At 64.5% G+C, this 44,163-nt stretch carries 44 protein-coding genes; 19 read left to right on the top strand and 25 right to left on the bottom strand.

Annotation, left to right across the window (positions count from 1 at the left end):
• Positions 1–76 precede the first annotated feature (76 nt).
• Positions 77–1,075 (top strand): DDE-type integrase/transposase/recombinase, encoded by a 999-nt coding sequence (locus CAP13_RS10500; protein WP_425429836.1) that lies wholly within the window; start codon positions 77–79, stop codon positions 1,073–1,075.
• Positions 1,076–1,199: 124 nt separating this feature from the next.
• On the opposite strand, the gene CAP13_RS05560 is transcribed toward CAP13_RS10500, so the two are convergent.
• The 12 genes from CAP13_RS05560 to CAP13_RS05505 all read right to left on the bottom strand — a co-directional run bounded on the left by CAP13_RS05560 (position 1,200) and on the right by CAP13_RS05505 (position 13,834).
• Entirely contained in the window at positions 1,200–2,042 is an 843-nt protein-coding gene (locus tag CAP13_RS05560) for a MetQ/NlpA family ABC transporter substrate-binding protein (RefSeq protein WP_085830584.1), read from the bottom strand.
• A gap of 49 nt (positions 2,043–2,091) precedes the next feature.
• Positions 2,092–2,673, bottom strand: a complete 582-nt coding sequence (locus tag CAP13_RS05555; protein ID WP_425429835.1) for a methionine ABC transporter permease — start codon at positions 2,671–2,673, stop codon at positions 2,092–2,094.
• A gap of 64 nt (positions 2,674–2,737) precedes the next feature.
• Complete coding sequence (locus CAP13_RS05550) at positions 2,738–3,496, bottom strand: methionine ABC transporter ATP-binding protein (protein ID WP_085830582.1); 759 nt, start codon at positions 3,494–3,496, stop codon at positions 2,738–2,740.
• 373 nt (positions 3,497–3,869) lie between these two features.
• Entirely contained in the window at positions 3,870–4,475 is a 606-nt protein-coding gene (locus CAP13_RS05540; protein WP_085830580.1) for an Asp23/Gls24 family envelope stress response protein, read from the bottom strand.
• Between the two features lie 14 nt (positions 4,476–4,489).
• Entirely contained in the window at positions 4,490–4,936 is a 447-nt protein-coding gene (locus CAP13_RS05535) for a DUF2273 domain-containing protein (RefSeq protein WP_245798918.1), read from the bottom strand.
• The gene (locus tag CAP13_RS10275) at positions 4,929–5,471 is read right to left on the bottom strand and encodes an alkaline shock response membrane anchor protein AmaP (protein WP_245798917.1); all 543 of its coding nucleotides are present in this window, start codon (positions 5,469–5,471) and stop codon (positions 4,929–4,931) included. The genes CAP13_RS05535 and CAP13_RS10275 overlap by 8 nt, the downstream gene beginning before the upstream one ends.
• Positions 5,472–5,588: 117 nt before the next feature.
• Positions 5,589–6,395, bottom strand: a complete 807-nt coding sequence (locus tag CAP13_RS05530) for a YebC/PmpR family DNA-binding transcriptional regulator (RefSeq protein WP_085830578.1) — start codon at positions 6,393–6,395, stop codon at positions 5,589–5,591.
• 263 nt (positions 6,396–6,658) lie between these two features.
• Complete coding sequence (gene lgt / locus CAP13_RS05525; RefSeq protein ID WP_085830577.1) at positions 6,659–7,486, bottom strand: prolipoprotein diacylglyceryl transferase; 828 nt, start codon at positions 7,484–7,486, stop codon at positions 6,659–6,661.
• Positions 7,480–7,944, bottom strand: a complete 465-nt coding sequence (locus CAP13_RS10085; RefSeq protein ID WP_218775308.1) for a hypothetical protein — start codon at positions 7,942–7,944, stop codon at positions 7,480–7,482. Before CAP13_RS10085 ends, lgt begins: the two co-directional genes overlap by 7 nt.
• Positions 7,945–7,964: 20 nt before the next feature.
• The gene (locus CAP13_RS05515) at positions 7,965–8,243 is read right to left on the bottom strand and encodes a NifU family protein (RefSeq protein ID WP_085830576.1); all 279 of its coding nucleotides are present in this window, start codon (positions 8,241–8,243) and stop codon (positions 7,965–7,967) included.
• Positions 8,244–8,390: 147 nt separating this feature from the next.
• On the bottom strand, positions 8,391–13,142 hold the full coding sequence (locus tag CAP13_RS05510; protein WP_085830575.1) for a 2-hydroxyacyl-CoA dehydratase: 4,752 nt from the start codon (positions 13,140–13,142) through the stop codon (positions 8,391–8,393).
• A 2-nt stretch (positions 13,143–13,144) separates the two neighbouring features.
• Positions 13,145–13,834 carry a TetR/AcrR family transcriptional regulator gene (locus tag CAP13_RS05505; protein WP_085830574.1) on the bottom strand — a complete coding sequence of 230 codons (690 nt, stop codon included), beginning with the start codon at positions 13,832–13,834 and terminating at the stop codon, positions 13,145–13,147.
• Between the two features lie 572 nt (positions 13,835–14,406).
• Here CAP13_RS05505 and CAP13_RS05500 point away from each other — a divergent pair.
• From CAP13_RS05500 to CAP13_RS05475, 6 genes are all read left to right on the top strand, one after another.
• Positions 14,407–16,467, top strand: a complete 2,061-nt coding sequence (locus CAP13_RS05500) for a BglG family transcription antiterminator (RefSeq protein ID WP_085830573.1) — start codon at positions 14,407–14,409, stop codon at positions 16,465–16,467.
• A gap of 205 nt (positions 16,468–16,672) precedes the next feature.
• On the top strand, positions 16,673–17,116 hold the full coding sequence (locus tag CAP13_RS05495) for a PTS sugar transporter subunit IIA (RefSeq protein ID WP_085830572.1): 444 nt from the start codon (positions 16,673–16,675) through the stop codon (positions 17,114–17,116).
• A complete protein-coding gene (locus CAP13_RS05490; RefSeq protein WP_085830571.1) occupies positions 17,113–17,577 on the top strand; it encodes a PTS sugar transporter subunit IIA in 465 nt (154 codons plus the stop codon). The genes CAP13_RS05495 and CAP13_RS05490 overlap by 4 nt, the downstream gene beginning before the upstream one ends.
• A 48-nt stretch (positions 17,578–17,625) precedes the next feature.
• Positions 17,626–17,904, top strand: a complete 279-nt coding sequence (locus CAP13_RS05485; protein WP_085830570.1) for a PTS sugar transporter subunit IIB — start codon at positions 17,626–17,628, stop codon at positions 17,902–17,904.
• A 37-nt stretch (positions 17,905–17,941) separates the two neighbouring features.
• Complete coding sequence (locus tag CAP13_RS05480) at positions 17,942–19,357, top strand: PTS galactitol transporter subunit IIC (protein WP_085830569.1); 1,416 nt, start codon at positions 17,942–17,944, stop codon at positions 19,355–19,357.
• Between the two features lie 25 nt (positions 19,358–19,382).
• On the top strand, positions 19,383–20,393 hold the full coding sequence (locus CAP13_RS05475) for a Gfo/Idh/MocA family protein (protein WP_085830568.1): 1,011 nt from the start codon (positions 19,383–19,385) through the stop codon (positions 20,391–20,393).
• Between the two features lie 98 nt (positions 20,394–20,491).
• Here CAP13_RS05475 and CAP13_RS05470 read toward each other — a convergent pair whose 3' ends face one another.
• From CAP13_RS05470 to CAP13_RS05460, 3 genes are all read right to left on the bottom strand, one after another.
• Positions 20,492–21,337: an HAD hydrolase family protein gene (locus CAP13_RS05470; RefSeq protein WP_085830567.1), complete on the bottom strand. Its 846-nt coding sequence runs from the start codon at positions 21,335–21,337 to the stop codon at positions 20,492–20,494.
• 75 nt (positions 21,338–21,412) lie between these two features.
• A complete protein-coding gene (locus tag CAP13_RS05465) occupies positions 21,413–22,225 on the bottom strand; it encodes a ZIP family metal transporter (RefSeq protein ID WP_085830566.1) in 813 nt (270 codons plus the stop codon).
• A gap of 39 nt (positions 22,226–22,264) precedes the next feature.
• Complete coding sequence (locus CAP13_RS05460) at positions 22,265–22,687, bottom strand: type III secretion system chaperone family protein (RefSeq protein WP_085830565.1); 423 nt, start codon at positions 22,685–22,687, stop codon at positions 22,265–22,267.
• Positions 22,688–22,826: 139 nt separating this feature from the next.
• Between CAP13_RS05460 and CAP13_RS05455 the strand changes: the two genes are divergently transcribed.
• From CAP13_RS05455 to CAP13_RS05435, 5 genes are all read left to right on the top strand, one after another.
• Positions 22,827–23,570, top strand: a complete 744-nt coding sequence (locus CAP13_RS05455) for a response regulator transcription factor (protein ID WP_085830564.1) — start codon at positions 22,827–22,829, stop codon at positions 23,568–23,570.
• 216 nt (positions 23,571–23,786) lie between these two features.
• Positions 23,787–24,803 carry an ABC transporter ATP-binding protein gene (locus CAP13_RS05450; protein WP_085830563.1) on the top strand — a complete coding sequence of 339 codons (1,017 nt, stop codon included), beginning with the start codon at positions 23,787–23,789 and terminating at the stop codon, positions 24,801–24,803.
• 1 nt (position 24,804) lies between these two features.
• The gene (locus tag CAP13_RS05445; protein WP_085830562.1) at positions 24,805–25,035 is read left to right on the top strand and encodes a hypothetical protein; all 231 of its coding nucleotides are present in this window, start codon (positions 24,805–24,807) and stop codon (positions 25,033–25,035) included.
• 3 nt (positions 25,036–25,038) lie between these two features.
• Positions 25,039–25,890, top strand: coding sequence for a hypothetical protein (locus CAP13_RS05440; protein ID WP_085830561.1), 852 nt, complete (start codon positions 25,039–25,041; stop codon positions 25,888–25,890).
• 183 nt (positions 25,891–26,073) lie between these two features.
• Entirely contained in the window at positions 26,074–26,970 is an 897-nt protein-coding gene (locus CAP13_RS05435) for a sensor histidine kinase (RefSeq protein WP_085830560.1), read from the top strand.
• Positions 26,971–27,142: 172 nt separating this feature from the next.
• On the opposite strand, the gene CAP13_RS05430 is transcribed toward CAP13_RS05435, so the two are convergent.
• The gene (locus CAP13_RS05430; RefSeq protein ID WP_085830559.1) at positions 27,143–28,126 is read right to left on the bottom strand and encodes a putative ABC transporter permease; all 984 of its coding nucleotides are present in this window, start codon (positions 28,124–28,126) and stop codon (positions 27,143–27,145) included.
• Positions 28,123–28,656: an HD domain-containing protein gene (locus CAP13_RS05425; protein ID WP_085830767.1), complete on the bottom strand. Its 534-nt coding sequence runs from the start codon at positions 28,654–28,656 to the stop codon at positions 28,123–28,125. Before CAP13_RS05425 ends, CAP13_RS05430 begins: the two co-directional genes overlap by 4 nt.
• Positions 28,657–29,009: 353 nt before the next feature.
• Here CAP13_RS05425 and CAP13_RS05420 point away from each other — a divergent pair, with 353 nt between their 5' ends.
• Together CAP13_RS05420 and CAP13_RS05415 are read left to right on the top strand one after the other, a co-directional pair.
• Positions 29,010–29,969 carry a diacylglycerol/lipid kinase family protein gene (locus tag CAP13_RS05420; RefSeq protein WP_085830558.1) on the top strand — a complete coding sequence of 320 codons (960 nt, stop codon included), beginning with the start codon at positions 29,010–29,012 and terminating at the stop codon, positions 29,967–29,969.
• Positions 29,966–30,478 carry a YaiI/YqxD family protein gene (locus CAP13_RS05415; protein ID WP_085830557.1) on the top strand — a complete coding sequence of 171 codons (513 nt, stop codon included), beginning with the start codon at positions 29,966–29,968 and terminating at the stop codon, positions 30,476–30,478. The genes CAP13_RS05420 and CAP13_RS05415 overlap by 4 nt, the downstream gene beginning before the upstream one ends.
• 236 nt (positions 30,479–30,714) lie before the next feature.
• Here the strand turns inward: CAP13_RS05415 and CAP13_RS05410 are convergent, their stop codons facing one another.
• Both CAP13_RS05410 and CAP13_RS05405 read right to left on the bottom strand, forming a co-directional pair.
• Positions 30,715–30,891, bottom strand: a complete 177-nt coding sequence (locus CAP13_RS05410; RefSeq protein ID WP_218775307.1) for a hypothetical protein — start codon at positions 30,889–30,891, stop codon at positions 30,715–30,717.
• A 29-nt stretch (positions 30,892–30,920) separates the two neighbouring features.
• Complete coding sequence (locus tag CAP13_RS05405; RefSeq protein WP_085830555.1) at positions 30,921–31,391, bottom strand: deoxycytidylate deaminase; 471 nt, start codon at positions 31,389–31,391, stop codon at positions 30,921–30,923.
• Between the two features lie 208 nt (positions 31,392–31,599).
• Between CAP13_RS05405 and CAP13_RS05400 the strand changes: the two genes are divergently transcribed.
• Together CAP13_RS05400 and CAP13_RS05395 are read left to right on the top strand one after the other, a co-directional pair.
• Positions 31,600–32,613 carry an SPFH domain-containing protein gene (locus CAP13_RS05400; protein ID WP_085830554.1) on the top strand — a complete coding sequence of 338 codons (1,014 nt, stop codon included), beginning with the start codon at positions 31,600–31,602 and terminating at the stop codon, positions 32,611–32,613.
• Positions 32,614–32,702: 89 nt separating this feature from the next.
• Positions 32,703–32,897 carry a type II toxin-antitoxin system antitoxin gene (locus tag CAP13_RS05395; protein WP_085830553.1) on the top strand — a complete coding sequence of 65 codons (195 nt, stop codon included), beginning with the start codon at positions 32,703–32,705 and terminating at the stop codon, positions 32,895–32,897.
• 72 nt (positions 32,898–32,969) lie between these two features.
• Here CAP13_RS05395 and CAP13_RS05390 read toward each other — a convergent pair whose 3' ends face one another.
• Both CAP13_RS05390 and CAP13_RS05385 read right to left on the bottom strand, forming a co-directional pair.
• On the bottom strand, positions 32,970–33,473 hold the full coding sequence (locus tag CAP13_RS05390; protein WP_425429821.1) for a low molecular weight protein-tyrosine-phosphatase: 504 nt from the start codon (positions 33,471–33,473) through the stop codon (positions 32,970–32,972).
• Between the two features lie 41 nt (positions 33,474–33,514).
• A complete protein-coding gene (locus CAP13_RS05385; RefSeq protein ID WP_085830552.1) occupies positions 33,515–34,150 on the bottom strand; it encodes a GNAT family N-acetyltransferase in 636 nt (211 codons plus the stop codon).
• Positions 34,151–34,623: 473 nt separating this feature from the next.
• Here CAP13_RS05385 and CAP13_RS05380 point away from each other — a divergent pair, with 473 nt between their 5' ends.
• Positions 34,624–35,703: a 6-phosphofructokinase gene (locus CAP13_RS05380; protein WP_085830551.1), complete on the top strand. Its 1,080-nt coding sequence runs from the start codon at positions 34,624–34,626 to the stop codon at positions 35,701–35,703.
• A gap of 170 nt (positions 35,704–35,873) precedes the next feature.
• Here CAP13_RS05380 and CAP13_RS05375 read toward each other — a convergent pair whose 3' ends face one another.
• Both CAP13_RS05375 and CAP13_RS05370 read right to left on the bottom strand, forming a co-directional pair.
• Positions 35,874–37,232 (bottom strand): M18 family aminopeptidase, encoded by a 1,359-nt coding sequence (locus CAP13_RS05375; RefSeq protein ID WP_085830550.1) that lies wholly within the window; start codon positions 37,230–37,232, stop codon positions 35,874–35,876.
• 197 nt (positions 37,233–37,429) lie between these two features.
• Positions 37,430–39,205, bottom strand: a complete 1,776-nt coding sequence (locus tag CAP13_RS05370) for a 1-deoxy-D-xylulose-5-phosphate synthase (RefSeq protein WP_085830549.1) — start codon at positions 39,203–39,205, stop codon at positions 37,430–37,432.
• A gap of 815 nt (positions 39,206–40,020) precedes the next feature.
• Between CAP13_RS05370 and CAP13_RS05365 the strand changes: the two genes are divergently transcribed.
• Both CAP13_RS05365 and CAP13_RS05360 read left to right on the top strand, forming a co-directional pair.
• On the top strand, positions 40,021–40,470 hold the full coding sequence (locus tag CAP13_RS05365; RefSeq protein ID WP_085830548.1) for a LytTR family DNA-binding domain-containing protein: 450 nt from the start codon (positions 40,021–40,023) through the stop codon (positions 40,468–40,470).
• Between the two features lie 30 nt (positions 40,471–40,500).
• Positions 40,501–40,953 (top strand): DUF3021 domain-containing protein, encoded by a 453-nt coding sequence (locus CAP13_RS05360; RefSeq protein ID WP_085830547.1) that lies wholly within the window; start codon positions 40,501–40,503, stop codon positions 40,951–40,953.
• Positions 40,954–41,702: 749 nt separating this feature from the next.
• Here CAP13_RS05360 and CAP13_RS05355 read toward each other — a convergent pair.
• Positions 41,703–43,517 (bottom strand): ABC transporter permease, encoded by a 1,815-nt coding sequence (locus tag CAP13_RS05355; RefSeq protein ID WP_085830546.1) that lies wholly within the window; start codon positions 43,515–43,517, stop codon positions 41,703–41,705.
• Positions 43,514–44,163: glycosyltransferase (locus CAP13_RS05350; RefSeq protein WP_085830545.1), on the bottom strand; the 650-nt coding region annotated here is incomplete at its 5' end. The genes CAP13_RS05350 and CAP13_RS05355, both read right to left, overlap by 4 nt.

Here is a 44,163-nt window from a genome sequence, read left to right as displayed (position 1 = left end):
GGCCGCGCCGAACCTGCTGCTCGCCGACGCCGCGCGCGACCGGCACGACTTCTCGGCCCCGCGCCCGGGCGAGGTCATGGTGACCGACGTGACGGAGTTCCGGCTCCCGGACGACCCGCGGAGGGTCTACCTCTCGCCGGCCGTCGACCTCTACGACGGCGACGTCGCGGCGTTCTCCTGCGGCACGAGCCCCTCCAAGGCGCTCGTCTCCGGGATGCTGGCGGACGCGGTGGCCGCCACCGGCGGGGGCTTCATGCTGCACTCGGACTGCGGCTGGCACTACCGGACCCCGGACTGGGTGGCGGCCTGCGAGGCGGCGGGGGTGACGAGGTCGATGTCGCGCAGGGGGCACTCCCCCGACAACGCGGCGTGCGAGGGCTTCTTCGGGAGGCTCAAGGTCGAGTTCTTCCACGGCCGGGACTGGCGCGGATGGACCGCCGAGGCCTTCATCGGGGAGCTCTCGGCCTACGTCCGCTGGTACCGGGAGGGCACAAGGCGTTCCGCGAGGGCGGGGGGACGGTGTACGATACGATCAGGGGCCGCAGGGAGCGGCTCGGTCTGGCCGTCTAGGCCCGTCCAAGGAATCGTCCGCATCCCCGATTGCCTTCGGAACCGCCTCGAGATGACGTTTTCCCTACTCGTTCAGGGGCGCGCTCGTCCCTTCCGCATCCGAAGGTGCCTGCTCCGTCCCGGCGCCCGGTGCGCCGGCTCGCTAGCTCACAAGGGCTCGAGAACCTACTTTCGACCGCACGCTCATGCAGAATGCCTAAGAAAGCACCTCGAGAAGACGTTTCGCTCTTATCCTGCGCGGGCGGCCGTGTCCCGACGGCCGATACGCGCTGAGGCACGGGGGGGTGCAGCCGGGGCCGGGGGGGTGCAGCCGGGGCCGACGGACGTGCAGCCCGACGCCGGCATTCGGCACACATCCCCTCCCCTTCCCAAAACCGGAAGCGCAACCGCTGTTTGCGCACAGGCATCCGAAACACAAAACCGGCCTGGGTGCAGCACCCAGGCCGGAAAACGCTTCTCTATGTCGGGCAGACAGAACCTTGATAAGTCAATCCGGCGCGCATGAAGTCGCACGATAGCCAGACCACGCCGGCAGATACCCCTCGGCCCCACAGCAGCTCGCCACCGAGGAGGCAACCGGCATCACGTCCGCAATGGGCTCTGCGCGGGACCCCGTGCGGCAACAGACGCTACGCCGGGAGCACGTCCTCACCATAGGTGTCCGAAAGGTACGTGTTGAATTCATCGGACTGCAGCACTTTCACCAGGGCGGCGATGTTCTTGTCGTCCTGCTTATCCTTGGTGGTGCAGATGATGTTCGCGTACTGGGCCACCGCCGTGGAGCCGGACTCCTCGTGCGCGAGGGCGTCCTCCACGTGATAGCCGGCTTCGATCGCGTAGTTGCCGTTGATGACCGCGAAATCGACCGAGGCAAGCGCCCGTGGAACAGCCGCGGCCTCAACCTCCTGGAAGGTGATGTTGTGCGCGTTCTCGGCGATGTCGTTCGGCGTGGCCTCGAGGTTGGCGGCGTCCTTGAGCGTGATCAGGCCCTGGTCCTGCAGCAGCAGCAGGGCGCGTCCTTCGTTGGTGGGGTCGTTCGGGATCGCGATGACCGCGGCGTCGGCGATGTTCGCGAGATCGGACGACTTGCCCGCGTACACGGCCATCGGCTCGTAGTGGATCGCGCCGGCGTTCACCAGGTCGGTGCCATTCTCCTTGTTGTAGTTGTCAAGGTAGTTGATGTGCTGGAAGTAGTTGGCGTCAACAGCGCCCGAGGTGGTGTCCTTGTTGGGCTGGATGTAGTCGGTGTACTCCTTGACGACGAGCTCGATGCCCTCCTCCTTCAGCGCCGGGGCGGCGAACTTGGTGAGGATCTCAGCGTGCGGGGTGGGGCTGGCAGCCACGGTGAGCGTGGCGCTCGACGAGGTGCCGGAGGTGGAGCCGCAGGCGGCGAGGCCGCCCAGGGCCACGACGCCAAAGCCGGCGAGGGAGGCGCGTACAAAGGAACGACGGGAGATGGAGAGGGTTGACATAGCGGTCATCCTTTCGGGATAGAGGGGAAGGCGCGCACGGCGCCCGGTTTTACCGGTGATCGACCTTGCGGGCGATCAGGTTACAGACGCTCTGGATGAGCTGGACGAGTATGACAAGCAGGACGATCGTGGCGATCATGACCTGGTTCTCAAAGCGGTAGTAGCCGTNGGCGCCGCCGGCACCGAGGGCGCCGGCGATGGCCGTGTAGCCGAGCACGGCGATGAGCGTGACGGCAACGCCGCGGACGATCGAGGGCAGGGCCTCGGGCAGCAGCGCCGACCACACGATGCGCGGGATCGACGCCCCACAGGCCTCGGCAGCCTCGACGACATCGCGCGAGACCTCGGCGAGCGACTGCTCGACCATGCGCGCCACGAAGGGGGCGGTGGCAACCACGAGCGGCGGGATGACGCCGCGAATGCCCGTGGAGGTGCCCACGAGCGCCGTGGTCGCAGGCATGAGGGCGATCATCAGGATGATGAAGGGCAGGGAGCGACCAATGTTGACGATCCAGCCGAGCACGGTGTAGACGAGGGGCTGAGGACGCAGCCCACCCGGGGCCGTGAGGTTCAGGATGACACCCAGGGCGATCCCGATGACGTAGGCGATCGCCGTCGAGCAGAACACCATGATCAGCGTGTCGACGGTTCCCTGCGCGAGCAGGGCGCCGAACTGGTCGATGAAGCTTGAGATATCAGGCATCCCAATCAACCTTTCCAAGGAGCACGCGGGTGGCCTCGGCGGCCGGCGCGGCGAAGACGCGTTCAACCGGACCCTGTTCCACCACGCGCCCGTCCTCAAGCACGGCCACCTGAGTGCAGATCTTCTCGACCACATCCATGGAATGGGTGATGACGACGAGCGTGACGCCCGTTTCGAGGCTGATGTCGCGTAGGAGCTTCAGGATCGTGTTGGTACTCTTGGGGTCCAGCGCGCTCGTCGCCTCGTCGCAGAGGATCACCTCGGGATCGCAGGCGAGGGCGCGGGCGATGGCCACGCGCTGCTGCTGGCCACCGGAGAGCTGGTTGGGATAGGCCTCCGCTTTCTCGGCGAGGCCCACGCGCTCGAGGAGCTCACGGGCCCGCGCGCGGTTTTCGGCCGTTACACGGCCCGTCGCCGCAAGGAAGGGGAAGCACACGTTATCGAGCACGGACTTCTGCGCGAGCAGCCCGAAGTTCTGAAAGATCATGGCCACGCGGCGGCGGTAGGCGCGCAGATCGGCACCTGTTAGGTCGGTCACGTCCTGCCCGTCCACCACGATGCGGCCCTCGGTGGGGCGCTCAAGGAGGTTAATGGTGCGGACGAGGGTCGACTTGCCGGCGCCGCTCATGCCGATGATGCCGAAGCGCTCACCGTCGCCGATCTCAAGGTTGATATCGACGAGCGCACTCACCGAACGCGCGGTGCGCTCGGCATGGCCGTAGGTCTTTGAAACGTGTTGGATGCTGATCACGAGGATGCTCCCGCGAAGATTGCTGTCAGGAAGAAGGCGGTCCGCTCCCGCCGGAGCCGGACCTAGCTGAGGCGCCCGGTCTCCATCGGCTCGCGACACGCGCGCGCCATGACGAAGTGCCCGGGCGAGGGCATCTCCATGACCATCATCATCGTGATATGTGCGGCAGTCGTAACCATAGGCTCGAGAATACCAGCCGTATGAGATGGGGGCAACGGGTGTAACCGGAGAGAAACAAAGGTGAGGTCCCTGCCCTGCAGGCAAGCCGTAGGTATGAAGCGAGGCCGCAGGCGCAGAAAAAACCGGGACACGGGGAGGAACACCCCATGCCCCGGCTCAGACTGCGAGGAAACGCCGCGACGGGACCGCGTGGCTACGCCTCCGCGCCCTGGCTGCTTGCTGCGTACTCCTCGGGGGTGAGCACGTCCTCGATGCGCAGGTTGATGCCGGCGACCTCGAGGCCCGTCATGGCGGCCAGGCGCTCGGTCACGCGCTCCTTCACGTTCTCGAAGATGTCGGGCGCGTAGGCTCCGTACTCGATGATCACGGAGATGTTCACGATGACGCTGTTCTCCTCGGTCACCTCGACCGTGACGCCCTTGGTGAGGCTCTCCGCCCCCAGACGCTCCTGCACAAAGTGCATGAGGTTGCCCTTCATGCCGAGCACGTGGGGCACCTCGCGTGTGGCCATGGCGACGATCTTCTCGATCACGCCGTTCGAGTAGGTGAGGGAGTCGTCGGAATCGAGGCCGTCCTCCTCGTCCTCCTCGGAGTAAGCCTCGCTGCAATCGGTCGCCGCTTCGGATTCAGCGCCCTCCTCGGCGACCTCGGCGGATGCGCCCTCATCTCCCGCGTCTGCATCCTCCTGCGAGAGGAGCTCCTCGGGCTCCGTCTCCGCCATCGAGGCCGCTGCCGCAGCATCATCCGGGTGAATTTCGATATCTTCGTTCGATTGCTCGTTCACGATGTCCTCTGCCATGGTCGGCTCCCTTCTCAGCGACCGCCGAAGAGGCGTGTCAGGAAACGGTACAGGCCCCCGCGGCCGTCGCGCATCTGTCCGATGCCCGCGCCGACGCCGACGAAGACCGCGATCACGATGGTTCTCCAAAGCCCCAACACGAGGATGAGGATGGCGAGAATGAGGCCGATGGCCCCGTAGAGCACGGTGTGGGGGTGGGCATCCGCATAGGACCAGGCCCGCTTGCCGACGCCCTCGATGAAGCCCCAGGTGGCGTTCTGGAAGGCGCCGGCCTCTGACGTGGCACTGTGCACGGCGTCCTCGGCCTTCTCCTCCGCGGTGAAGCTCTCGCCATCCGCCGTGGCGTGATTCTGAGATGCCTCCTCGGCCTCAGCCGCCGCGAACGCGGAGCCCGCGCTCACCGGGCCGTCGGCGGACTGCTCAATCACCGGCTTTGGCGCCTTGGATGTCTTCTCACTCACCGGTAGCCTCCCGGGTGGTCGTGGTGGTCTTAGCAGGTAGGAAACGCACGCGCACGGTGGCACCCGGCGCCCCGAGCATGTGCTCGCAGGCGCGCTGCACCCGGGCCGCGATCTTGGCGGCGAGAGCGGCAAGGTTGCGATCTCCGAGGTCGATGGCATCGATGCGCACGAGCACTCCCTCATGGGACCGGCCCCGGACGCGGGTCGAGACATCCTCGATCAGCACATCCTCCTCCATCGCCGCGCGACGCGCCACGTGCCTGACGGCATCGAGGGCGACCTCGATGTCCGGATGGGCCGTCGGACGCACGCTCATTGGCTCCGGGCGCATGAAGAGCACGCGCCCCAGCAGGTAGAGGGCTTGGATTCCCATGATGCCCATGCATACGAGCAGGATGATCCGCGCCGGCTGCCGCTCTATGAGAGAGGCGGCCTGATCTTGCGCGGGGCCTACGAGCAGGGCTGTGAAGGCACCGAGCACGAGGGCGCAGGACAGCAGGTACAGCATCGCCGCCACCTTGGCCATCGGCTTCATACTGCTCCTCTCGCCCGGATCCACACCCGACCATTTTACCCCGAACGCAGGAGGGGCCGGCCCGCGCATGCGGAACCGGCCCCTTGTGAGCAGCCTGTGGAGGTGAGGCGCGGCGGCCTACTCCTCCTCGAGGGCGGCGATGACCTCGTCGGTCATGTCCATGGTGTGGTAGACGTCCTGGACGTCGTCGAGCTCTTCAAGACGATCGATCAGGCGCTGCACCTTCTTGGCGTCGCTCGGCGAGACCTCCGTCGGCGTGGTGGGAACCATGATGAGCTCGGAGCCCTTGACCTCGATGCCCTGCTCCTCGAGGCCCTTGGAGACGGCCATGAGCTCGCCCGGGTTGGTCCAGACGACCCACTCCTCGCCGCCGTCCTCGTAATCCTCGCCGCCGGCCTCGGCGACGGCCATCATGAACTCCTCCTCGTCACCTGCGGCCCCGTTGGCCATCAGGTTCTCCTTCTTGTCGTTGGGGTCAACGATCTGCTTGGAGACGACCACCTGGCCGCGACGCTCAAACTGGAACGCCACCGAGCCGGCTGTGCCGAGGTTGCCGCCCGCGTGCGAGAAGGCGGAGCGCACATCGGCCGCGGTGCGGTTGCGGTTGTCGGTCAGGCACTCGCAGTAGACGGCCACGCCCGCCGGACCGTAGCCCTCGTAGACGATGTTCTCGTAGGCCGCGGCGTCCGCGCCGGCGCCGAAGGCCTTCTTGATGGCGGAATCGATCTTGTCCTTGGGCATGGACTGCGCCTTGGCCTTGGCCACGGCGGCGGCAAGGCTGGCGTTGTTCTCAGGGTTGGGGTCGTTGCCCAGACGGGCGGCGACCGTGATGTTGCGGCTCAGCTTGGAGAACAGCGCGGAACGCTTGGCGTCCTGCGCACCCTTGCGGTGCTTGGTTGTGGCCCATTTTGAGTGTCCGGACATGCGATGCTCCTTCTAAGATATGCGCGGGACCGGCTCGGCTCGTCGGCATCGAGGCGCCGGGTGCCCTCATTCCCTATAGTCAGACGTTGGCAGATGATATACCGATTGCGCGCCCTGCGCAACGAACACGCAGAGTTCGCACAGCTCAGGCGCGACGGAGCGCCGTGTGGGGAGCAGGACGCGCCGTGCGGCTCCGTCGAGGCCGTTGGACGCCCCTCACAACAACACCCCCGGCGACAGCGACAGGCGGGCGCTCAAGATCGTCAGTCGGTCAGATGGCCGCGTTGGGGACGGTCGGCGCGATAGGCGTAGACGAGCAGGCCGATGCCGATGAGAACGAGCGGGAGGCTCAGGATCTGCCCCATCGTCACCACGCCACCGAAGAGGTAGCCGAGCTGCGCGTCGGGCACGCGCACGAACTCGACGAGGATGCGGGCGATACCGTATCCGAGCACGAAGACGCCCATGAAGGCGCCTTGGGGCGGAAGCTTGGGGCGCCGGCTCATGATCTGCAGGACCGTGAAAAGGACGATGCCCTCGAGCAGGGCCTCATAGAGCTGGCTCGGATGCCGGGCGACATCCCCCGCCGCGCCGCCGAACACCACGCCCCAGGGCAGATCGGTGGGTTTGCCCCAGAGCTCGCCGTTCACGAAGTTGGCGCACCGACCGATCGCGAGCGCAAGTGGCGCGCCGCAAACGGCGAGGTCGGCGATGGTCCAGGCGGAGAGACCCGCTGACCGACAGGCGAGCACGCCTCCGATGACACCGCCCACGAGGCCTCCGTGGAAGCTCATCCCGCCTTGGTTGACGGCGATGATCTGCAGGGGGTTCTGCAGGTAGAACAGGAGTCCGTTGCCATAGAAGACCAGGTAGAACAGGCGCGCGCCGATGATGAGGCCGAACACGATCCCCGTCACGACCACCCAGATGTCCTCGATGGTGAGGCCCAGCCCCCAGCGGCGCTGCGTGCGGTACATGACCACGCCAGTGAGAACCGCCCCGACGATGTAGGCGATGCCGTACCAGTAGATGGTGATGGGCCCCGCGGAGAAGGCCACCGGATCAAGGGCGTGGTAGAGCTCGTTCAGCATGCCGTGCCTTCCTGGTGCGCATGGGCGCGCGGTCCGCGCCGGATGAAATGGAGGCAGTGACGGCACTCCTCCTTGATGGCCGCGAGACGGTCCACATCGGGATCGAGGAGGTCGTCCAAGGAGGTCGCGTCCTCGTGCCAGGGACGCTGGCAATGGGTGAAGGCGCAGGTCCCGGGACACGGCGAGTAGCGGTCGGGCACGTTGTGGGGGCAGTCGAGCTCCATGTAGTTACCCGTGGGGCCCCAGAGCCCGGTGCAGCCGCGCACGGTCCAGCACTTGATCACGCCGTCCTCGCCGCGTGGATCGTTCAGCTGGAGGTCGCGGGCGCGAACGTCGGAGGACGCGGGGTCGAACGAGGGCGCGGCACCCGTATTAAGAATCCTTGCACCGGGCTTCGATATGGCGGGCACCGACATACCGCCGGCCGCCACCGGCCCTCTCTCCCCCTGCGTCTCCATGCGAACCGCCCCCTCAGCGCTTAGAACGGCGCGTACTCGTCGTAGAGGTCGGACGCGGCACCGTCATCGTTGACGGCCTCGACGCGAGTGACGCCGGGGACGTGCTCCTTCAGGATGCGCTCGATACCCATGCCTAAGGTCAGCGAGCTCATGGGGCATCCGGCGCAGGCGCCCGTGAGCTCGAGCTTGACGACGCCCTCGTCGTCCACGCCGAGATAGGTCATGTCGCCACCGTCAGCCTGCAGGTTGGGACGGATCTCCTCAAGAACTTCCTTGAGCAGCTTCTCATTTACAGCCACGAGGGCTCCTTTCGCTTGAACAACCGGCACATGGTACTACATGCTGGTACCCCGAGGGAACGATCACAAACAGGTAGCAGTTCGATCCGAGGCGGCAGCCACCTCGGGGCGCGGGCACCAGGAGTGTCTGCGCCCCCGCGAGCTCCCCTACCGCACGCCGCGGCCGAGGCGTTCGGCCACCTGCGCGACGGCGTCGTCGCCGAAAGCGCCGCAGCTGCCACCGCAGCTCGCGCCCTCGCCGGCCCCGCCGTGCGACGCACGCAGACGCGAGTCAACCGCATCCCGCACAAGCGGCTTCACGCTCTCCATCGTGAACCCACGGCCGGCGCGCAGGTTCTCCTTGGCCACCGAGATCATAAGCTTGATGCGGTTCAGCTGGTTCGCCTCGGATGCGCCGGGATCGTAGTCCACAGCCACGATGTTGCTCTCCGGGTGCATCCGCCGCAGCTGCTTGATCACGGCCTTGCCCACCACGTGGTTCGGGAGGCAGGCGAAGGGCTGCGTGCAGATGATGTTCGGCGCGCCGTGATCGATGAGGTCGAGCATCTCCGCCGTGAGCAGCCAACCCTCGCCCATATTGTTGCAGAGTGACAGCACCGTCTGTGCCTTCTCCGCCATGACGGAGATCGGCTCGGGCCGCTCGAAGCGCGCGCTCCGCTCCAGGAGCTCGTCGACGGGCTTGCGCATCCAGTCGACCAGACCCATGACCCCGTCCATGGCGGCACGCTGCCCCACCGAGCTGCCGAGCTCATCCTTCTGCAGGGTCGCGTTGCTCATGGAGTAGAGGAAGAAGTCGAGGAGACCCGGCACGACGGCCTCGCAGCCCTCGCTCTCGATGACGTCCACCACGTGGTTGTTCGCCGTGGGGTGGAACTTCACCAGGATCTCGCCGACCACGCCCACGCGCGGCTTGGTGCCCTCGCCCACCAGCGGCATCGTGTCGAAGGCGTTGATGGCCGCGCGGGCGAGCTTGGTGAAGCTCCGACGCGTGAAGCGCGGGGCGAGCTCGCGAGCTTGGGCCATGTACTCCTCGAACAATGCCTCAGCGGCGCCCGGCTCCGCCTCATAGGGACGGCAGCGGTAGAGCATCTGCATCATGACGTCGCCGAAGAGCACGCTGTAGACGGCGGCTTTGAGCATCGGGACCGTCAGCTTGAAACCGGGGTTCTGCTCGTCGAGCTTGACCGCCGAGAGCGAGATGACCGGGATCTCGGGATGGCCGGCGTCACGCAGGGCCTTGCGGATGAGCGCGATGTAGTTGGTCGCGCGGCAGCCACCGCCGGTCTGCGAGATGACCACGGCCGTCTTGGTGAGGTCGTAGCGCCCGCTCTCGATGGCCTCCATGATCTGGCCGGTCACGAGGATCGACGGGTAGCAGATGTCGTTGTTGACGTAGCGCAGACCCGCCTCGACGGCCCCGCGGTCGGTGGAGGGCAGGAGCTCCAGGTTGTAGCCGGAGGCGCGGAAGACCTCCTTGATGAGGTCGAAGTGGATGGGCGCCATCTGCGGGCAGAGGATGGTGTAGCCCGCCTCCTTCATCTCCTCGGTGAAGGGCACCTTCTGCCAAGCCGCGCTCTCGCTCTTGCGCTGGGCTGAGAGGGCGTACTTGTGGGTGGCGAAGGCAGGGGCCTCGACCGAAGGGGACACGGGGGCCGCCTCGCCCACGCGGTAGGCGCTGCCGGCCGCCTCAGCGGTCGCCTGACGCTCGGCCGCTTGATCCTTCAGGGCCGCCATGAGCGACCGGATGCGGATGCGCGCCGCGCCGAGGTTCGAGACCTCGTCGATCTTCAGCACCGTGTAGATCTTGCCGGAGGACTCGAGGATCTCCTGCACCTGGTCGGTGGTGAGGGCGTCGAGGCCGCAGCCGAAGGAGTTCATCTGGATCAGGTCGAGGTCGTTGCGCATGGTCACGAACCGGGCCGCCGCGTAGAGGCGCGAGTGGTACATCCACTGGTCGACGACGCGAATCGGGCGCTCGGGCTTGACCAGGTGCGCCACGGAGTCCTCGGTGAGCACCGCAAAACCGAACGAGGTGATGAGCTCGGGGAGGGCGTGGTTGATCTCGGGGTCGTTGTGGTAGGGGCGGCCGGCGAGCACGATGCCGTGGCCGCCGTGCTCCTCGATCCACCGCATGGTCTTCTCGCCCATCGTCTGGATCCGCTCATGGAAGGCGGCGTCCTCCTCGAAGGCAGCGTTCACCGCAGCGTTGATCTCGGACCGCGTGAGCTTGGGGCCGCGCACACGGCCGCGGCCGGCCTCGGCATCGCGGGTGCGGTCCTCGACGAGGATCTGGTACAGGCGGCGCTTGAGCTCAACCTTGTCGTGATAGGGCACGAAGGGGTAGAGGAACTCGACGTCTCCCTGGACGATCTCCTCGATGTTCAGGCCAAGCGCCGTCGGGTAACTCATCACGATGGGGCAGTTGTAGCAGTTGCCCGCCGTGGGATCCTCCTTGCGCTCCCAGCGCACGCAGGGCATCCAGATGAAGTCGGGGTCCTTCTCGATCAGGTTCATGATGTGGCCGTGGGAGAGCTTGGCCGGATAGCAGACGGACTCACTCGGCATGGACTCGATACCGGCCTCGTAGACCTTCTTGCTCGAGTTGTCGGAGAGGACCACGCGGAAGCCCAGGCGCGTGAAGAAGGTGTGCCAGAAGGGGTAGTTCTCGTACATGTTGAGAGCGCGCGGCAGACCGACGGTGCCGCGGATCGCCTCGTCCTCTGAGAGCGCCGGACGGTCGAAGATGAGCTTGTTCTTCTCGGCGAAGAGATTCGGCGCCTGGGTCTTGCGACGACGGTTGCCGGCACCCTTTTCGCAGCGGTTGCCGGTGATGAAACGGCGCTTGCCGCCGAAGTCGTTGATCGTGAGCTGGCAGTTGTTCGAGCAGAGCCCGCAGCGCGCATGGCGCTGGGTCACGGTCAGGTGCGCGATCTCATCGGCGGGAAGCACGGTCGAGAGGCCGTCTGCGCCGGCGCGGTCACGGGCGAGCAGGGCCGCGCCGTAGGCGCCCATGCAGCCGGCGATGTCGGGACGCACCGCATCGACACCGGTCAGGAGCTCGAAGGCGCGCAGGGTGGCGTCGGACATGAAGGTGCCGCCCTGGACGATCACCTGGGTGCCGATCTCCTTGGGATCGCGTAGTTTGATGACCTTGAACAGGGCGTTCTTGATGACGGAGTACGAGAGGCCGGCGGCGATGTCGCCCACGGTCGCGCCCTCCTTCTGCGCCTGCTTCACGCGGGAGTTCATGAAGACCGTGCAGCGGCTGCCAAGGTCGACCGGGGCGGTGGCGCCAGTCGCCGCTTCAGCGAAGGCGCGTACATCCATGTTCATGGACACCGCGAAGCTCTCGATGAAGCTGCCGCAGCCCGACGAGCAGGCCTCGTTCAGCATGATGTGCTCGATCACGCCGTCACGCACGCGCAGACACTTCATATCCTGGCCGCCGATATCGAGGATGAACTCGACGCCGGGGAGGAAGGCCTTGGAGCCGCGCAGGTGAGCGACGGTCTCGATCTCGCCGGAGTCCGCTTTGAGCGCCTCGATGAGCAGGGCCTCGCCGTAGCCGGTGGTGGTGACGTGCCCGATCTTGGCACCCTCGGGCAGGTGCGCGTAGAAGTCGGCCATGATGGTCTTCGCGGTGCCCAGGATGTCGCCGTTGTTGCTGCCGTACCAGGTGTGGAGGAGCTGGCCGTCCTCCCCCACCATAGCGGCCTTCATCGTGGTGGAACCGGCGTCGAGGCCGATGAAGACGCGCCCTCCCGTGTAGCTCGCGAGGTCGCCGCGGGGCACGACCTCGCGGTCATGGCGCTCCTTGAAGGCAACGTAGGCGGCCCCATCGGCGAAGAGCGGCTCCAAGCGCGCGACCTCGGAGCCCTGGGTGTCGCCGAGGCCGTCGATCGCGTCGATGAGCTCCTCGAACGTGGTGAGCTTCTCGGACTCGTGTGCCATGGCGGCGCCGGATGCCACGAAGAGGTGGGCGTTCTCCGGCACGATGCGGTGGGCCTCATCGAGCTCGAGCGTGAGGTTGAAGCGGTGGCGGAGCTCCGAGAGGTACTGGAGCGGGCCGCCGAGGAAGGCCACGTGCCCGCGGATGGGGCGGCCGCAGGCGAGGCCGGAGATGGTCTGGGTGACCACGGCCTGGAAGATGCTCGCCGCCACGTCCTCAGGGCGGGCGCCCTCGTTCAGGAGCGGCTGCACGTCGGTCTTGGCGAAGACGCCGCAACGGCTCGCGATGGGGTAGATGTTCGTGGCGCTCTTCGCCAGCTCGTTCAGGCCGGAGGCGTCGGTGTGGAGGAGGGCCGCCATCTGGTCGATGAACGCGCCCGTGCCGCCGGCGCAGGTGCCGTTCATGCGCTGCTCGATACCGGAGTCGAAGTAGATGATCTTGGCGTCCTCGCCGCCGAGCTCGATGGCCACGTCGGTCTCGGGGATCAGGGCCGCCACGGCGCGCTTGCTCGCGATGACCTCCTGGACGAACTCAAGCGAGAGCCACTGCGAGAGGAGCATGCCGCCCGAACCGGTGATGGCACAGGTCATGGCCGTGTCGGGCAGGAGCTTGACCGCGCCGGCGAAGAGGTCGCGGGCGCAGGCACGCACGTCGGTGTGGTGGCGCTGGTACTTGGCGTAGACGATCTCGTTGTCATCGTTCAGGACGGCGAGCTTGACCGTGGTAGAGCCGACGTCGACGCCGAGGTGGAGCGGGCCCTTGGCGCGCTCGGGATACCAGAGGGCAGGCTCCGTGACAGTGTCCTCGATTGGGACCTCGTCCTCGGCGGGGGCCGACGCGGTGCCGCAGCACGCGCCCGCGGCGTCCGATCCGCCGCAGCCGCAGCCCTGATCGGCGGCGCACCCGCAGGACGGACTCTCGGTATCAGCGCCCAGCGTGATCTCATCCATGGTTAGATCCCCTCGTTCTCTTCAGTGCTCAGATTCATGAGTTTCATGCCGTAGGCCGGCACGTTGATATCGATGGGCAGGCCGTAGAGGTCGCCGGGTCGCACGAAGGCGATGACCGTCATGATGCGCGCCATCGTCTCGGGGCCCTCCGCCATCCCGTTCTCAAACCACCGTTGCACCATGCCCGTCTCAGCGGAGACGACGTAGGAGACGTAGTAGTCGAAGAAGGTGCCGAGGGCCTCCGGGTAGATGCCCATCTGCATGCGCTCCGAGATGGCGTCGCGGGCCATGTCGACGATGCGCTTGATGAAGGCCGGGTCTCCGGCGGGGCCGAGGAGGCCCGAGATGACCGCGCGGTTCTCGACGAAGTACTCGAGCAGGCGGACAGAGCCAGGAGCGGGCTCGAGGTCCTGGATGCTTTCGTAGACCTCAGGCAGGGTCGCCTTTGAGAGGCCCATGATGAGCTCGCGGATCTCCCCGATGAGGATGCGCTCGACCGCGGCGACGAAATCCGGGATGTCGCGGTAATGGGTGTAGAAGGTGCGCCTCGTGAGACCAGCCCGGTCTGTGAGCGCGCCCACGGTGATGCGCGAGAGCTCCTCGCCGTCTGCAAGCTGGCCAGCGAAGGCGTGCATGAGCGCCCGCTGCGAGCGGAGTGAGCGACGATCACATTTGAGTTCAGCCTGCGGCATACTCCCCCTTCGATGTGGTCTTCAATTGCACGGCATGCGCATTATTGCACATCATGTGCATCATCAAGGGAGCTCCATGTTTGACGGGACCGCAGGCCAGCACGAGTCCCCATGGCCCCATGGGAGGTGCCGGCGGCATTCGAGCGACGAAGGCGCTCTCTCCGCTTTGGTACAGGTTCTGTGACCACGCGGCAAAACCTCCTCAGTTTGGTACAGGTTTTGGCAGCGGCGTGAAGCAGACGCCCTCAGCACGCGACATTGACCTGCGCATTTCGTCGAAAATCTTCTTGCCTACTCAGGCTGAGGGCAAAAACCTATACCAAACTGAGGAGGTTCGCGCGAGTGGAGGGGAAGCCTGTGCCAAAGCGTAAAGTTTTTGCTTGAGGACATCGCACTAGACTTGCTGTGCATTCCCTGCTCAGCGGTGACTCGGCAATCCGCACGATTCGATGGAAAAGCCCAATACAGCGGCCCCGCCAATGATCTGCCCTGGCTTTGCAGCAATGCGAAACAACAAGAGCTGACTGAGACGTGTGGTAGGCTCATGCAAACGAGCTGCATAAGGGGGAAGTATGACGGTATCGTACGAGGAGCGCCGACGGACGCTCATCGAACTCCTACATGACTCGGCCTCCCCTATAAGCCTGGAGCATCTACAGCAAAGCCTTTCTTGCAGCCGTAGGACCGTCTACTACCTCATCAGCAAGGTTAACGAGGAATTAAATGAGCAATCCCTGGGGTTCATACGAAATCGACGCGGGCAGGGCTGGTACCTAACCGATTCGCAGCGCCAGCATGTCCCCAGGCTTCTCGCCAGCAACCAAACTAACGTGCATCTCCGCCCGGATGAGCGTCGGGATTACCTCGCCTGCTGGCTTCAATATCCCCCCACCGCAGTGCACGTCGATACGATCATGCAGTCACTCGACATCTCCCGTAACACCGTTTTCAATGATCTTAAGGCGCTCCGATCTGAGCTTGAGGGCTACGACCTCTGGCTCGACTACGATTCGATAGCCGGCTATGCCATCAAGGGCGCAGCCCTCTCCAAACGCACGGTTCTCCTGTTTCATCTGAAGCGCCTCCTCGCGGATGCCCCGTACATGCGTCTTGAATTTCTCGACCCTTCAATCGTCAAAGACTATCTCGATCGGCTTAACGCCATCAGCTCTATGACCGATAGCGGATACGCGGACGCCGACCTTCTTCTCATCGCCTGCACGCTTGCAATTATCTGCAATGCGAATGACACGTTTGATTGCTCGCTCTTAGAGATTCAAAGCCTCGAAGACACGCGCGAGCACCAGCTTGTCAAAGAAAGATTCAACGATCTGAGCGAATATGAGCAGCTGTATCTGAGTGTGCAGCTCCTTGGTTCGCGCGCCGGCCGCCTCGCGCGAATCGATGAGGGGGACGACGATATACGCCTTTTCGAGCTCGCTCAACGTTTCGTAAATCTATTTGAACATGTGACCCATTGCGATTTCATCGAGAAAGACGGCCTGGTGAACTCGCTTTACATGCATTTCAAGCTCTCTGCTTACTATCATCGCCTCTCCATTCAGGTTATCAACCCGTTTCTCCAAGAGGTCAAAGACCACTACCTCGATCTGTATCGACTGGTATCTGAACTCGGAGCGGATCTGCGAGAGGCATTCCCTTTTCCCCTGTTTGACAGTGAGATTACCTACATTACCATGCATTTCGCCGGTCACCTGCGCCAAAGCGCGAGCCCCTTTTACCGCGGTGTCCGCGTGCTTGTGGTCTGCCCGAGCGGCATGGCGACTTCCAAACTGCTGAGTCGTGAGATCGAGCAGCTTTATGCAAATGTAACCGTTGTCGCCATCATCCAAGCAGAAGAAGTCAACTCCTATCTCGGCGAAGCGGATTTTATCGTTACCACCGTTCCCATCCGAAGCGAGATCCCGTGGATCAAGGTAAGCCCCCTGATGACAGATGCGGATAGGTCGCGCATCGCCTCCATGATGGCGTTGCACATGAATCCACATGTGCTAGCAGACGGGCGCGAAGAAGGTCTCTTCGAGATACTATCTGCCTTCGTCCCTGATGACCGAATGCCGGACCTCAAGCGCGCAGTCTACGCCTTCCTGCAGAAAGGGGGATCTTTTATTGAAATCCCCGATAGGCATCAACCCGGTGTACTCGATCTCCTTACACCGGACTTCGTAACCTTTGTAGACACCGCACCCTCCTGGCGCGATGCCATCCGCCTCTCGGCAGCCCCCCTTCTCAATGCCAACTTAGTTACCGATGCATACGTCCAAGCCATGATCGACTTGGTCGACGAAAACGGCCCGTATATCGTGCTGCATGACAACGTAGCCCTCGCACACGCGGAACCTCAGCAAGGGGCGCGTGCGCTGTGCCTCTCGTTGCTAATCTCAGTCGATCCGATTCAGTTCGGAGAGGGCCGCTGCGCGCGCTTGCTATTCACGCTTGCAAACCCCGAGCAAGGGACACATTTGCATGCACTCAGGGAGATCATGAACTTGTCCAAGCGATCTGCCCTGGTCAGCGGTATTACGCGGTGCCGCAATGCAGAAAGCGCCCTATCCCTTCTTAACAAGCATGCAGCCGACCTCACAGACGCTGAGGAAATAGCCATCGCCTAGTTCTATGTGCCCTTATATCGCCTCACGCATGAGGCCAAAGTGCAGAGAGATTGCACGGATTGCAGCATAGCTAGAGAGCACATGGCCTTGCACTCATACATTCAAACTATTTGGACTTCATACATGTTAAGCCCCTCCGCATAATGAAGTTACAAGATGCATCTATCGCGGTATCGGAATAGGTCCTGCAAGTGGGGTGATACGCATGTGGGAGGTTTTGCCCGTTGAGCGGATTCGCATCGTCTCCGATGTGCCTGACTGGCGGGAAGCCGTGCGGCTGGCATGCGAGGCATTGAGTCTCGACGATCTCCCAACTGAAAGCATAGCCGAGTCGATACTACAGAACGTCGAGGCTAACGGGGGCACCGGTATCATCTCGCCCTACGCGATTCTCCCGCAAGGCTCCCCTATTTCTGGAGCAACAGAGCGCGCAGTGTCCGCGGTGTTGTCAAGACGGCCCTTCTATGTCGCCCATGCCCGCATGCCCATCCGGTTACTCGTGCTGATTGCTGCCGCGGAGCCGCACGAACACCTGGATCTGCTCAAACAGGTTTTGCATGTCCTTAATGATCGCGATCGGTTGGATCGAATTCTATCTAGCCCTGACGCGCGCGCCGTGCATCGGGAATTCACCGGAGGTGAGGCATGACGTTTCAATTTGATCCAGGACTCGTACAGGTCGACATAGTGTCGCCCACGCGAGATGACGCGCTGCGCGAGGTGGCGCGGCCCCTCGTCGAGCAAGGGTGTGTGGGGCCTACGTATCCGGATCTCGTGTGCGAACGAGAGCGGAACTATCCCACAGGCCTCCCAACCCGGGGCGCTTCCGTGGCACTTGCCCATGCTGATGCAAACGGGGGTGTCAAAGGAAACCATGTGGCGGTGGGGGTTCTTAGGTCCCCGGTCCCTTTTGCAAATATGGAAGATGCCGACGAGGAGTTACCGGTTCGCATCATATTCATCCTCGCCATGGAAAGTGCGCATGCGCACTTGGAGATGCTGACCTGCATGATGCGCCTGATTAGAGATGAAGAGCTGCTCTCGTCGCTCCTCCATTTGGAGACGGGCGATGAGGTGTGCCACGCCCTCAACGAACACATCACACCGTAAAAGCATGCGCACCGGATATGCGCGACAACCACTACGGAAGGACACAAGATGAAACAAATCGTGATTGCCTGTGGGGCGGGACTTGCCACTTCGAGCATGGTGCTCGACAAAGTTGAATCCGTTTTGAAGCAGAACGGCATACGAGGCAGGCTCATTCAATGCACGCTCGGCCAAGTGGACGGATACGACGGCACAGTCGATCTCATCATCACCACTATGAAAGTCCGAAAAAAGTACCAGACGCCCTGCATCACGGGCAGTGCGTTCCTGACGGGAATCGGCGAAGAGGAGGTTGCTCAGCAGATTGTCGAAACACTGAAGGCATAGACGCCCATCTTCTCGCAACAGAAAAGGAGCGCAATCCATGGAATTCTTCGAAACGGTCTCCGGAGCAGTTCAGTACTTTGTCGACCTGGGAAGCTACATCTTCGTCCCGATACTCATGTGCGTCATCGGTCTGTTGTTTGGCCTGAAGCCTGGAAGGGCGATCAAGGCGGGCGCGACCGTCGGCATCGGACTAGTCGGCGTCAGCCTGGTTGCCACGCTCACTGCGGATTCGCTGGGACCGGTCATCAACCGAATGGTCGAGGTCCTGAACCTCAACCTCACGGCCATCGATGTGGGCGGCTCTCCAGCGGCGGCTGTGGGCTTTAGCAGCCTGATCGGCGCCGCGCTCATTGTCATAATCATCCTCGTGAATATCGCACTTGTCGCGCTGAAGCTCACGAACACGGTCAACGTCGATGTCTATAACTTCTGGTACTTCGCAATCACAGGCGGCATCGTTCAACTGGTCACCGGCAATTTCTGGCTCGGTGTGCTGGCCGGCGTCACACATGCGGTCCTCGGCCTCAAGATCGCCGATATCATGGCTCACCGTACCCAGGAGATCATCGGCATCCCCGCCATCTCGATTCCCCATGGCTTCGCCGCCGCAAGCGCGCCCATCTTCCTCGTACTTGATAAGGTTTACGATCTCATCCCGTTTTTCGCCCATAAGCCCATCGAAGATGACGATGAGGAGCTTGAAGAGAGCAAGGGGCTTAGCCATTATGTCAGTCTGATATTTGGCGAGCGCATCTACCTCGGGCTGATCCTCGGACTGTTCTTCGGTGTAGTTGCCGGTTATGACTTCAAGGGCGTGGCAGACGTCACGATCAAAACCGCGGCGCTTCTCGAACTGTTCCCCATGGTGGTGAAAATGCTCGTCGGAGGCCTCATCCCCATTTCAAACCAGGCAAAAAGCTTTTTCACCAAGCACTTCCCCGATCGCCAGCTTTCCATCGGACTTGATTCCGCCGTCACGATCGGCCATCCGGTGACCATCTCAGTTGGATTCTTGATGGTTCCGATCTTCATGTTCGTCGCAGCTGTGCTCCCCGGCAATATCACACTTCCCCTTGGCGAGGTTCCCTTCGCGGCCTTCTATGTCTGCTTCGCAACCATCATCCACCGCGCGAATCGCCGACGCACCATCTGCTCAAGTCTGATCTTCATTCCCATCGTGCTCTGGATCTCCAGCTGGGCCGCCCCGTTCTTCACACAGCTCGCCGATGCAGCCGGGATGACGCTCGTGGCGGAGGGGCAGCTTGCGACCACGATGGCCTTCGGCGATCTGTTTATCCTCATCCCCACCCTGCTCGCACAGGTCCCCTATGTGGGAGCTCTCCTGCTCGTGGCGCTCATGGCCGTCGCAATCGCACTCGGCAAGCTCCTGGAGCGCTTCTATGCAAAAGAGGACGAGCGCTTTGAAGAGACGATCGGAACCGAGTCGAAATAGCCGACACCCAAAGGAGGCCAATAGCATGGAAAGCCTATCGATCGGCGTTGTCGGGGCAGGCATCTACGGCAACTACCATCTTCGCACCTTCCTCTGCGATCCCCAGGTAAGCAATGTCGCCGTCTGCGAGCTCAATGAGAAGAGGCGGCTGGAAGCCCAGGAGCGCTATGGGATCAAAGGCTATGCAAGCGTTCGAGAAATGATCGAGGCAGAAGATCTCGATGCGATCACCATCGCGACCTCTGATCCATACCACTTCGAACCTGCACGCGATGCGATCGAAGCTGGCATCTCATATCTGCTAATCGAGAAGCCCTTGGCGACCACTGTCGAAGAGTGCGAGACGCTCATGCGACTTGCCGAAGATAAGGGCGTTAGAATCGCCTTGGATTTCCATAAGCGATGGGATCCCGCATACAACTGCATGCGCGATGAGATGATTCGCGGCGGGGACACCGTGCTGCGCGGCTATATGTCGCTTGACGACATCATCGCCGTACCTGAATCCTGGTTTACCTGGTCAGCTCAATCCTCACCATCTTGGTTCCTCGGTGTGCATTGCTACGATTTGATCCGCTATATGACCGGAGCCGAAGCGGTGAAGGTGTACGCGCAGGGCTCGAAGCGTGTTCTTCAATCCCGCGGCATCGATACATGGGACACCCTGACAGCAACACTCACCATGAGTGACGGGGCGGCTTGGACCGTGGACACCAGCTGGGTTCTTCCCAACACATTTCCCAAGTCGAACGACGGGCAGCTGGTGATCCTCACCGACCGCTGTTATTTAAAGAATGAGTCGTACCGCGGGGTGAAGAACTACACTGACAAAAAAGAGGATCTCCCCAACTATCTGTTCATGAATTTTGAAAAGGATAAGGCAAGCGGATTTGGCCTGGAGCCCATGCAGGAATTCGTGAGCGACATCCTACACGGCCGCGCGTTCCGCTCAACCGCTTTCGACGGGCTTCAGGCCACGAGAATCGCCGCCGCGGTTCACGCATCCGCTGAAAGCGGCCATGTGATTGAGCTCTGATCGATCGATATCGGGACACCCACAAGTTCCTTGGGTATTCGCACGGTCATGTAAGGCCGCTGCACGGGCATCCGACTAGGTTTCCCGGTGCAGCGGCTTTACCCCCGCTCTGCGCGGATCGTTGCCATCATGTGCCGCGGGACCGCGTGGAAGGCGCAGGAGCCGATCACCGTACCCGCCGCCCGCTTCGCCGCAGACGTGCCGCTGCTCGTCGCGTACGCATGGTCAAAGCGCTCGAGCATCGCGATGTCGTTGCCACCGTCGCCGTAGACCGCCACCTCATCCTCGCGGATCCCCAGGTACTCTGCCAGCCAGGCAACCGCCTGGGCCTTGCTCGCCCGCACGTCGGTGATCTCGAACATCACCGGGTTGAACGGCGTGTTCAGCACCGTATCGGCGTGGCCGTCGAGGAAGGCGTGGAGCTCGCGCTCGAGGCCCTCATCGGAGACGCGCGTGTTCACCTTGCAGATCTCATGCGCGAGGATGTCCGAGACTGACTGCTCATAGAGGAAGTCGGCGCTCATCTGGGCACCTCGGGCCCGCATTCCCGCCATCAGCACGCGACGGACGAGCCCATCGCGCTGAAAGCCCTGCTCGCGCATCTCAGGCGTGCCAGTGACGTACACATGCTCGAGCCCCACGCACTCAAAGCAGACTCCCGGGAAGGCCGTGATCATCTCCTCGAGAAGCGCGGGGTCGACCGCCTGATGATGGATGACCTCGCCCGTGCGATCGAGCACGATCGAGCCATTCGCGCAGACCGCCTCGAGCGGGGCCCCTATGAGGCCGAAATCGTTCGGCGTGCGCATGGTGCGCCCCGTCGCGATGGCCACATGGGCGCCCGCGTCGGTCACCCGCCGGAGGGCCCGCAGGATGGTGGCGTCCGGCATATGAAAGAGGTTGAGGAGGGTCCCATCGAGGTCGGTTGCAAACAGCTTGATCATGCAGCTCCGAACGATCGCAAGGTCAGATACGGCGAAAAGGCTTGGGCGGTCGGGAGCGGCCGCCCCGGTGCATTCCTACCCCAAGGCCACGTCGAGCACCATCATGATGACGAAGCCGGCGATCACGCCGAGCGTCCCCACGTTGCTGTGCTCGCCAAGATGCGCCTCGGGGATGAGCTCCTCCACCACGACGTAGATCATCGCGCCCGCGGCGAACGACAGCAGCCAGGGCATGAACGGCTGGATCCATCCGGAGACGAGCACGACCGCGATGCCGAAGATGGGCTCCACGAGACCTGAGAGGCTGCCAAGCACGAAGGCGCGGCGGCGTGACAGGCCCTCGCGGGCGAGCGGGAGGGAGACGGCCGCGCCCTCGGGGAAGTTCTGCAGGCCGATACCGATGGCGAGCGCGAACGCCATGCCGAGGTAGGCCTGACCCGCCTCGCCCGACGCCTGGGCGGCCATGGCGAAGAGCAGGCCCACGCTCATGCCCTCGGGGATGTTGTGCAGCGTGACGGCTGACACGAGCAGGGTCGTGCGCTTCCATGAGGTCTTGATGCCCTCGGCCTCATCGGCCTCGGCGTGAAGGTGCGGCAGCAAGGTGTCGAGCAAGATCAGGAACCCCACGCCGAGCAGGAAGCCGCCCGCAGCCGGGATCCATGCGACCTGCCCCATCTCCCCCGCCTGGTCGATGGCCGGGACGAGCAGCGACCACATGCTCGCCGCGATCATGACGCCGGCGGCGAATCCGAGGAAGATGTGGTGCGTGAGCTCCCGATCCGACCGAAAGAAGAACACCACCGCGGCACCGGCCGTCGTCATGAGCCAGGTGAAACCGCATCCGAGTGCCGCCCAGAGCAGGGCTTGGAGGATATTTTCATCGAACATAGGAATCCTTTCGAAGCGCATGTTCAGGATCGAGGCGCATCAATTCTCGAACAGGGCGGCGAGACGTGGGAACACCTCGTCCGCGGTGTCGAACATCCGACCCATGGCGGCGATGCCGAACAGGCCCGCCACCTCGGGAACCAGGGGGACATCGGTCGTGCAGATAAGGTTGCCGTCGGCATCGACGGAGAAGGTGACCCAACGGTAGGAGCCGTTCAACTCGTTCACGAGCTCGAGGGCGCACCCGCGGCTGCCTGGGGAAACCCGGCCGAGGGGCGTTGTCTCCAGGTGAGCGCCACGATCGTTGATGCGGAAGCGGATCTGCGTTGGCGGCAGATGAGCGCCCGACCATCCCACGCGTACGGTGTCGATGAGGTTGTCGTCGTCGAGCGGGGTGTCGCTTCGATATTCGATGCCCGCCTGGGACATCGCCTCCATCAAGGCTATCGAGTTGTCGTACACCGCGCCCCCTTCGCACCAGCCCCGCGCGCATCCGGGGCGATTTATCACTATGCGCTATCGTACTCGATGCCGCTTCACGCGTCCCGGGTGGGCGCGACGTAAAAGGTCCCTACAATAGACAAGACTGAAAGGAGCCTCCATGGCGGACGCGCGGGCCCTCATCATCGAGGATGATGCCGATATCAATCAGATCGTGGCCACACGTCTCGCTCGCGCGGGGTTCTCCTGCACACAGGCGTTCTCGGGCTCGGAGGCGGCGCTCGTGCTCGATGCCGAGTTCGGGGACGAGGCGGCGGGAATCGACCACAGCGGGTTCGCGGTCGTCATCTGTGACCTCATGCTTCCGGGCATGACCGGTGAGCAGCTGGTCTCCCTCATCCGCGCGCATGACCCGAGCACGCCCATCATCGTGATCTCGGCGCGCACCGCGGTCACCGACAAGATTGACCTGCTGAAGCTCGGTGCCGACGACTACCTCGCGAAACCCTTCGACCTCGACGAGCTCGTTGCTCGCGTGGAAGTCCAGATCAGGCATCGACAGCTCGCCGGTGGAGATACTGCCGTCGGATATGGACGCGGGGACAGCAAGGCGCTCACCTTCCGATCCTGGACGCTCAACCCGTCCGCCCGCACCTTCCGCGTTGCCGGCGAGCCCGTGGAGCTCACCCGCCTGGAGTTCAACATCATCGAGGCCCTCATGCGCAGCCCGGAGCGCGCCTGGTCAAAGCAGGAGCTCTTCGAATTGGCCTGGGACGAGCCGTATGCCGCGGATGACAACACGCTGAACGTGCACGTCTCGAACATTCGGGCCAAGCTCAAACCCACCGGGACCGGATGCTACATCAAGACCGTCTGGGGCATGGGATTCAAGCTCACCGAGTGAGGACGCAGGCCGACCGCCTGTAACGCCATGCGGTGGCGCAGATGCGCGGATCGAGGTCGCATGTACGCGGCAGGGACGACCCCGCCCCCCTGCCGTCCTATCCTCGCGCCCCTCTTTAGGAACTCTTTATGCTTGGTGAAGACTTCCCCAAGGTCCCGACCGCATACTGAAGACATCAGATCAGACGGAACCGCACAGGGGAAGAAGGGAAGCGCGATGGACGCCATCCGCACGAGACAGCTCACCAAGACATTCGGCAAGCATCGGGCCGTCGACGCGCTCGACATGCGCGTAGGCTCCGGCGACATCTACGGTCTTGTTGGCAAGAACGGGGCCGGCAAGTCCACCGCCATGAAGATGATCGCCCGCCTCATGCGCCCCACCTCGGGCGAGCTGGAGCTCTTCGGGAAGGCCGTCCTTGGAACGGGCCGGCCGAAAGTCGACCTCGCCGGCACGCCTTCGCGCATCGGCGCCCTGATCGAGAACCCGGGGATCCTGAACAGCCACTCCGTCCGAGACAACCTCATCATCAAGGCCCTCGCCGTAGGGGAGCTCAAGCCGGCCGAACACGCCGACGAGCTGCTCGAGCTCGTGGGGCTCGGGGGAGCGGCCCGCAAGAAGGCGAAATCCCTCTCCCTCGGCATGAAGCAGCGGCTCGGCCTCGCGCTCGCCCTGGTGGGCCACCCCGACCTGCTGCTCTTGGATGAGCCGTTCAACGGCCTCGATCCCGAGGCGACCCGCGCCATGCGGAGCACCCTCACGGAGATCAACCGCGAGCGCGGCGTGACGATCCTGATCTCGAGCCATGTGCTCGATCAGCTGAACCGCGTGGCAACCCGGTTCGGTGTCATCCGAGACGGCAGGATGGTCCGCGAGCTCACCGCCGAGGAGCTGCATGATCAATGCGGGAGCTCCATCCGCGTCCGCGTGAGCGACCCGGCACGCGCCCTCGTGGTGCTCGAGGAGCGGATGCCCACCGCGCAGATCCGCGTCGATCCCACTCAGGCGATCATCATCTCCTTGGCCGCACAGGGCCAGCGGGCGGACGCCCGGTTCGGAGGCAGCGGCGCGAATCCCGCCAACGCCGGCGACCCGACAGTCGAGCTGGTCTCGCAGACGCTCTTCGATGCGGGCATCCCGATCCTCGAGCTCAGCCTTCTCGAGCGCGACATCGAGGATTACTTCGTCGACCTCATGGGCGGCGCGGACGCGGCCGCGCAGGAAGGTGCCTGATATGGTTCCCTTCACCCTCGGCCTCATCGGCGCGGTTGCGGCGGTCAGCCTGCTCCCGCATGCGGTGATTGACCTTCTCTGCACGTTCGCAGTCCTCGTCGGGGCGGTGCACATCATCTGGCGCTCCGCGGTGATCGGCGCCGCACGCGTGGTGGCCCCGTCGCGTTTTAGCGGCCCGCTGCCGACGGCACATGCGAACCCCCACGCCCTCCCCTCCCTCGGAAAGGAATGACCCATGTTGAACCTGCTCAGATCTGATCTATACCGCATCACCCGCATCCGCGGCGCAGGCGAGCTCATGGTGTACGGCTTTATCTGCCTGCTCATCTATCTCGCGATCATCGCCGTCGCCATCAGCGTCGGACTGCTCACCGCTGGCTCTGGCTGGATGTTCATCGGATCCGACGGGCACAGCGTTTACAGCGTAGCGATCGCCGACATCTCCCTCAGTGGTCACCTCCTGCCAGTCCTCTGCTGCCTCGCCATGTCCCAAGTTTTCTTCGCAGAGGTGGACGCCGGGTACGAGAAGAGCGTGAACGCCTCCGTCCGGGGGCCGTGGGCCCGGGTTGTCGAACGGGTCGCCCTCGCGGGGACCGTGTCGTTCTGCCTCACTGCGATCACCATGGTGGCCGGCGTTGCAACATACCTCGTGGGCACCTGGGGCACCGGCACCTTCGATGCGGCAGGCTCTCTGCTCCTTTGGTTCCTCGAGGTGTGGTTCGCCTGCTGGGCATACTCCCTGCCGCCGCTCATCATCTCGTGGCTCACACGCCGCAAGATGGCCGGCTATCTCTCCGTGCTCTACGCGACCATACTCCCCAACATCCTCTTCCTCCTTGCCTCCGCATTGGACCGCCTGTGGCATACGCCCGTGCTCACCGGCATATATCAGGCGCTCGCCCCCTTCAGCCCCGGCACCCTCATAGGCCACGTCGCCGACGGCGCGGGGGCCGCCCTCAGCGCGGGGGCGGCGGCCCCCTTCGCATTCCCCGGCGGATTCGCCGTGCAGGCCGTCGTTGTCTTGGGTGTTTGGGCCGGTATCGCGACGGCGGCGGGGCTTGCGATCGTGTCGAGACGACGCGGTTGATATAAGCGACCGAGAGCCCATCTCAGCCCGTAGCAGCAGGCCCCTGTCGTCCCGGGGCCTGTATGCGTACCATGGGTGAGATCGGCGCGGGCGCCTGCCCACTCATCGGCCGGGCGGACGAAGGCCCGCGCATCTGCGGGGCGCCCTCGCTTCAATGGGAAACGACGGAGGAAGGGAGCGGAGATGGAGGCGGTTCTGCTCGCGTTTGGCGCATGCGTCCTCGGTGTCGCCCTCGGTGCGGTGCTCGGCCGTAAGACATACGCTCACGAGCTCAGACGCATGGCGCGATTCCTGCGTGATCGCGACCCGGCGAGCAACGCGCGCCTGACGGTGAACGCCCCCGGATCTGGCCTGCATGAGATCGCCGAAGCGGTGAATGGCGAACTCGACCGCGAAACGGAGGAGCGTGTACGGTCGCTCCGCGCGCAGCAGGAGTTCCAGCGCGACCTCTCCTCCCTCTCGCACGACATCAGGACCCCGCTCACCGGCGCCAAGGGCTATCTGCAGCTTGCCCGGGAGGAGCTGGATGACGATGCGCGGAAGCATGAGCTCGAGGCCGCCGGGGCGCGCATCGACGCCACGGCCGATCTCCTCGACCAGCTCTTCGCCTTCACACGGGCCAGCGATCCCGATCTCGCAATCGAGGTCGCGCCCGTGGCGATGAGACCGCTTGTTGAAAGCGTGCTCCTCGCGCACTTCCCCGAGTTCGAGCAGCGCGGCTGGGAGCCCGTCGTTCGCTTCGCCGATGAGGGTTTCACCTTCGAGGGGGATGCCGCCCATCTGCAGCGAGTCATTGAGAACCTGATGGTGAACGCGCTGCGCCACGGAGCAGGCGCGCCGGTGATCGAGCAGCGGGGGCAGAGCGTGACGATCTCGAACCGCACGAGTGATCCACGCGCGATCGACGTCGAGCGGCTCTTCGACCGGTTCTACCAGGCTGACACCGCCCGTGGGACCGTAGGCGCAGGCCTCGGGCTCGCAACCGCAGCAAAGCTCGCAGACGCGATGGGGCTGCGGTTGAGCGCGTCACTCGAAGGAAATGTGCTCCGGTTCACATTGGAGGGATTGCGGCGAGCTTGAGGGTCAACTGACAGATCCAATCATCCAAATCAGCAAACATATCCGCTGGGAATCATAACGCTCAGCATCTAGCCTTCCCTCCATGATGTCGCGCGTCTCACGCATGGCAGCCTCGGTGGCAACGTTGTACCGAGATTGCTGCGCATCATTGGGTTGGCCTTCCTTCATCAGCCTACCCCCGCCGGAACAGGTCGCGGGCGCGGTCCTTCAGCCCTGTCAGCCGAATGACGCCTTCATAGGGCAGCATCCTCAGGTTCGAGAACGCATTGAAGAAGCGCAGGTCGCGCTTGGAGAGCCAGAGCCTCGGATCCGGCCGGTAGGCGCTGAGCGACGAGGCGCCATCCCTCAGGCGACGCGCCGCGGCGCGCAGTCCGGCGGTGCCGTCCGCCACGAACGACGGAACCGGCACGCGCTCGCGGAGCGCGTCCATGACCGCGTCGGTGAGCGTCAGAAGCCACCCGTTGATGGCGTGACTCCGCATCTGCATCGTCGCCGCGGAATCCAACACGGTGTCGGGAACCCGCTCGACGATCTCGTCGGACGCCTCCTCGAGCACCTCGTCAATATGCTCGGCGATATCGGCACGCAGGTGCTCGAGCTGATCGGACAGACGCCGCCAGCTCGCCAGCGAGAACACGCTGTCGGCGGCCATCGCGATCGTCAGCACCGCGGCCGCGATGCGCACCACCGAGGCGGGGAGCTCAGCCAGCGCGCCGAGGGCCCACGGTTGCAGCACCTGGCAGATCAGCACCGCTCCCGCCCCGAAGAGGAGGGCGCCATACAGGCAGATCCGGCCCTGCAAATTGAAGGGATAGGTGGAGTAGTCCCAGAACCGCGCGTGCACCGTTCGCTCAAGGAGCCCCCCCACGGCGTACTCGATCGCACAGCAGACGATCGCCGACGCGAGGAACAGGGCGGCCGTCCCCTCGATGGAGCGCAACCCGATCCAGCAGGCAAGCGCCCCAACGCCATAGATGGGGCACCACGGCCCCAGCAAAAAGCCACTGTTCGCAAACCGGCGCCTGTTCAGGTACGCGCAGATGGTCGATTCCCACACCCATCCGATGAACGCGTAGAGACCGCCGGTGAGCAGCAGGGCAGAAAGCGGCGCTTCGGGAATTGAAGCTGCAGCGAGGGCGTCTATGAGCTCCGTCATGCGCGAGCGCTCCCGACGGTGCCGCGACGCCGCGGCAGGCGGGCGGACACAGTCTCGCGCAGGGCGCAGGCTTTGTCGGCGAGGCAGACGATCCACGCCTCGCGGCAGGTGGGAGGGATGGGGACGAGCGGAAACATGTGTCGTTTGATAATGTTGCGCTCGCGGTCTGTGAGGTCGAAATCCTGTTCGGCGTTGGCGAGGGCTCGGAACGGATGCGTGAAGCCGTGCAGGCGATGCGATGGATCGGGATCGTGCCAATCGTAAAGGAAGTAATCGTGGAGCAGGGCACCGCGGATGAGCGACGCGCGGTCCACCTTGATGCGCAGACGCTCGAGCACGTCGGCCGCGTGCGCGGAGGCCAGGGCAACGGACATCACATGCGCGTGGACGCTCACGGTGCCATGCTGTATGAAATGACGCGTGAGGCCGAAGCGACCCGTTCGCTCAAGCTCGGCCGCGGCGACACGAACCTCGGCCGCACGACGGGCGCCGGGGGTCCCGAAGACGCGGTCCCTGTCCGCTCCCCTCATCTGCCTTCGCTCTGCCATCGTCTGGCCTCCTCAGCCGTATGCAGGATGACGCTCATCCCAAGCCCGACACCAAAGCCAAGCCGTGTTCACTGCAGATCAGGGTAGCACGCGAACGGCGCCCCGCCACACCATGCTCCGCAAGAGCCTCCCGCATCAGTCCATTTCCATAAACTAACAAAACAAAAGAAATGTAATGAATTATGCGTGCGCGCCCTCATGGCGCGTAGGCGACACGAGATCGACGCTCCCGGCTTGTCGGCGATCGCGACGTGTCCCCATGGCGCGCAGGCGACACGCACCGGGCCATGCCGTAGAATGGGCACCGTTCGCGCAAATCGCAGAAAGGCCCATCAATGGCTCGCTCCACCCTCGGACGCACCCTCATCATCGCCAACCCCGCCGCGCGCAGCGGCAAGGGGGCGGACGCCGCCGCGTTCTCCGAGCGCTTCCTCGGCAGTTACACCGCAGCGACCGACGGCTACAAGCTCACGCTCACCCGGGCGTCCGGCGAGGCCGAGCACCTCGCGCGCAACGCGACCTCCCACGGCTTCGACACCGTGGTTGCCCTCGGCGGCGACGGCATCGTCCACGAGGTGGTCAACGGCCTCATGGCCCTCCCCGCCCGTGAGCGGCCCCAGCTCGCTGTCGTCCCCGTGGGCTCGGGCAACGACTACGGGCGCACACTCGGCATGGCGCTCAATGACGCCGAGACCGCCCTGGCGCAGCTCGTGCGCGGGCATGCCCACGAACTCGAGGTGGGCCGCGTGAACGGCGTCCACTTCATGGAGACCCTCTCCTTCGGTCTCGACGCCGCCATCGCCCTCGACACCACGGACCGCCGAGCCGCCGACACCTCGCAGGAGGGCGAAACCCTCTACGTCACCTCGGCGATGAAGCTCATCCCGCGGGCGCGGCGCGGCTGGCCCGCGTCGGTCTCCTTTGACGGAGGCGAGCCTCAGAGGCTCAAGACCCTGATCTTCGCGATCCAGGTGGGCCCCACCTACGGCGGCGGCTTCAGGATCTGCCCGGACGCGAATCCCGGAGATGGCCTGCTCGACACCTGCTTCAACGTGAAGCGTCCGCTCCTCCCCCATCTCGCCGTCCTCTTTGGCATGGCGCGCACCGGGCGCCATGTGAACTCGAAGCTGATTGAGGTCAAGCAGGTGCGGCGCATCCGACTTGATTTTGACGATCTGCCACCCGCGCAGGTGGATGGCGAGGAGCTCGCCGGCGGGCCCCGCTACGACGTCGAGGTCGTGCTGCGGGCCCTGCGCGTGATCGTCCCCACCGAGTCCGGACACGGCCGCGCATGAGCGGGACCGCGCCGCGCACCCTGTTCATCGATGCCGACGCCTGCCCCGTCACCCGCGAGGCCCTCGATGCCGCCCGGCACGCGGGGATCCCTGCTGTGATCGCCGGTAACACGACGCAGAACCTCACGCGCCACATCCGTCGCGACGACCCGCGACGCCCCGAGGACGCCCGCCGCGGTTTCTGGGTCGACGTACTCGATGTGAGCGTCGGCGCCGACTCAGCCGACTTCGCGATCATCGAGCGGTTGGGCCCGCACGATGTGGTCGTGACTCAGGACATCGGGCTCGCGAGCATGGTCCTCGGGCGCGGCGCCGCCGCGATCAGCGTGCGCGGACATGTGTTCCGCCGCGAGACGATCGACATGGAGCTCTTCGTGCGCCACGAGGAGAAGAAGGTGCGCCGCGCGGGCGGTCGAACACGCGGGCCGGCGGCTTTCACGGGCGAGGACCGACGGCGCTTCACCGCCGAGCTGACGAAGCTGCTGCGCGCGCCGATCGAACCGCTGTAACGGTGACGGTACGCGCGATCGCAGCCGCATGCCCACCGTGCAGGTGGGCTGGTGTGCGAGCGTGCGCGATTCTGTCTTTAAAGGCTGATAAAGGCGCAGATATGCACTGTCGACATTCAAACGGCACGCGACAGTGCACGATTGCGTCTTTCAAACGGAATAAAGGCGCAATCTTGCACTGTCAGCATCGGGCACTGGGCGGATAGCACCGGGCTCCGTGCGCCGAGCATACAGGACTAGCGCCGGCGCCAGCTGTCCGGCCAGTCGATGTGCACCTTGCCGCCCTGCATGAAGAAGATGACCGCACCCACAACCAACAGCAGCGGCAGCCCGCGGATCACGATCCCGAGCACGAAGCCGAGCACCGAGAACATCGCCGACAGGACTAACAGCGCCGCCACCACGATGGCCACCGCGAGGAGCACGTTTGCCGGCCGCCCGCTCATGCGCTCACCGACACCTGACGATAGCTGATGCCGCAGGAGTCGAGGATGCGACGGGAGATGCGGCCGTCATCGGTGTCGGCGTACTTGTTATCGAGGTACACAACGTGGCCGATGCCCACCTGCGCGAGGATCTTCGCGCAGTCATGGCAGGGGAAGAGCGTCACGTACACAGTCGCCCCCTCGAGGTCGCGCAGGGAGCCACGGTAGTTGAGCACGGCGTTCGCCTCGGCGTGCACCACGTAGTTGTGCTTGTCCTCGAGCGGGTCGTCGCTCGTTCCCCAAGGGAAGTCGTCGTCGTCGAGAGCCGAGGGCGTGCCGTTGTAGCCTACCGACAGAATACGGTTGTTTGTGCTCGCGATACAGGCTCCCACCTGCGTGTTCGGGTCCTTGCTCCGCAGCTGCGCGGCGATGGCCACGCGCATGAAGAACTCATCCCATGTGATGACGTCCGTGCGCTTGCTTGACATGGGGCCTCCTTGCTCGAGAAACGCTTTTCCCATTGTATCCGCAGCGATCGCGTTCATGCCCTCGACCGCCCGTGACCCGCCCCAGTCTCAGTTTCTCCTTGACTTGGTTTCAATGTGATATCACAATGAGATCCAACAGGGGGAGGCGGAAGCCAAGCCCGTGGGAAGGAGCCACGGCACAGGCCGCGGCACAGTGAAAGGAACCACCATGAGCGTTGAGAAGCCCATCAAGGTCCGGAGCGGCTGGGCGTTCATCCCCGTCGCCGTGCTGATCCTGGCGGCGGACGTCGCCCTCTATATCTGGTCCATCGCGGGGCTCGCCCGTTTCTCCGACGTCGACGAGATGCCGTTGCAATACCCGATGGGGCTCATCGCCGCCATCGTCTGCACCATCTGCTTCTTCATATTCTGCAACGGCTTCTTCACCGTCCAGCCCGGCCAGGCGAAGGTCTGCGTCCTGTTTGGCACCTACGTGGGCACGGTGCGGGACTCCGGTCTCTTCTGGGCGAACCCGTTCTTCGCGAACTCCCTCAAGAACCCCGATGCTGAGGCGGCAACTGAGGACGCCGGGACCGCGGGCACACCGGGGCGCGTGCTCAACCTGGCCGCAGCCGGCCTCTCCACCAAGATCTCGCTGCGCGCCCGCACGCTCAACGGCGATCGCCTGAAGGTGAACGACAAGATGGGCAACCCCATCGAGATCGCGACGGTGGTGGTCTGGCACGTGTCCGACACCGCCAAGGCCCTCTTCGATGTGGACAACTACCCGAGCTACGTGGCCATGCAGACCGAGACGGCCCTGCGCCATGTGGCGAGTGTCTATGCCTACGACCACATGGAGGACGACGACTCCTCGAACACGAGCATCACGCTGCGCTCCAACATCGAGGAGGTCTCGGAGAGCCTCAAGGAGGAGCTCGATCGCCGACTCGAGGCCGCCGGCGTCAACGTGATCGACGCGCGCCTCACCCACCTCGCCTACGCGCCCGAGATCGCGCCGGCGATGCTCCGCCGCCAGCAGGCCGAGGCCGTCATCGCCGCCCGCAAGAAGATCGTTGAAGGCGCGGTGGGCATGGTCGACATGGCCGTGCGCGAGCTCGCCGAGGGCAGCGTGATCGAGCTCGACGATGAGCGGAAGGCCGCGATGGCGTCCAACCTCATGGTCGTCCTCTGCGGCGAGGGCGAGGCTCAGCCCGTGGTCAACGCCGGTTCGCTGTATTGATTGGCTTGAACATGCGATTCGCACGGGCGGCCTCGGGGGCTCCCGGGCGCCCGTGCGAATCGCATGGTATGGATTGAAGGGGCGGTGAGATGGCACGCAAACAGTACCCTCTCCGCATAGACCCGGCTATCTGGGAGGCCGTGCAGCGTTGGGCCGATGACGAGATGCGCAGCGCGAACGGCCAGGTCGAGTGGATCCTGCGCGACGCGCTCCGACGCGCAGGGCGGCTGCCGGGACGGGACGCCAAGGAAACCGGGTCGGAAAACGACACCGAGGAGCGCTGAACAAGAGCGCTGTGATCAAGTGAAACCGGGTGTGAGCAAACGGCTCGCGCCCGGTTTCTTGTTGGCGATCGATTATGCGGTTCGCTCGCTCAATCGCTCGAACAGGGCTTCGCAACCCGCGAGCACATCGCGGTAGGTCGCGTCGAAATCCCCGGTGTACCAGGGATCGGCAACATCGCCCGCGCGGCCCGCGATCGAGAGCAGACGCACGCACTTCCCCGCCGGGTCGCCGCCGAGAATCCGGCGCAGTCCGCGCTCGTTCTCGGCGTCCATATAGACGATGAGATCCCAATCGTCGTACTCACCGCGTGTGATCTGGCGGGCCCGATGCTTCCCCACCGGGACACCCACCTGGCGCAGCTTGGATACCGTGCCCGGATGCGGCGGATTCCCGATCTCCTCGGTCGAGGTCGCAGCTGAGTCGATCGTGAATTCGTGCGACCTGCCCGCACGGCGCACGATGTCCTCCATCACGAACTGCGCCATCGTGGACCGGCAGATGTTCCCGTGGCAGACGAAGAGGATACGATGCTTTCCGCCCTCGTCAGCGGATGTTGATGTGCGATCTATCGACAACGTGCGCTCCTCTGCTGAATCGACGCAGGGCCAGCAGCCTCTCACCCCAACCGATACAGGTACATCTCCTCGGCCAGGTACTCACGCTCAGCCGGCGTCGACACATGCGTCACCGCCCGTGTGAGGCCGAGGTGCTCGTAGAACTGCCAGTCGCAGCTCGTATCGGTGAGCAGGTAGCCCGGAAGCGCCTGATGCTCGGCGAGGTAGGTGCGGGCGATGTCCAAGAGCTTTCGCCCGATGCCGTGGCCGCGAGCAGCCGCGCCGAGGGCCAGGAGCACGAGCTCTCCCCCGTCTTTGAGATCAGAGGATGCGAGGAGGGCCCGGTTGACGGCCGCCTCGCCCTCGATGAACGATGAGGCCTGGGCGTGATGGGCAGGATCGAGCGCCTCCATGGCCTCATGGGCGCGCTTCCCCACGAGGCGCCACCGTTCGGCCCACGCCGCATCCACCGCGCCGACCCGGGCGAGGACGATGCCGCAGACAGCCCCATTGACAAGCGCGACCCGGGCAAAAGTGCAGCGCCCCAGCATGTGCGCGAGGTCATCGGTGGCCGCGAGCCGCTGAAACGCGGTGTCTCCGTATCCCGCATGCCACAGCTCCTGCATGATCGGGACGATCCGATCGAAATCTGCCTCTTCGAATGGCCGGAACCCGGCGGTGCTTGACTCGCCGCTCACGCCTATCACTCCTCCAATACGTCTTCGGTGTACGCTTGCAACATCAAGCCTATCAACCCCTCGGAATGCTCGCAAGGCGACGACAGGGGCCGCGAGGGAGCGCAGGAGACCCACCGGGTGCGATATGGAAAGAGCCCATAACGGTTGCGTTCCGGATGCTGGTGCCGGACCGGGCACGCAAAACAGCCATGTGCATTGGACGGGACGAAACGTCATCTCAAGGCGGTCGCAAAGGCATTTTGCATGAGAGTGGGGTCGAGAGTAGGTTTTCTAGCCCCTGTGGGCAGATGACGCGAAGCGACAAGTGCCGAGGCACCGGCCGCTGATACCAAGGTGCGGCTCGCAATTACCACGGCGGACGGGGTCGAGACCCCGTCGAAACCTGATGGGAACATGACAATCCCCCACCCTGCGCGCACCGGCGCGCCACGGTAAACTAGAGACATCTAACTACCGAGGATACGAGGTGCCTTATGCTGAAAATTGGACTACTCACGAGTGGAGGCGATTGCCAGGCGCTCAACGCGACCATGCGCGCCATCGTCAAAGCGCTGGCCACGGAGGTCGGCGACAGGCTCGAGATCTACGGATTCGAGAACGGTTACCGCGGCCTCATCTACAGCCAGTACCAGAAGATGGATCCCGCCGACTTCAGCGGCATCCTCACCCGCGGCGGCACCATCCTGGGCACGAGCCGCACCCCGTTCAAGCAGCTCGACGAGCCCACGCCCGACGGCATCAAGAAGGTGCCGGCCATGATCGCGACGTACCGCAACCTCAAGCTCGACTGCCTCTTCATGCTCGGCGGCAACGGCTCCACCAAGACGGCCAACCGCCTGCGCGAGGAGGGTCTGAACGTCATCGTCCTGCCCAAGACCATCGACAACGACACCTGGGGCACCGACCTCACCTTCGGCTTCACGAGTGCCGTCGAGGTCGCCACGCGCTGCATCGACGACATCCACACGACGGCGAGCAGCCACGGCCGCGTCTTCGTGATCGAGATCATGGGGCACAGGGTCGGCTGGATCCCGCTGTACGCGGGTGTGGCCGGCGGGGCCGACGTGGTGCTGATCCCCGAGATCCCCTACAAGATGGAGAACGTCATCCACTCGATCGAGCAGCGCATGGAGCTCGGCGGCCGTTTCGCGATCGTGGCCGTCGCCGAGGGCGCCATCTCGCAGGAGGATGCCGCCCTGCCTAAGAAGGACTACAAGAAGAAGGTCGCCGAGCGCACCTCGCCGAGCATCGTGTACGACATCGCCCGTGAGATCGAGGAGCGGTGCGGCCGCGAGACCCGCGTGGCGATCCCGGGGCACACGCAGCGCGGCGGCGAGCCCGATGCGCAGGACCGCGTCTTCGCCACGCAGTGCGGCGTCGAGGCGGCCCTCGCCTGCCTGCGTGGCGAGTTCGGCATCATGATCGCCCAGCGCGACGGCAAGATGGGGACGGTCCCGCTTGAGGAGGTCGCCGGGAAGCTCAAGTACGTGGATCCCAAGTGCGACCTCATCCGCGAGGCGAAGGCCCTGGGTATCAGCTTCGGCGACGAGTAAGCCGCGAGGGGCCGCCGACCGCCCTGCCAGTCCGCGATCCTGGATCAGCACTAGGGAACGTTAAACGTGGAGCGCCCGCCCTCACTCTCGTGGGGACGGGCGCTTTTTGCATCACCCATGGCCACAACACGCGAAACCCGCGCGAGCCAGGCCTCCTATCTCTGCAGGGCCTACGCGAGACTCGCCGCGTCAGCCCCTTCGATCTTGAGATCCGTCGCGTAGAACGCGGCAAGAGCACGCACCGCGAGGGCGACGTCGCCGGCACCGGCCGTCTCATAGCTCGCGTGCATCGCGAGCTGCGGGCAGCCGACGTCGACCGCATGCATGCTCACCTGGATGTTCGAGAGGTTGCCGAGGGTCGAGCCGCCTGCCATATCGCTCCGGTTGGCGAAGGACTGATAGGGCACGCCCGCCTTATCGCAGATGGCTGCGAACACCGCCCGCGAGAAGGCGTCCGTGCAGTAATGCTGGTTCGCCGCCTCCTTGATCACGATGCCGCCGTTCAGATGCGGACGGGCCCCCTCATCGGCCACCTCGGGATGGTTGGGGTGGACGGCATGCGCGTTGTCGCAGCTCACCAGCATGGAGGACGCGATGGCGCGGCGGAGATCCTCCGCCGAGCGGCCGAGCGCCCCGTTCACCCGTGCCAGCGTGTCGGAGAGCAGGGTGGACATGGCGCCCTGTTTGGTGTTCGATCCGACCTCCTCGTTGTCGAAGCAGCAGTAGACCGACACCGTCCGCTCACTCGGACCCGCCAGAAAGCCTTCGAGGGCGGCGTAGGCGCACATGAGGTCGTCGAGGTGCGGGGCCGAAATGAACTCGGGCTCGGGAGCGGCTCCCCAGACGAGGGGCTCCTGCAGGTTCACGAGGAAGAGGTCATGCGCGAGGATCTCGCCGGAGTCGACGCCCAGCTCCTTGACGATGAGGGCGGAGAAGGCCCCGCGCTTGAGCGCACCAGTGGAGATGAGCGGGCAGAGGTCCACATGACGGTCGGGGGCGAACCCCTTGTTGACCTCGCGGTTCATATGGATGGCGAGACTCGGGATCAGGGCAACGGGCCGGCGGATGGAGAGCAGGCGGCTCTCGATGCGGGCACCCGTGCGCACGAGTACGCGTCCGGCCAGGCCGAGGGGGCGGTCGAACCAGGTGTAGTCGATCATACCGCCGTAGGCCTCGACGTTCAGCCGCAGCGACTCGCCCGGGCCGTCAAGCTCGGGCTCGGCCTTCACCTTGAAGGAGGGGGAATCGGCATGGGCCGCCGTGAGCTGAAAATGATACGGAGCATCCGGGGCGAGATCGGACCCCACGTGCCAGGCGATGAGGCTCGAGTCGTTCCGAACCGTGTAGTAGGAGCCCCCGGTCCGCACCTCCCAGGCGGCGGATTCTGGCAGGTAGGAGAAACCGGCCGCATCGAGGCGCGTGCGCAGGGCCGCGACCGCGTGGAACATGCTCGGGCTCTCTGCGATGAAGGCCGCAAGGGCGCGGGCGTGGTCCTCGGTCTTGATCGTCTTCAGCGGTTCATGCGTCATATGAACTCCCATCTCGTTGTTCCGTGCGCTCCACACGGAGACCGGCTTCCACGGTGAGCGACCCACGAGCGACCGCGCCGCGCTCTCGACGTTTCAGGACCATCTGCATGAGACCATCGCACCTCAGGCGTCATGCACCCTGAAGTCATCAGCAACGCCAGCATGGTTGACCGCCCCGGGCCCCGCCGCAGGCGCGATCACACGTCGAGCATCTCCTGGATGCCGGAGACGATCTGCTCAGGCGTGAGGTCGTTCTCGCGCAGCAGCTCATCGAGGTCGTAGCGGTCGGGGAACCCCGCGCGCACGCCGAAGCAGCGCACGCGAACGCCCGCCGGCCCCAGGTAGCGTGCCACCTGCTCGCCCCAGCCGCCCTCGAGCACGCCGTCCTCAAGGGTCACGACCACGCGGTGATTTGCCGCGATCCCATCGAGCGCGTCCTCGTCGAGGCCGAACACGGTGCGTGGGTTCACGAGCGTCGCCTTCATCCCGAGGGACGCGAGGGCATCGGCAACCCGCTCACCGAGCTCGAAGAAACTCCCGAGGGCGAGGATCGCCACCTCGGATCCGTGTCGAACGATCTGGTAACGGGGCCGCTCAAAACCTTCGTCCGCCGCCGGCGCCAAGTCCGGTCGCGAGACGACACCCTGCCCGGGCACGCGGATCGCCACCGGGCCGCCCGCGTAGCCGATCGACCAGGTGAGCATCGCCGTGAACTCCTCGCGGCAGACCGGTGCGAGGTAGGTGAGGCCCGGTAGACCGTTGAGCAGGCTGATGTCGAAGAGGCCCAAGTGCGTGGCGTCGCGCGTGCCATGGACCGAGCAACCGTAGGTGAGGATCGTCGCCGGCAGGGTGTTCAGGCAGAGGTCGTGCCAGAGCTGGTCGTAGGCGCGCTGGAGGAAGACGCCGTAGATGCCGAGCACGGGATGCGCCCCGCCCTTGGCGAGGGCGGCGGTGAAGGTGACCGCGTGCTGCTCGGCGATGCCCACATCCACGAACTGATCGCCCGCTGCCTTGCGGCGCGCCGGGGTGAACCCCATGATGTACGGGGTCGCCGCGGTGATGCCCACCAGCAGCGGATCGTACTCCATGCGGGAGGAGAGGAAGGAGCCCGTGAGCTCGGCGTAGGTCTCGCGGGAGGGCGCCGATGAGGCTGGCGTCGGGGCGGTCTCCTCCCCCAGCGTGAACGCCGGCGGGTGGTGCCAGCGCTCGGGATCGGCGCAGGCGACGTCGAGACCGTTCCCCTTGACGGTGCAGACGTGCAGCACAACGGGGTGGTCGAGCCCCCGTAGCCCCTCGAGCTCGCCGATGAGCCGGTCAACATCATTGCCGTCTGCGAGGAATCGGTACTCGAGGCCGAGATCGCGAAAGAGATTGCGCTCGGAGGTCCCGTTTGTACGGCGGAGCTCCGCCAGGTTCTCGTAGATGCCGCCGTGATTCTCGGCGATGGACCAGCCGTTGTCATTCACGATCACCAGGATGCCGAGTCCGAGCTCCGCGAGGTCGTCGAGGCCCTCGAAGGCCATGCCGCCGGAGAGCGAGCCGTCGCCGATCACGGCGACCACGTCATGATGGGCGCCGGCTCGGTCGCGCGCGAGAGCGAGCCCGCAGGCGAGGCTCACCGAGGTCGAGGTGTGCCCCATGGCGAACAGATCGTGCTCAGACTCGCGCGGGCTCGCGAACCCCGATGCCTCCGCGTAGTGCGCGGGATCGGTGAACGCGACGGCGCGGCCCGTCAGCATCTTATGCGCGTACGTCTGGTGCGAGACGTCGAAGATGATCTGATCCTGAGGGGAGTGGAACACGCGGTGCAGGGCGACACTCAGCTCGACCACGCCGAGGTTGGAGCCGACATGCCCACCCTCGGCCGCAGATTTGTCGATGATCGCTTGACGGATCTCCTGACAAAGCGCGGGGAGGTCTTTCTCATCGAGTGACCGCACGTCATCCGGGCCGGTGATCCCCTCTAGGTACATTACGAGCGCCTCCTCTTCGCCATCGAGTGCGCCCGCCGGGTGCGGCCGCGCGTGCATCAGTCTTGCACAATGGTGCCCTATCACGGGCCCGTTTCGCCGAACGGCGGGCGGTCTTCGGGCAAATTCCGTATGTAAGGCTGCACATGTCACCAAGGCGTCGCGAAACGGGATCGAAGGGTGGAATTTCGCGCCGTTGGTACAGGTTTCTGCCTTCGCATGGCAAACCTTCTCAGTTTGGTACAGGTTTTGGAAGGAAACCTGAGTAGAGACGGGTAATTGGTCCTCGGAGGCGCATGTCACGGACATGACGATCTGGTCTCTACTCGACGGCTCACGCGAAACCTGTGCCAAACTGAGGAGGTTTGTATTCCGCATCAACAAACCTGTACCAACGACGCGAGTTTTGCAAAGCGCCACCACCTTGCGCGCCGCGGAGACAGTGCGGGCCGCCCTAGAGCAACCACTCCATCCGAACCCACCACCTTGTGCGTTAAGAAGACGACGCGGATGCGGCGGCCCCGTCCCTGGCTGCTTCTCCTTTCCGCTTCTCCGTATGCTGAGGAAGTCGCGAGCAATGCCGCGGTACGCCGCCCGCCCTCCTTGCGTGCCTAAACCGGGCTTCCCGCACGACACTCGGATACGCAGGTCGGCTGAGGACGAGAGGCAGCGCCGGTTTATGTGCGCGGGGGACGTGACACAAGGCTCAGCCTTCCGAACGCGACCGCATAGACGCCCTAGATGACCGCATGTCCCAGGTGTCTTGAAGCGCTGGCCCTCTCAGGCTTTACTGGTGCCAACGGAGGGAAAGGAACCCCATGAACATCGACATCAGACTCGACCCCGAAATCGAAGAGACCGAGGTGATGATCCGCGCGAAAGCCATCGACCAGGAGGTCGCCGCCATCCAACGCGCGCTCGAAGCCATCGAGGCCGGGCACCTGCGGCGCGTCATCGGCATCCGTGGAACCGACGCCGTCCCGCTAGAGACCGCCGACATCCTGCGTTTCCACACCCAGGGCAAGGCCGTCTGCGCGCAGACGGCGGCGGGCACCTGGCAGGTCCGTCACCGCATCCGAGAGCTTGTGGATCAGCTCGATCCCTCCGAGTTCGTCCAGATCAACCAGGGCGAGATCGTCAACCTCCGATTCGTCTCGCGCATGGATCTCTCGCTTGCCGGCACGATCAAGCTCGAGTTGACCAATGGGGCGCGAAGCTTCGTCTCCCGCCGCTCGCTCGCCGCCTTCCGTACCGTCATCAACCTCTAGGCAATCCCGTAGCTCGTGAAAGGAGCACCCATGAACGTCAAAGAGATCGCCCCGCGCCTCTTCATCGGCGCTGTCGGGGGAATCGCCATCGGCTGCATGGTCGAGGTCCTCGTCTCCTATGCATCGGGGGGCGTCTACATCCCCGGGACGCCTGCCTTCCTCGATTCCTTCGACAACCAGCTGAACGCGGTCCTCATCGAGCGGCTCGTCTATGCCGCCATGGGCGCGGTGCAGCATGCCGGCGGCCTCGTCTACAAGAGCGAACGGCTCTCGCTGCTGCAGGCGACGATCTTGCACTTCGCGGTCATCGGCACGCCGCTCATCATCGCCGCGACCTACCTGCGCTGGATTCCGGGAACCATACCCGCCTTCATCGGCTTCATCTGCCTTGTCGCCTTGATCTACGGCTTGATCTGGCTGATCGTGTGGTTCAACACCAAGAACCAGCTGAAGGAGATCAACGCCGGACTCCCCCGCTCGTAACCTCGGGCTGCGGATTCGAACGGGGCGGGCCCCTGAAGGAGAGGCGTGCAAGCCAGAGCACGACCCTGATGTGCCGGCAGCTCCTCCAAGCATTGACGCCGACGTCTCCCATACGCATCCTCGAACGGGTGGCCACGAGAGCATGGCCGCCCGTCTTTCTTGGGTTTGATGGCGGCCATCGATGTTCCCAAGCATCCGTTCGATCCCCGTGCCACGATTTCCGGCTGCCATAGGGGGACGCGATATTGATTTACACGCTTTGGTGTGGGTTTTGGATTTTGCCGCGATATTTTCATCGGTTTGGTGTGGGTTTTTGAGAGCCTCCCGAGTAGGCCGGGTCCTCGGGCTAGAAAACGGACTGGTAGACGACGCGCGCTCTCAGGCCCTATTTCGCCGAACTGTGAAAACCCACACCAAGCCGAAGAAAACAACCTGTCAGAAAGCGGAACACACACCAAACCAGTTTTCGCAACGCCGCGCCATGCTGTAGCACGGTATTCGGCAACCCTGAGTTAAGCGCACCAGCAACTGGGGTTGCCATGTGAAGATCCCCTCGACACCGCCTCTGTCGCAATGCACCATCCGGAAGCTCCGATGAGCCCTCCCTGCAAACGGAATGTAACGTGAGCGCATTCGCTGCACCGCACCCTGCCGCAGCCGCGCACTTAACAGCCCCAGGTAGAAACGCCTCCGCCCATGAGGGCCGGGGGCATTTGCCGCACAAGGTCCGCCCCTCACGCAGCCGAGCCCTACTCGGCACTCTTCAGGGCCTCGACCATCACGATCCGGTCGAGCGAGCGGTTCGTGATCTTGTTCACGCCGAGCACGAACACGAGCGAGGCGACGCCGGCGATCAGGTACGTCGGCGGATCGACCACGGTGTCGAAGAAGATCGACGGCATCCTGAGCGCCACGGCCAGAAGACGCGTGACGGCGAACCCGAGCGGGCAGCCGGCGACGACGCCGAGGAGCGCCAGGATCACGGTCTCCTTGTTGATGTACCGGTGCACCTCGCGTCGGCGGAAACCAAGCACCTTGATCGTCGCGAGCTCGCGCTCGCGCTCCGAGATGTTCGTCGTCGAGAGCGTGAACACCACCGCGAAAGCCAGGGCCGCGGCCATGACGGTCACGATGTACACCACCACGTCGATGATCTTGAAGCTCTCGCTGAAGCTCGAGGCGGTCTTCGCCGTGCTGCTGATACTCGCGAACAAGCCGTCGTTTCCCAGCCCGTCGGCGAACGTGATCTGCTCCTCCTCGGTGCCGCGCAAATGCGCGAGGAAGGCGTTCTGCACCGGCTGCTCCCCGAATGCCCGGCTGTAGGCCGACTCGGTCATGTACACGAAGTTCCCCAGGTAGTTCACGGCCACGCCCGCGACGCGCACCGTCCCCTCAGCGAGGGTCGAATCCTGCAGGGTGACCTCATCGTCCACGGAGAAGCCCAGCACCTGCTCGGCGTTCTTCGTGATGAGCACGTCGTTGCCACTCGACGGCAGGCTGAGCGGCGTGCCCGACTCATCCTCGAGGCGCACGTAGCCCGAGAGATCGGTCCCGTCGGGCATCACGATCATCTGCACGCTTTCGCGGCCGTTCCCGAAGCTTGCCGTCACGGAGTCGATGCGGGCCGCCTGCATGCCTGCAACCTCATCTGAACCCTCGAGCAGGTCGCGGGCGCGGGAGAAATCGGCGTCTGCGGCCACGGCGAGCAGGTCGTAGCGGGCGATGCCGTCCTCCCCGAACTGCCGCACCTTCAGCGAGGCCACGGTGTCGCGGATGCCGAGCCCGCAGATCATGAGCGCGCAGCAGCCAGCGATGCCGAAGATCGTCATCAGGGCGCGCTTCTTGTAGCGGAACAGGTTCCGCAGGGACACCTTGTTGAGGAAGCTCAGGCGACGCCAGAGGGGCCCGATCCGCTCGGGCAACACGCGACCGCCCACACGCGGAGCGCGCGGCCGCATGAGTGAGGCCGGGACCTCGCGAAGCGCGTGGCGGCAGCTGAGGAAGGCAGCCCCCGTGATGCCGGCTGCGAAGAGGGCCACCCCGAGGATGGCGGTCACGATGTTGAAGTGAAGCTCGTAATCGGTGAGCGAGTACATCGTGCGGAAGATGGTGAAGATCACCTCAGGCAGGGCCACGAAGCCCAGGATATCCCCGACGACCCCGCCGGCCAGGCACGCTGCGAGCGCGTAGATGAGGTACTTGGACATGATGCGCCCGCGTCGGTAGCCGAGGGCCTTGTAGACGCCGATGAGACCGCAGTCCTCCTCGACCATGCGCGTCGCCGTGGTGAGGCTGATGAGGATCGCCACGACGAAGAAGATGACCGGGAACACCGTGGCGATGGCTTCGATGGACTTGGCGTCGGCGTCGACGCTGCTGTAACTCGGCAGGGCGGAGCGGTCCTGGATGTACCAGGTGGCGGGCTCGATCTCGTCCACCGCGGCGCGGGCATCGGCGATCTGGGCAGCCGCNGAGCGAGCCCGCGGACGCGTGTGCTTCGCCGCGTGCGCGGGCGCGCCGCTCCGTGATCCCGCGCGGGGAATCGTCCATTCTGCCGTGGTCATCGTGCATCAACCGTCCTTCCTGTTCCCATGAACCCCGCTGCCGGGGCCGATCCTCCGGTGCCTCCCTGCTCCATGCGCGCCTCGCGGCGCAGACGGCGCATACCGGCGATGTCCTTCCGCACCGTATCGACGATGTGGACCGTCGACCCTGTGTCCTCGCGCCAGCGCACGGGGATCTCGGCGCTGGCAAGCCCGAGCCGCTCGGCGCGGACCAGGAGCTCCGTGTCGAAGAACCACTCGTTGTCCTCGATACGGGGCAGGAGCACGGCCGCCGCCTCAGCTGAGAGTGCCTTGAAGCCGCACTGCGCATCGTGGAAGCTGACGCCCAGGTAGGTGCGGAGCATCAGATTGTAGGCGCGCGAGATGAACTCCCTCTTGAGGCAGCGCTCGACGTCGGAGTCGGGCAGCAGGCGCGATCCGAAGGCGAGGTCCGCGCGGCCGGTCAGAATCGGCTGGACGAGCTCGGGGATCTGCCCGATATCTGTTGAGAGGTCGACGTCCATGTAGGCGACCACCCGGGCGCGAGAGGCGCCCCAGGCGAGCTTGAGCGCCCGCCCGCGGCCCTTCTCCGGGATGCGCATGGCGCGCACGGTTGCCGGGTGCTCGCGCACGAGCGCTCCAGCGAGTTCCCAGGTGAGATCGGTGC

The sequence above is a fragment of the Collinsella vaginalis genome, from assembly GCF_900176655.1.
Lineage (GTDB): Bacteria > Actinomycetota > Coriobacteriia > Coriobacteriales > Coriobacteriaceae > Collinsella > Collinsella vaginalis.
This window is presented reverse-complemented; position numbering and strand designations above follow the sequence as displayed.

What these genes read in the sequence shown, in the direction of transcription:
- CAP13_RS05375 (WP_085830550.1), bottom strand. Translation starts at nt 37,232, where the DNA reads ATGACGCATGAACCGCTGAAGACGATCAAGACCGAGGACCACGCCCGC.
- lgt (WP_085830577.1), bottom strand. Translation starts at nt 7,486, where the DNA reads ATGCTGAACGAGCTCTACCACGCCCTTGATCCGGTGGCCTTCTCCGCG.
- CAP13_RS05505 (WP_085830574.1), bottom strand. Translation starts at nt 13,834, where the DNA reads ATGCCGCAGGCTGAACTCAAATGTGATCGTCGCTCACTCCGCTCGCAG.
- CAP13_RS05400 (WP_085830554.1), top strand. Translation starts at nt 31,600, where the DNA reads ATGAGCGTTGAGAAGCCCATCAAGGTCCGGAGCGGCTGGGCGTTCATC.
- CAP13_RS05490 (WP_085830571.1), top strand. Translation starts at nt 17,113, where the DNA reads ATGACGTTTCAATTTGATCCAGGACTCGTACAGGTCGACATAGTGTCG.
- CAP13_RS05560 (WP_085830584.1), bottom strand. Translation starts at nt 2,042, where the DNA reads ATGTCAACCCTCTCCATCTCCCGTCGTTCCTTTGTACGCGCCTCCCTC.
- CAP13_RS05455 (WP_085830564.1), top strand. Translation starts at nt 22,827, where the DNA reads ATGGCGGACGCGCGGGCCCTCATCATCGAGGATGATGCCGATATCAAT.
- CAP13_RS05420 (WP_085830558.1), top strand. Translation starts at nt 29,010, where the DNA reads ATGGCTCGCTCCACCCTCGGACGCACCCTCATCATCGCCAACCCCGCC.
- CAP13_RS05405 (WP_085830555.1), bottom strand. Translation starts at nt 31,391, where the DNA reads ATGTCAAGCAAGCGCACGGACGTCATCACATGGGATGAGTTCTTCATG.
- CAP13_RS05530 (WP_085830578.1), bottom strand. Translation starts at nt 6,395, where the DNA reads ATGTCCGGACACTCAAAATGGGCCACAACCAAGCACCGCAAGGGTGCG.
- CAP13_RS05480 (WP_085830569.1), top strand. Translation starts at nt 17,942, where the DNA reads ATGGAATTCTTCGAAACGGTCTCCGGAGCAGTTCAGTACTTTGTCGAC.
- CAP13_RS05370 (WP_085830549.1), bottom strand. Translation starts at nt 39,205, where the DNA reads ATGTACCTAGAGGGGATCACCGGCCCGGATGACGTGCGGTCACTCGAT.
- CAP13_RS05395 (WP_085830553.1), top strand. Translation starts at nt 32,703, where the DNA reads ATGGCACGCAAACAGTACCCTCTCCGCATAGACCCGGCTATCTGGGAG.
- CAP13_RS05540 (WP_085830580.1), bottom strand. Translation starts at nt 4,475, where the DNA reads ATGGCAGAGGACATCGTGAACGAGCAATCGAACGAAGATATCGAAATT.
- CAP13_RS05430 (WP_085830559.1), bottom strand. Translation starts at nt 28,126, where the DNA reads ATGACGGAGCTCATAGACGCCCTCGCTGCAGCTTCAATTCCCGAAGCG.
- CAP13_RS05500 (WP_085830573.1), top strand. Translation starts at nt 14,407, where the DNA reads ATGACGGTATCGTACGAGGAGCGCCGACGGACGCTCATCGAACTCCTA.
- CAP13_RS05380 (WP_085830551.1), top strand. Translation starts at nt 34,624, where the DNA reads ATGCTGAAAATTGGACTACTCACGAGTGGAGGCGATTGCCAGGCGCTC.
- CAP13_RS10275 (WP_245798917.1), bottom strand. Translation starts at nt 5,471, where the DNA reads ATGAAGCCGATGGCCAAGGTGGCGGCGATGCTGTACCTGCTGTCCTGC.
- CAP13_RS05425 (WP_085830767.1), bottom strand. Translation starts at nt 28,656, where the DNA reads ATGAGGGGAGCGGACAGGGACCGCGTCTTCGGGACCCCCGGCGCCCGT.
- CAP13_RS05435 (WP_085830560.1), top strand. Translation starts at nt 26,074, where the DNA reads ATGGAGGCGGTTCTGCTCGCGTTTGGCGCATGCGTCCTCGGTGTCGCC.
- CAP13_RS10500 (WP_425429836.1), top strand. Translation starts at nt 77, where the DNA reads ATGGTGACCGACGTGACGGAGTTCCGGCTCCCGGACGACCCGCGGAGG.
- CAP13_RS05470 (WP_085830567.1), bottom strand. Translation starts at nt 21,337, where the DNA reads ATGATCAAGCTGTTTGCAACCGACCTCGATGGGACCCTCCTCAACCTC.
- CAP13_RS05365 (WP_085830548.1), top strand. Translation starts at nt 40,021, where the DNA reads ATGAACATCGACATCAGACTCGACCCCGAAATCGAAGAGACCGAGGTG.
- CAP13_RS05445 (WP_085830562.1), top strand. Translation starts at nt 24,805, where the DNA reads ATGGTTCCCTTCACCCTCGGCCTCATCGGCGCGGTTGCGGCGGTCAGC.
- CAP13_RS05495 (WP_085830572.1), top strand. Translation starts at nt 16,673, where the DNA reads ATGTGGGAGGTTTTGCCCGTTGAGCGGATTCGCATCGTCTCCGATGTG.
- CAP13_RS05465 (WP_085830566.1), bottom strand. Translation starts at nt 22,225, where the DNA reads ATGTTCGATGAAAATATCCTCCAAGCCCTGCTCTGGGCGGCACTCGGA.
- CAP13_RS05485 (WP_085830570.1), top strand. Translation starts at nt 17,626, where the DNA reads ATGAAACAAATCGTGATTGCCTGTGGGGCGGGACTTGCCACTTCGAGC.
- CAP13_RS05415 (WP_085830557.1), top strand. Translation starts at nt 29,966, where the DNA reads ATGAGCGGGACCGCGCCGCGCACCCTGTTCATCGATGCCGACGCCTGC.
- CAP13_RS10085 (WP_218775308.1), bottom strand. Translation starts at nt 7,944, where the DNA reads ATGGAGACGCAGGGGGAGAGAGGGCCGGTGGCGGCCGGCGGTATGTCG.
- CAP13_RS05440 (WP_085830561.1), top strand. Translation starts at nt 25,039, where the DNA reads ATGTTGAACCTGCTCAGATCTGATCTATACCGCATCACCCGCATCCGC.
- CAP13_RS05360 (WP_085830547.1), top strand. Translation starts at nt 40,501, where the DNA reads ATGAACGTCAAAGAGATCGCCCCGCGCCTCTTCATCGGCGCTGTCGGG.
- CAP13_RS05475 (WP_085830568.1), top strand. Translation starts at nt 19,383, where the DNA reads ATGGAAAGCCTATCGATCGGCGTTGTCGGGGCAGGCATCTACGGCAAC.
- CAP13_RS05510 (WP_085830575.1), bottom strand. Translation starts at nt 13,142, where the DNA reads ATGGATGAGATCACGCTGGGCGCTGATACCGAGAGTCCGTCCTGCGGG.
- CAP13_RS05450 (WP_085830563.1), top strand. Translation starts at nt 23,787, where the DNA reads ATGGACGCCATCCGCACGAGACAGCTCACCAAGACATTCGGCAAGCAT.